The organism is Acinetobacter sp. 16, assembly GCF_033439925.1.
GTDB classification, from domain to species: domain Bacteria; phylum Pseudomonadota; class Gammaproteobacteria; order Pseudomonadales; family Moraxellaceae; genus Acinetobacter; species Acinetobacter junii.
In genome coordinates this window covers 807,402-863,857 of record NZ_CP137746.1, presented here as the reverse complement: position 1 = coordinate 863,857, position 56,456 = coordinate 807,402, and the positions used below count along the sequence as shown (strand labels likewise).

The 56,456-nt window shown below is 39.8% G+C and carries 67 protein-coding genes and 1 tRNA gene (1 of these 68 only partly in view); 16 read left to right on the top strand and 52 right to left on the bottom strand.

Going from position 1 to position 56,456, the window contains the following annotated elements:
- From nuoG to ndhC, 6 genes are all read right to left on the bottom strand, one after another.
- A protein-coding gene (gene nuoG / locus R2H34_RS04210; RefSeq protein WP_004952451.1) for an NADH-quinone oxidoreductase subunit NuoG crosses the window boundary here: on the bottom strand, positions 1-619 show its 5' end (the start). The gene continues 2,066 nt to the left of window position 1, outside the view; 619 of the gene's 2,685 nt are visible here — the first part of the coding sequence; its start codon is at positions 617-619; the stop codon falls past the left edge of the window.
- Positions 620-630: 11 nt separating this feature from the next.
- A complete protein-coding gene (gene nuoF, locus R2H34_RS04205; RefSeq protein ID WP_039047416.1) occupies positions 631-1,956 on the bottom strand; it encodes an NADH-quinone oxidoreductase subunit NuoF in 1,326 nt (441 codons plus the stop codon).
- Positions 1,953-2,462: an NADH-quinone oxidoreductase subunit NuoE gene (gene nuoE, locus R2H34_RS04200; RefSeq protein ID WP_004638051.1), complete on the bottom strand. Its 510-nt coding sequence runs from the start codon at positions 2,460-2,462 to the stop codon at positions 1,953-1,955. The genes nuoF and nuoE overlap by 4 nt, the downstream gene beginning before the upstream one ends.
- 12 nt (positions 2,463-2,474) lie before the next feature.
- Positions 2,475-4,262 carry an NADH-quinone oxidoreductase subunit C/D gene (gene nuoC / locus R2H34_RS04195; protein WP_004952445.1) on the bottom strand — a complete coding sequence of 596 codons (1,788 nt, stop codon included), beginning with the start codon at positions 4,260-4,262 and terminating at the stop codon, positions 2,475-2,477.
- Between the two features lie 88 nt (positions 4,263-4,350).
- Positions 4,351-5,028 (bottom strand): NuoB/complex I 20 kDa subunit family protein, encoded by a 678-nt coding sequence (locus R2H34_RS04190; RefSeq protein ID WP_004881335.1) that lies wholly within the window; start codon positions 5,026-5,028, stop codon positions 4,351-4,353.
- Between the two features lie 6 nt (positions 5,029-5,034).
- Complete coding sequence (gene ndhC / locus R2H34_RS04185; protein ID WP_004914305.1) at positions 5,035-5,586, bottom strand: NADH-quinone oxidoreductase subunit A; 552 nt, start codon at positions 5,584-5,586, stop codon at positions 5,035-5,037.
- A 397-nt stretch (positions 5,587-5,983) separates the two neighbouring features.
- Between ndhC and R2H34_RS04180 the strand changes: the two genes are divergently transcribed.
- On the top strand, positions 5,984-7,402 hold the full coding sequence (locus R2H34_RS04180) for a GGDEF domain-containing protein (protein ID WP_087539979.1): 1,419 nt from the start codon (positions 5,984-5,986) through the stop codon (positions 7,400-7,402).
- 92 nt (positions 7,403-7,494) lie between these two features.
- Positions 7,495-7,851, top strand: coding sequence for a hypothetical protein (locus tag R2H34_RS04175; RefSeq protein ID WP_004914312.1), 357 nt, complete (start codon positions 7,495-7,497; stop codon positions 7,849-7,851).
- A gap of 37 nt (positions 7,852-7,888) precedes the next feature.
- On the opposite strand, the gene bfmS is transcribed toward R2H34_RS04175, so the two are convergent.
- The gene (gene bfmS, locus R2H34_RS04170; RefSeq protein WP_004952440.1) at positions 7,889-9,529 is read right to left on the bottom strand and encodes a sensor histidine kinase BfmS; all 1,641 of its coding nucleotides are present in this window, start codon (positions 9,527-9,529) and stop codon (positions 7,889-7,891) included.
- A gap of 110 nt (positions 9,530-9,639) precedes the next feature.
- Complete coding sequence (gene bfmR, locus R2H34_RS04165; RefSeq protein ID WP_004914319.1) at positions 9,640-10,356, bottom strand: response regulator transcription factor BfmR; 717 nt, start codon at positions 10,354-10,356, stop codon at positions 9,640-9,642.
- 546 nt (positions 10,357-10,902) lie between these two features.
- Between bfmR and R2H34_RS04160 the strand changes: the two genes are divergently transcribed.
- From R2H34_RS04160 to R2H34_RS04145, 4 genes are all read left to right on the top strand, one after another.
- Entirely contained in the window at positions 10,903-13,737 is a 2,835-nt protein-coding gene (locus tag R2H34_RS04160) for a ribonucleoside-diphosphate reductase subunit alpha (protein ID WP_087539977.1), read from the top strand.
- A gap of 62 nt (positions 13,738-13,799) precedes the next feature.
- Positions 13,800-13,928, top strand: a complete 129-nt coding sequence (locus tag R2H34_RS04155) for a hypothetical protein (RefSeq protein WP_004799830.1) — start codon at positions 13,800-13,802, stop codon at positions 13,926-13,928.
- Between the two features lie 24 nt (positions 13,929-13,952).
- Positions 13,953-14,417, top strand: coding sequence for a hypothetical protein (locus R2H34_RS04150; RefSeq protein WP_004682967.1), 465 nt, complete (start codon positions 13,953-13,955; stop codon positions 14,415-14,417).
- A 41-nt stretch (positions 14,418-14,458) separates the two neighbouring features.
- Positions 14,459-15,742 (top strand): ribonucleotide-diphosphate reductase subunit beta, encoded by a 1,284-nt coding sequence (locus tag R2H34_RS04145; RefSeq protein ID WP_042892281.1) that lies wholly within the window; start codon positions 14,459-14,461, stop codon positions 15,740-15,742.
- A gap of 162 nt (positions 15,743-15,904) precedes the next feature.
- Here the strand turns inward: R2H34_RS04145 and R2H34_RS04140 are convergent, their stop codons facing one another.
- Positions 15,905-16,873: a hypothetical protein gene (locus tag R2H34_RS04140; RefSeq protein ID WP_052417826.1), complete on the bottom strand. Its 969-nt coding sequence runs from the start codon at positions 16,871-16,873 to the stop codon at positions 15,905-15,907.
- 146 nt (positions 16,874-17,019) lie between these two features.
- On the opposite strand from R2H34_RS04140, the gene R2H34_RS04135 reads away from it, so the two are divergent.
- From R2H34_RS04135 to R2H34_RS04125, 3 genes are all read left to right on the top strand, one after another.
- A complete protein-coding gene (locus R2H34_RS04135) occupies positions 17,020-17,298 on the top strand; it encodes a hypothetical protein (RefSeq protein ID WP_171133397.1) in 279 nt (92 codons plus the stop codon).
- Positions 17,299-17,551: 253 nt separating this feature from the next.
- The gene (locus tag R2H34_RS04130; RefSeq protein ID WP_042892283.1) at positions 17,552-18,259 is read left to right on the top strand and encodes a hypothetical protein; all 708 of its coding nucleotides are present in this window, start codon (positions 17,552-17,554) and stop codon (positions 18,257-18,259) included.
- Between the two features lies 1 nt (position 18,260).
- Complete coding sequence (locus R2H34_RS04125; protein WP_042892284.1) at positions 18,261-20,138, top strand: Mu transposase C-terminal domain-containing protein; 1,878 nt, start codon at positions 18,261-18,263, stop codon at positions 20,136-20,138.
- 255 nt (positions 20,139-20,393) lie between these two features.
- On the opposite strand, the gene R2H34_RS04120 is transcribed toward R2H34_RS04125, so the two are convergent.
- The 16 genes from R2H34_RS04120 to R2H34_RS04045 form a co-directional block, all read right to left on the bottom strand.
- Positions 20,394-21,029, bottom strand: coding sequence for a nuclease-related domain-containing protein (locus R2H34_RS04120; RefSeq protein ID WP_042892286.1), 636 nt, complete (start codon positions 21,027-21,029; stop codon positions 20,394-20,396).
- A gap of 113 nt (positions 21,030-21,142) precedes the next feature.
- Positions 21,143-21,610, bottom strand: coding sequence for a DMT family transporter (locus R2H34_RS04115; protein WP_042892287.1), 468 nt, complete (start codon positions 21,608-21,610; stop codon positions 21,143-21,145).
- 270 nt (positions 21,611-21,880) lie between these two features.
- Positions 21,881-21,957 (bottom strand) — tRNA-Pro (locus R2H34_RS04110).
- Between the two features lie 328 nt (positions 21,958-22,285).
- Positions 22,286-23,446 carry a tyrosine-type recombinase/integrase gene (locus R2H34_RS04105; RefSeq protein ID WP_057061221.1) on the bottom strand — a complete coding sequence of 387 codons (1,161 nt, stop codon included), beginning with the start codon at positions 23,444-23,446 and terminating at the stop codon, positions 22,286-22,288.
- Positions 23,447-23,540: 94 nt separating this feature from the next.
- Complete coding sequence (locus tag R2H34_RS04100; RefSeq protein WP_318342455.1) at positions 23,541-24,269, bottom strand: 3'-5' exonuclease; 729 nt, start codon at positions 24,267-24,269, stop codon at positions 23,541-23,543.
- Positions 24,270-24,279: 10 nt separating this feature from the next.
- Positions 24,280-24,633 (bottom strand): single-stranded DNA-binding protein, encoded by a 354-nt coding sequence (gene ssb / locus R2H34_RS04095; RefSeq protein WP_053469834.1) that lies wholly within the window; start codon positions 24,631-24,633, stop codon positions 24,280-24,282.
- Complete coding sequence (locus R2H34_RS04090) at positions 24,630-24,830, bottom strand: hypothetical protein (protein ID WP_279990717.1); 201 nt, start codon at positions 24,828-24,830, stop codon at positions 24,630-24,632. The genes ssb and R2H34_RS04090 overlap by 4 nt, the downstream gene beginning before the upstream one ends.
- Positions 24,823-25,134 carry a hypothetical protein gene (locus R2H34_RS04085; RefSeq protein ID WP_208476793.1) on the bottom strand — a complete coding sequence of 104 codons (312 nt, stop codon included), beginning with the start codon at positions 25,132-25,134 and terminating at the stop codon, positions 24,823-24,825. The genes R2H34_RS04090 and R2H34_RS04085 overlap by 8 nt, the downstream gene beginning before the upstream one ends.
- A 3-nt stretch (positions 25,135-25,137) precedes the next feature.
- On the bottom strand, positions 25,138-25,620 hold the full coding sequence (locus tag R2H34_RS04080; RefSeq protein ID WP_279957664.1) for a hypothetical protein: 483 nt from the start codon (positions 25,618-25,620) through the stop codon (positions 25,138-25,140).
- A gap of 3 nt (positions 25,621-25,623) precedes the next feature.
- Positions 25,624-26,127 (bottom strand): hypothetical protein, encoded by a 504-nt coding sequence (locus tag R2H34_RS04075; protein WP_279957663.1) that lies wholly within the window; start codon positions 26,125-26,127, stop codon positions 25,624-25,626.
- Positions 26,128-26,129: 2 nt separating this feature from the next.
- Complete coding sequence (locus tag R2H34_RS04070) at positions 26,130-26,354, bottom strand: hypothetical protein (protein WP_279957662.1); 225 nt, start codon at positions 26,352-26,354, stop codon at positions 26,130-26,132.
- Positions 26,351-26,788 (bottom strand): DUF2528 family protein, encoded by a 438-nt coding sequence (locus tag R2H34_RS04065; protein WP_318342454.1) that lies wholly within the window; start codon positions 26,786-26,788, stop codon positions 26,351-26,353. The genes R2H34_RS04070 and R2H34_RS04065 overlap by 4 nt, the downstream gene beginning before the upstream one ends.
- Before the next feature lie 70 nt (positions 26,789-26,858).
- A complete protein-coding gene (locus R2H34_RS04060) occupies positions 26,859-29,579 on the bottom strand; it encodes a toprim domain-containing protein (RefSeq protein ID WP_318342453.1) in 2,721 nt (906 codons plus the stop codon).
- A gap of 15 nt (positions 29,580-29,594) precedes the next feature.
- Positions 29,595-29,774, bottom strand: a complete 180-nt coding sequence (locus tag R2H34_RS04055; RefSeq protein ID WP_031982467.1) for a hypothetical protein — start codon at positions 29,772-29,774, stop codon at positions 29,595-29,597.
- Positions 29,775-29,778: 4 nt separating this feature from the next.
- Entirely contained in the window at positions 29,779-30,024 is a 246-nt protein-coding gene (locus R2H34_RS04050) for a hypothetical protein (protein WP_057061227.1), read from the bottom strand.
- Between the two features lie 13 nt (positions 30,025-30,037).
- Positions 30,038-30,232 (bottom strand): ribbon-helix-helix protein, CopG family, encoded by a 195-nt coding sequence (locus tag R2H34_RS04045; RefSeq protein ID WP_031982464.1) that lies wholly within the window; start codon positions 30,230-30,232, stop codon positions 30,038-30,040.
- 83 nt (positions 30,233-30,315) lie between these two features.
- On the opposite strand from R2H34_RS04045, the gene R2H34_RS04040 reads away from it, so the two are divergent.
- A complete protein-coding gene (locus tag R2H34_RS04040; protein WP_031982463.1) occupies positions 30,316-30,666 on the top strand; it encodes a hypothetical protein in 351 nt (116 codons plus the stop codon).
- 54 nt (positions 30,667-30,720) lie between these two features.
- Here the strand turns inward: R2H34_RS04040 and R2H34_RS04035 are convergent, their stop codons facing one another.
- Positions 30,721-31,272, bottom strand: a complete 552-nt coding sequence (locus R2H34_RS04035) for a hypothetical protein (RefSeq protein ID WP_270900474.1) — start codon at positions 31,270-31,272, stop codon at positions 30,721-30,723.
- Positions 31,273-31,845: 573 nt separating this feature from the next.
- Here R2H34_RS04035 and R2H34_RS04030 point away from each other — a divergent pair.
- Together R2H34_RS04030 and R2H34_RS04025 are read left to right on the top strand one after the other, a co-directional pair.
- Positions 31,846-32,502, top strand: a complete 657-nt coding sequence (locus R2H34_RS04030; protein WP_318342452.1) for a hypothetical protein — start codon at positions 31,846-31,848, stop codon at positions 32,500-32,502.
- Between the two features lie 53 nt (positions 32,503-32,555).
- Positions 32,556-33,017 (top strand): hypothetical protein, encoded by a 462-nt coding sequence (locus R2H34_RS04025; protein WP_318342451.1) that lies wholly within the window; start codon positions 32,556-32,558, stop codon positions 33,015-33,017.
- A 26-nt stretch (positions 33,018-33,043) separates the two neighbouring features.
- On the opposite strand, the gene R2H34_RS04020 is transcribed toward R2H34_RS04025, so the two are convergent.
- From R2H34_RS04020 to R2H34_RS04010, 3 genes are read right to left on the bottom strand one after another with little or no spacing between them, the layout of a single operon-like run.
- Positions 33,044-33,268 carry a hypothetical protein gene (locus R2H34_RS04020; RefSeq protein WP_318342450.1) on the bottom strand — a complete coding sequence of 75 codons (225 nt, stop codon included), beginning with the start codon at positions 33,266-33,268 and terminating at the stop codon, positions 33,044-33,046.
- Positions 33,265-33,693, bottom strand: a complete 429-nt coding sequence (locus tag R2H34_RS04015) for a hypothetical protein (protein ID WP_318342449.1) — start codon at positions 33,691-33,693, stop codon at positions 33,265-33,267. Before R2H34_RS04015 ends, R2H34_RS04020 begins: the two co-directional genes overlap by 4 nt.
- Positions 33,690-33,983, bottom strand: coding sequence for an ogr/Delta-like zinc finger family protein (locus tag R2H34_RS04010; RefSeq protein ID WP_318342448.1), 294 nt, complete (start codon positions 33,981-33,983; stop codon positions 33,690-33,692). Before R2H34_RS04010 ends, R2H34_RS04015 begins: the two co-directional genes overlap by 4 nt.
- 113 nt (positions 33,984-34,096) lie before the next feature.
- Here R2H34_RS04010 and R2H34_RS04005 point away from each other — a divergent pair, with 113 nt between their 5' ends.
- Together R2H34_RS04005 and R2H34_RS04000 are read left to right on the top strand one after the other, a co-directional pair.
- The gene (locus tag R2H34_RS04005; RefSeq protein WP_318342447.1) at positions 34,097-34,297 is read left to right on the top strand and encodes a Com family DNA-binding transcriptional regulator; all 201 of its coding nucleotides are present in this window, start codon (positions 34,097-34,099) and stop codon (positions 34,295-34,297) included.
- Entirely contained in the window at positions 34,263-35,066 is an 804-nt protein-coding gene (locus tag R2H34_RS04000; RefSeq protein WP_318342446.1) for a DNA adenine methylase, read from the top strand. The genes R2H34_RS04005 and R2H34_RS04000 overlap by 35 nt, the downstream gene beginning before the upstream one ends.
- Before the next feature lie 45 nt (positions 35,067-35,111).
- Here R2H34_RS04000 and R2H34_RS03995 read toward each other — a convergent pair whose 3' ends face one another.
- From R2H34_RS03995 to R2H34_RS03885, 23 genes are all read right to left on the bottom strand, one after another.
- Positions 35,112-36,608 carry a contractile injection system protein, VgrG/Pvc8 family gene (locus R2H34_RS03995; RefSeq protein WP_318342445.1) on the bottom strand — a complete coding sequence of 499 codons (1,497 nt, stop codon included), beginning with the start codon at positions 36,606-36,608 and terminating at the stop codon, positions 35,112-35,114.
- Entirely contained in the window at positions 36,605-37,027 is a 423-nt protein-coding gene (locus tag R2H34_RS03990; RefSeq protein WP_077165972.1) for a phage tail protein, read from the bottom strand. Before R2H34_RS03990 ends, R2H34_RS03995 begins: the two co-directional genes overlap by 4 nt.
- Positions 37,028-37,032: 5 nt before the next feature.
- Positions 37,033-39,678, bottom strand: a complete 2,646-nt coding sequence (locus R2H34_RS03985; RefSeq protein WP_318342444.1) for a phage tail tape measure protein — start codon at positions 39,676-39,678, stop codon at positions 37,033-37,035.
- Entirely contained in the window at positions 39,675-39,743 is a 69-nt protein-coding gene (locus R2H34_RS03980) for a hypothetical protein (protein ID WP_243897849.1), read from the bottom strand. The genes R2H34_RS03985 and R2H34_RS03980 overlap by 4 nt, the downstream gene beginning before the upstream one ends.
- A gap of 59 nt (positions 39,744-39,802) precedes the next feature.
- Entirely contained in the window at positions 39,803-40,138 is a 336-nt protein-coding gene (locus R2H34_RS03975; protein WP_208476806.1) for a phage tail assembly protein, read from the bottom strand.
- 65 nt (positions 40,139-40,203) lie between these two features.
- Complete coding sequence (locus R2H34_RS03970; protein WP_318342443.1) at positions 40,204-40,719, bottom strand: phage major tail tube protein; 516 nt, start codon at positions 40,717-40,719, stop codon at positions 40,204-40,206.
- A gap of 10 nt (positions 40,720-40,729) precedes the next feature.
- A complete protein-coding gene (locus tag R2H34_RS03965; protein WP_318342442.1) occupies positions 40,730-41,902 on the bottom strand; it encodes a phage tail sheath protein in 1,173 nt (390 codons plus the stop codon).
- A gap of 104 nt (positions 41,903-42,006) precedes the next feature.
- Positions 42,007-44,655, bottom strand: a complete 2,649-nt coding sequence (locus R2H34_RS03960) for a phage tail protein (RefSeq protein WP_318342441.1) — start codon at positions 44,653-44,655, stop codon at positions 42,007-42,009.
- A 2-nt stretch (positions 44,656-44,657) separates the two neighbouring features.
- A complete protein-coding gene (locus R2H34_RS03955; protein WP_318342440.1) occupies positions 44,658-45,269 on the bottom strand; it encodes a phage tail protein I in 612 nt (203 codons plus the stop codon).
- Positions 45,269-46,159 carry a baseplate J/gp47 family protein gene (locus R2H34_RS03950; protein WP_318342439.1) on the bottom strand — a complete coding sequence of 297 codons (891 nt, stop codon included), beginning with the start codon at positions 46,157-46,159 and terminating at the stop codon, positions 45,269-45,271. The genes R2H34_RS03955 and R2H34_RS03950 overlap by 1 nt, the downstream gene beginning before the upstream one ends.
- The gene (locus R2H34_RS03945) at positions 46,156-46,500 is read right to left on the bottom strand and encodes a GPW/gp25 family protein (RefSeq protein WP_318342438.1); all 345 of its coding nucleotides are present in this window, start codon (positions 46,498-46,500) and stop codon (positions 46,156-46,158) included. Before R2H34_RS03945 ends, R2H34_RS03950 begins: the two co-directional genes overlap by 4 nt.
- On the bottom strand, positions 46,497-47,144 hold the full coding sequence (locus R2H34_RS03940; RefSeq protein ID WP_318342437.1) for a phage baseplate assembly protein V: 648 nt from the start codon (positions 47,142-47,144) through the stop codon (positions 46,497-46,499). Before R2H34_RS03940 ends, R2H34_RS03945 begins: the two co-directional genes overlap by 4 nt.
- 72 nt (positions 47,145-47,216) lie before the next feature.
- Positions 47,217-47,669 (bottom strand): phage virion morphogenesis protein, encoded by a 453-nt coding sequence (locus R2H34_RS03935; RefSeq protein ID WP_318342436.1) that lies wholly within the window; start codon positions 47,667-47,669, stop codon positions 47,217-47,219.
- Positions 47,669-48,169: a phage tail protein gene (locus R2H34_RS03930; protein WP_318342435.1), complete on the bottom strand. Its 501-nt coding sequence runs from the start codon at positions 48,167-48,169 to the stop codon at positions 47,669-47,671. Before R2H34_RS03930 ends, R2H34_RS03935 begins: the two co-directional genes overlap by 1 nt.
- Positions 48,166-49,020, bottom strand: coding sequence for an N-acetylmuramidase family protein (locus tag R2H34_RS03925; RefSeq protein WP_318342434.1), 855 nt, complete (start codon positions 49,018-49,020; stop codon positions 48,166-48,168). The genes R2H34_RS03930 and R2H34_RS03925 overlap by 4 nt, the downstream gene beginning before the upstream one ends.
- Complete coding sequence (locus R2H34_RS03920; protein ID WP_318342433.1) at positions 49,017-49,289, bottom strand: phage holin family protein; 273 nt, start codon at positions 49,287-49,289, stop codon at positions 49,017-49,019. Before R2H34_RS03920 ends, R2H34_RS03925 begins: the two co-directional genes overlap by 4 nt.
- Complete coding sequence (locus R2H34_RS03915) at positions 49,286-49,642, bottom strand: putative holin (protein WP_318342432.1); 357 nt, start codon at positions 49,640-49,642, stop codon at positions 49,286-49,288. The genes R2H34_RS03920 and R2H34_RS03915 overlap by 4 nt, the downstream gene beginning before the upstream one ends.
- Positions 49,643-49,659: 17 nt before the next feature.
- Complete coding sequence (locus R2H34_RS03910) at positions 49,660-49,872, bottom strand: tail protein X (protein WP_318342431.1); 213 nt, start codon at positions 49,870-49,872, stop codon at positions 49,660-49,662.
- Positions 49,873-49,875: 3 nt separating this feature from the next.
- Positions 49,876-50,103: a hypothetical protein gene (locus tag R2H34_RS03905; protein ID WP_318342430.1), complete on the bottom strand. Its 228-nt coding sequence runs from the start codon at positions 50,101-50,103 to the stop codon at positions 49,876-49,878.
- 2 nt (positions 50,104-50,105) lie between these two features.
- Positions 50,106-50,555: a head completion/stabilization protein gene (locus R2H34_RS03900; protein ID WP_151724455.1), complete on the bottom strand. Its 450-nt coding sequence runs from the start codon at positions 50,553-50,555 to the stop codon at positions 50,106-50,108.
- A 98-nt stretch (positions 50,556-50,653) separates the two neighbouring features.
- Complete coding sequence (gene gpM / locus R2H34_RS03895) at positions 50,654-51,508, bottom strand: phage terminase small subunit (protein WP_318342429.1); 855 nt, start codon at positions 51,506-51,508, stop codon at positions 50,654-50,656.
- A 6-nt stretch (positions 51,509-51,514) separates the two neighbouring features.
- Positions 51,515-52,525, bottom strand: coding sequence for a phage major capsid protein, P2 family (locus R2H34_RS03890; protein ID WP_289344679.1), 1,011 nt, complete (start codon positions 52,523-52,525; stop codon positions 51,515-51,517).
- A 46-nt stretch (positions 52,526-52,571) separates the two neighbouring features.
- Positions 52,572-53,402, bottom strand: coding sequence for a GPO family capsid scaffolding protein (locus R2H34_RS03885; RefSeq protein WP_318342428.1), 831 nt, complete (start codon positions 53,400-53,402; stop codon positions 52,572-52,574).
- Between the two features lie 178 nt (positions 53,403-53,580).
- Here R2H34_RS03885 and R2H34_RS03880 point away from each other — a divergent pair, with 178 nt between their 5' ends.
- Positions 53,581-55,359: a terminase large subunit domain-containing protein gene (locus R2H34_RS03880; protein ID WP_318342427.1), complete on the top strand. Its 1,779-nt coding sequence runs from the start codon at positions 53,581-53,583 to the stop codon at positions 55,357-55,359.
- Positions 55,359-56,423, top strand: a complete 1,065-nt coding sequence (locus R2H34_RS03875; RefSeq protein ID WP_318342426.1) for a phage portal protein — start codon at positions 55,359-55,361, stop codon at positions 56,421-56,423. The genes R2H34_RS03880 and R2H34_RS03875 overlap by 1 nt, the downstream gene beginning before the upstream one ends.
- The last annotated feature ends 33 nt before the right edge of the window (positions 56,424-56,456 follow it).

Below are 56,456 nucleotides of genomic sequence, written 5' to 3'. Positions count from 1 at the left end.
TAAATACACCTGTTGGGCAGACTTCAGTCAAGTTACCAGAGAATTCAGATTCTAAAGTACCTGATTCCGGACGACCGAAATAAACACGTGATGCATTCGCATAAACACCAAAGTCGGTACCACCCGCATAGTCTTTATAGTAACGAACACAACGGTAACAAGCGATACAACGGTTCATTTCATGTGCAATAAAAGAACCTAACTCTTGGTTATGATGTGTACGTTTCGTAAAGCGATAGCGACGACGATCGTGCTGAGTCATGACCGTCATATCTTGTAAATGACAGTGACCACCTTCTTCACAGACTGGACAGTCATGTGGGTGATTCGTCATCAAGAATTCAACAATCGATGCACGAAACTCTGTTGCTTCTTTGTCTTCAATCGAAATGTAAGTATTGTCAGCGGCTGGTGTCATACAAGACATTACCAAACGCCCACGTGTGTCCTCAGGATTCGCGTATTGAGTTACCGCACATTGACGACAAGAACCAACAGAACCTAAGGATGGGTGCCAACAAAAATACGGGATATCGATGCCAAGGCTTAAACATGCTTGTAGCAAGTTCTCTGAGCCATTGACTTCATACGATTTTCCATCGACATGAATTGTAGCCATAGTCGAATTCCTTAAACCTGTTCTACATCGCGAGTAGCTGCATGGGTTTTAACCTTTGCCTCAAACTCATGACGGAAATATTTTAATGCACCCATCAGTGGCTCCATCGCACCTGGTGCGTGGGCACAGAAAGTCTTACCAATCCACAACTTTTTAGTGAGTTCAGATAGATGTTGAATATCTTCCATCTTACCTTCACCACTTTCGAGTGCTTTCAGTGCTTTAACAGCCCATGGCAAACCATCACGGCATGGCGTACACCAACCACACGATTCACGCGCAAAGAATTCTTCTAAATTACGGGTTGCTGAAACCATACATTGGGTTTCATCTACGACCATCAACAAACATGTTCCTAAACGTGAACCTGCCTTCATGATGCTTTCAGCATCCATTGGTAAGTCAATATGTTCAGCAGCTAAAAAGTCTGTTGATGCTCCACCCGGCAACCATGCTTTCAGTGTTAAACCATCACGCATACCACCTGCATGATCTTCAATCACTTCACGTGCAGTTGTACCAAATGGCAACTCCCAAAGACCTGGGAATTTCACCTTACCTGATGCACCGTAGATCTTCGTACCAGGATCTTTAGACTTATGTGCAGAAAGGTTGATATACCATTCTGGACCACGCAACATAATCGCTGGCAAGTTATTGTAGGTTTCTACGTTGTTTACAATCGTTGGACGACCCCATGCACCCGCAACTTGAGGGAATGGTGGTTTAGTACGTGGATTGGCACGACGACCTTCAAGCGAGTTGATTAATGCAGTTTCTTCACCGCAGATATAACGACCTGCACCTGTATGAACATACATTTCGAAGTTCCAGCCACTACCTAAGATGTTTTCACCTAGATAACCTTTGGCACTGATTTGCTCTAGTGCTTCATTCAAGTATTGAGCAGCTTCGATATATTCACCACGAATGAAGATATAACCATGAGTTGCCTCTAGGGTATAACCAGCAATCAACATACCTTCGATCAATTGATGTGGAAGTTTTTCCATCAACAAACGGTCTTTGAATGTTCCAGGTTCCATTTCATCAGCATTACAGATCAAATATCGTGGACCACCATCATTTGGTGCCATCAATGACCATTTAATTCCTGCTGGGAAACCTGCACCACCACGACCTTTAACCGTTGCAGCTTTAATGACGTCGAGTACATCTTTTGGAGGCATACTAAGTGCTTTTTTAAAGCCTGCATAACCTTCTAAAGCTTCGTATTCATCAGCATTGCGTACTGCATCTTGCTTACTCAAACGCCAAGTGAGTGGATGAGTTTCTGGATTACCGTCGCCATAAATTGGTTTTGGTTCAGTATTCATACATACTTCTCCAATAACTGTTTAACTGATGATACATCCACTAAACCGTGAGTATCTTCATCAATCATTAAAGTTGGACCTTTGTCACAATTGCCTAAACAGCAAATTGGAAGCAAGGTGAAACGACCATCTGCTGTAGTTTGTCCGTATTGAATGCCTAACTCGCGCTGAAATGCTTCTGCTAAAGTTTCTGCACCCATTAAGAAGCAAGCAATCGAATCACATAATAAAATTACGTGACGACCTACAGGTTGGCGATAAATACGGTTGTAGAACGTTGCTACACCCTCTAAATCAGCCACACTGATAGTCAGCAATTGCGCAATTGCATTCATTTGAGCGTCATCTACCCAACCATTACGGCGTTGTACACACTTTAAAGCATCCAAAGAAGCTGCGCGTGGATACGGATAGTGACCAATGTGATGTTCAATCTCATGGATTTCGTCAGCAGTCAAAATCCCTTCAACATTCACACGTGGTTTTTTATCAGTCAAAATCATCATAATCGTTTACCCCTAGCGATCCACGTCAGCCATAACCACGTCAATGGTCGCCAAATAAATGATCAAGTCAGATACTAAGCTGCCGTTAATAACAGAAGGCATTTGCTGTAAATGAGTGAATGTTGGCGTACGAATACGAGTACGGTAGCTCATAGTTGACTTATCAGAAGTGAGGTAATACGTACTCGCACCTTTCACTACTTCAGTCATGAATGAAGACTCACCTGCAGGCATAACAGGACCCCATGACACGCTCAAGAAGTGCGTAATCAAGGTTTCAATATCTTGTAATGTCTTATCTTTCGGTGGTGGAACTGCCAATGGATGATCCGCTTTATATGGACCAGAAGGCATATTATCCAAGCACTGTTGAATGATTTTTAGTGATTCAGTAATTTCACGGAAATGCACTAAAACACGCGCATATGCATCGCCTTCATACTCAACTGGAACATCAAAGTCGAAGTTCTCATAACCACTGTATGGACGATATTTACGGACATCAAAATCAATACCCGTTGCACGTAAACCAGTACCTGTCACACCCCAAGCTAACGCAGACTTAGCATCGTATTGCGCTACGTTACGCGTACGACCGATAAATACTGAGTTTTTAAGTGCAGCTGTGTAGTACTCATTCAAACGTTTCGGCATCCACTCTAGCAACTCTTTAACAAGTTTTTGCCAGTTGTTTGGAAGGTCATGCGCCGTACCACCGATACGGAACCATGCTGGATGCATACGGTAGCCCGTAATCGCTTCAACGATGTCATAGACTTTCTGACGGTCTGCGAACATATAGAATACTGGAGTCATACCACCGGCATCCTGAATCGCTGTACCACAGAATAATAAGTGGTTATTGATACGGAACAATTCGTTCAACATCACACGAATCACTTGCGCACGCTCAGGCACTTTAATCCCTGCGAGCTGCTCAACTGCCATTACATATGGCATGTTTTGCGCACAACCACCTAAGTAGTCAACACGATCCGTATAAGGGATGAATGAATGCCAAGTTTGACGTTCAGCCATCTTTTCCACACCACGGTGGTGATAACCGATATCAGGTACACAGTCTTTGACTTCTTCACCGTCCAACTGTAAAACCACACGGAAAGCACCATGTGCAGATGGGTGGTTAGGACCTAAGTTGAGGAACATGAAGTCTTCATCAGCGTTACCGCGTTTTAGACCCCAGTCTTCTGGTACGAAACGTAAGTGTTCTTGTTCGAAATCTTGTTTCGCTTGATCTTGCATATATGGCGTATATTCTGTCGCACGCGCAGAATATTCTTTACGCAACGGATGACCTTCCCAATAAGTCGGCAACAAGATACGACGGAGCATTGGATGCCCTTCGAAATTGATCCCGAACATATCGTAAGCTTCACGTTCGTACCAGTTGGCATTTGGCCAAATATTGGTTGCCGTTGGAATGTTTAAATCATTTTCATTCAACGCAACTTTGATACGGATATCACTATTACGCTCAAGCGATAATAGATGATAGAACACTGTGAAGTCAGATGGAGGCAACCCATCACGGTGAACACGTAAACGCTCATCAACCGCAGACAAGTCAAACAGCATCACATAAGGACGTTCCACTTTACGGAGGAACATGAGGACTTCTTGCACGCGTGCGCGCTCAACCCAGACAGTTGGAAACTCTTCACAAGTCGCCTGCACGTAGAAGTTCTCACCAAATTTGGTTTTGAGCTCTTCTACAATTGCAAATGCTGGGCGTGAATCAACCTGAGTCGATTCTGGCATAGCAATGTCAGTTTCAGCCATTGGCTTGGCTTCCTATTTAATACAAATTCTGTCAATTTCCACGATGACCATATCCAATAAGCGATATGTCAAAAACTCATCGTTTAAATTATTTAATTTCATCCATAGAGCGTAGGTTTTTCACCGCAATACGATCAGCATTTTTACGGTCACGTTCTGGCATCATCTTTGGCTTATAAACAGGCTGAAGATCATCACCAATAACCGCTGAAAGTGGACGGCGCTCTAGTTGAATTTGGTCTTGAAGTAACATCAATGCTTGAATTAATGCTTCTGGACGAGGTGGACAGCCTGGGATGTACACATCAACAGGAATAATCTTATCTACACCTTGCACCACAGAATAGATGTCGTACATACCACCAGAGTTTGCACAAGCACCCATTGAAATCACCCATTTTGGCTCCAACATTTGTTCATACAAACGTTGAATTACAGGTGCCATTTTGACAAAGCAAGTTCCTGCAACGATCATCAAATCCGCTTGACGAGGTGAAGCACGAATAACCTCTGCACCAAAACGTGATAAATCATGAACGCCAGTTAATGTAGTTGCATATTCAACGTAGCAGCATGATGTACCAAAGTTGAATGGCCACAAGGAGTTCTTACGCCCCCAGTTCACAGCTGTATGCAACACATCTTCAAGACGTGTCATCATCACACTTTTATTAACTTCTTCCTCTAATGGATCAGTTACGATCTGACGATCTTGCAATGGATATTGATCGGCATCTGGATTCGCACGGGTTAAAGTATATTTCATCCCGACTTACTCCTGTTTAAATGATGATGTAGTCGGTGTTTTAGATTTAACACGACCAGAAGACTGTGCTGGAATATGACCTGTAGGATCGACAACCAATTCTTCAATGTTATTGAATCGAGTGATCTCAGCAATATTCATATTTGGCGAACCAATTTTCATTGCTACACCTGCAGATTTACGACGATCTACTGGCGCCCAGTTCAACGCACCAACAGAAATGGCATAAATCAAGGCAATCAAGAGATCAACCACAAAAATCACAACCGTGGTAAATCCAAACCACCCTACTTCACGCACAGATGTAGACCACGCGTAGAGATAGAGAGCTTCAAGATCAAAAACAACAAAGAAAATGGCAACGAGATAGAATTTGGCTGACAAGCGAATACGAGCACCGCCCGCACCTACTACGCCTGATTCAAACTGCTCTTGCTTGGCACGCCCCCATGCTTTACCCCCAAGGAGTAAAGGGACTGTCAGCATAAAAACGCAAAGAAATGTAACGCCGATCACGAAAGCGATAATCGCCCAATCGTATGGAGTAATGGCACTCATGCGGGGATAACTCCTGGCAGGCCTATTTTTAACAAAGAATGTATGTATTGGCCTTCAAATACACCAAACACAAAATTAATCCCGCCAATTGTACCTGATTTCTAATTTCTCATGCTAGTTGAAGCGCTTTAGTCTTTTGGATGATTTTGTTCATAAATTTACTGATATATATAAGATCAGTGTTAATTCACCCTCAAAAATCGATTAATCAAATCACGTATAAGTTATTAATCATTTTTTTCTATATTTATGCGCCAAAAACATTCTTCTTTTACAAGCCATGCGCAAAAATATAACAACATGAACCAAATGATTGTATAAGCATAAATTTATGGTGAAATTTTAAACAAAATTTATATAATAGCGCCACTCAAAAGCCATCAGGAACAGCGTTAGAATGCCCTCACTTAAAGTCGCATCAAAATCTCTTTCGCTTTCCCAATTATTTCTATTGTTTAGTGCAGTTATCTTGCTCTGCTGCTTACTTGGCATCGCAACACGCCAACTTACATTTTTAGCTTCATTTTGGCCAGCGAACTCCGTTCTTTTAGGTATCCTGATTCGCTTCCCTCAAACACGCCACCCCGTCAGTTTTATTGGCGCTATAGCTGGGTATTTAATTGCAGATTCAATGCAAGACACCCCTTTTTTGCTGAATGTATGTTTAACCTCAGCCAATTTACTTTATGTCATCACCACATTGGCATTTTACATTAAATTTAAAAATTACATTCGCTCATTACATCAAGGTTACTTTTATCTATTTTTATTTAGCTTTTGCTGTATTGGGGCTTTATCTAGTTCATTATTCGCTGCGATTTCACTCCCCTATTTTAATACTAAATTTGCTTTGGGTACGTTTTGGATCGATTTTGGCTATTGGTTTACGGCTGAAATCCAAAATGCCCTCTTACTTCTTCCTGCACTACTTAGTGCACCAAACTTTAAAGAGTTAAAACAACAATTTATAGAATTTAAAACTCAAACTGTTCAACAGAGTTTTCCGCTATTTGCAGTTCTTATTTCACTTGTGATTGCATATTACGATACAGGACCAGGTTCGCTACTTTACCCAATTGCACCCTTGATTTGGTGTGCGCTTGCTTATCGACATTTTTCTGTTGTGATCATTACTTCGATAACCTGTGCTTTTATCATTCATCATGTTTCAGAAAATTATTTACAACTCTATCCACATGAATATTTAAACAATACCATCTCTATTCGATTTGGCTTGATTATGATGACGATTGCACCTCTTACTGTGTCCAATATCAATATGGTAAGGTCAAAGCTCATTCAAGAATTACAACACATCATTGCACATGATGAACTCACCTCTAGTTTAACTCGACGACAATTCCTCCAGTCGGTACAACTTCTACATGCTCAAGCTCAAAAAGCACAACAAACCACAGCATTTTTGATGCTTGACCTCGACCACTTTAAAAAAGTGAATGATACCTATGGTCATCAAATGGGAGACAAAGCACTGAAATATGGCGTACAGGAGATTCATTCATTACTCAGACCAAATGATTTACTTGGACGTTTAGGTGGTGAAGAATTCGCAATTTTTATGAGTGACATCGACCCTGATACAGCTTTTCAATATGCTGAAAATATACGTTTAAACATCAGCAAGATGCCTATTCCACTCAATGATCGGCAGCAGTTTTACATACAAGTCAGCATTGGGATCTGTTTGTGTACTCCTGAAAATCAACAATCTATTGATGCACTATTTAAACAGGCTGACGATGCGTTGTATCAAGCCAAACATCAAGGGCGAAACCAAGTTGTGATATCGACATAATATGTTTCAATTCAGCTACATGCTTTAATTAAGTTTATACACTCTTGTCTTCATTCATCGGTATTCTAGAGTTATAAAACAAGGAGAAAAATATGCAGCTAGAATACACACATGACACAGACTATTTCTTTTTCTCACAACTCTTAATGCGTCATATCGAAACTTATATTCAAAAACATCCTGACGCAGACAATGCGATTTTTGACCTAAGAGATATTTATGAAGTTTTTAGAGAGGATTTTGCTGCGACCACAACAAATCTAGAAGGTATTCTAAATATTGCTGATACATATAAAGTCGAAACACTTGATGGAGATAAACCACTCATTCGAAATTATAAGATTGATGTAAAAAACAACTCTTTATTAATTGATTTTAATGCTGATGCATTACAGCGTTTAAAGTCGGGGTATCCACTCATCGAACCAGATGCTTCTGTGCAAGAATAATTAATTGTGACAAAGAGAAACCTCAGATATCTGAGGTTTATTTTTTTGCAGGCTGTTTATAACGTTTTGCAGGCCATGTCATGATAAAACGCGCCCCACCGAGATTTGGGCTTTGATCGACTTGTATATCACCACCAAACCAATATGCGATACGGCTTACAATTGACAACCCCAATCCATAACCACCTGAGGCACGAGTACGACTATCATCTAAGCGTGCAAACGCTTCGAAAATACGTGAGCGCTCTTGCTCTGGAATACCAGGACCATCATCTTCGACGCAGACATAAGCTTTACCATCTGCACGAACACCACCACTAATTCGCACTTTATTGTCACAATAGCGAACGGCATTACCTACAAGATTTTGTACGACTCGATGTAAATAACGTCTTTCAGCATCGACACGAAGCGCTAAAGGAGGTGCAATGAGTTCGATCTCTTTTTGTGTTTTCAGTGCCTCTGTTTCCATCGCCACTTGATCCAACACTTCAACTAGCACGACATCTTCAAAATCTAATGAGGGTGTACCCTGCTCCAATTTGGCATAAGTCATAATCTCATCAATCAAGGTATTCAGCGCTTCAATGTCTTTATCAATCATATCCACCTGCTGAATCCGATAATTATAATCATCTTCTTCGGCAAGCATTTCCATCCCAAAACGTATACGAGCAACAGGTGTGCGCAACTCATGAGAAACCGCACGCATCAACTCACGTTGTGCCTCGATTAAACGCTGAATATGATCGGACATATTGTTATAACTGGATGCCAAGTTTGCCATTTCATCACTTCCCTCGATCGGGACACGCAATGACAGATCACCAGATTTCATTTTGTTTAAGGCATGACGAACCTGACGAATCTTTCGTTCTAAAGGTAAAATCAACCCATAAACGCCTAAACTCAACAAGAATAAACTAAATAGAGTAATCCCTGCTGCGAGCTGGAATGGCATCCAATTGAACATCGGAACTGGACCTAAGACCAAAACTTGTGCTGGATGATTCGGCATCGGTGAAACAATCGAAATTGTTGTGCCTCGAACAGTCGCACTGTCCTTATACAACAGGACACTTTGATCTTGGCGTAAACGACCAATTTGCTCTGAATCGAGATTAATCTCACGAATATCTAAAATATCAATCGGATAATAGAAGTGCTTTTTAATTTTTTCTAAGTATTCACGCTCTTGTCCCGGATAGAAAATTAAATAATCCAAGACAAATATAGGCAACGCCTTCATCTGACGTTCGCCAATTTTATCTACTTTAATATAGATAAAATGCTTCGGGTCATCTTTTAGACCAATAATAATATAACCAACCCCGTTGTTTGCATCGTAGCGCACAACAGATTTTTGCTCGGAAATTCGTCTTTTTTCTGTTCGAGATAATTCAACACGCGCAGCATCAACATAATAAATTGGAAGCTCTAACAAATCAGAAGCATCAGAAATCCAATCTAGCTTTTGCTGCTTGGCAGGCTGACGAGATACCCCTTCACTAATTACGAATGAAATCCCATCCGTAAGTGATTCACGATATTCTTGCGCACGTTGGTAGTTAATGATTTGAACCAGCAAATAACAAAATGCGGCAACCACAACCACTAAAACGACCAAACCAGCATATATACGCAAGAATATGCTGTTTTTGAGTACTCGACTTACCATAAGGTCAATAATTCCAAACTAATTAAAGTCCCTCCTGAGCAGCAAACTGCACAAGTCCCTTTTTTCAAGGGAGTCATCCCCCTTTCATGAAAAAGAGGGATTCGGAGGATTTAGACCCCGTTGGTTTCTTTTACAAATAAATAACCTTTACTACGTACTGTTTTAATACGTTTAGGGTTTTCTGGATCATCACCGATTTTTGGACGAATACGTGAGATACGCACGTCAATCGAACGATCTTGTCCATCGTATTCAATACCACGTAAGCGCTCAAAAATGTCTTCACGCGATAAAATGCGACCTGCATTAGATGCTAATAACCATAATAAGTCATATTCAGCACTAGTGAAGTCTACTAATTCGCCATTTAAAGTGACTGAGCGACCACCATTATCAATCACAAGATCATCAAATTCGATACGTTGAGCAACTTCATCTTCTACTGTTTTGTCAGTACGACGTAAAAGTGCGCGAATACGGGCCAACAACACACGTGGCTGTACAGGTTTAGCGACATAATCGTCTGCACCCATTTCTAAACCAAGTACCTGATCCATATCTTCAGTACGCGCTGTCAACATCAAGATCGGTTGATGATAATGTGGGCGAACTTCACGACAAACTGTTAAGCCATCTGCGCCTGGTAACATCACATCAAGTACAACTAAATCTGGTTGTTCGCTAATAATACGACGAATGGCACGGTTACCATCTGTTTCAACACCAACTTCTAACCCATTACGGATTAAATACTCTTGTGTTAAACGCGCTAATCGTTCGTCATCTTCAACAATCAAAATCTTCGGTAACTTTTCTTCTTGGCTCATATGTTTGCCCCTACAATCAGAGAGAATCTATCTTTAAAAATCTGACAGATACATTGGTTTATGTTTTGCAATATACACACGTTTACATTGTAAACAAGTAGTCGTTCACCAAACTGATACACGGCAATATAGTTTTGTTATATTTTTATTAAAATTATGAATTTTAATAGGTTTTTAAATTTTAAGCTCAGTTTAAGAGCAGAATGAATTTTGAGTATAGATTTTGTACCAGTGTTAAACAATTTGTTTCTTAACTGATCGATACTGATTTAAGTGTTTGTTTTTTGAGTTATCCACAGAGTTATCTATAAGCCTTTTTAGACGGCTTTGTTATGCTATGTGCCTGTGAATTCAGCAGTTAAGACATGAAAAAAAATTTACTAAAATGTCAAGGATTGATCTGCTGTTAAAAATCCCGTATCTTGTGTTGAAAATAAACTTTAACCACTAAGTATTGTGTTTATCCCTCAAACATCGTGGCATACTTTTTGCTCGATTCAAACGGTCCATGAACATAAAAATAGATGATAATGGAGCTATGCTGACATGAGCATCATCACTTCTACTCCTGGCCAACTTCAGGTTATTAAGCGCACTGGCGAAATTGCGACTTTTAATGCTGAGAAAATCTCTGTTGCGATTGGGAAAGCATTTTTAGCTGTTGAAGGTCAACAAGGAGCAGACTCAAGTCGCATCCATGACCGTATTTCTCAACTTACTGAAATGGTAATGAACACGTTTAAACGTCGTTTACCATCTGGCGGTACGATTCACATCGAAGAAATTCAAGATCAAGTTGAATTGGCACTCATGCGTACAGGCGAGCAAAAAGTTGCTCGTGCTTATGTGATTTATCGTGAACAACGTGCAACTGCTCGTCAGCAAACAGGTGCAAATCACCATCCAACATTGCAAATCACCGATCACAACGGTCAGCTCCAACCGTTGGATTTAGATGCGCTTACAGCAACGATTGAAACTGCAAGCGAAGGCTTGGAAGGCATTGACGTTCAAGCGATTGTCGATGAAACCGTTAAAAACCTTTATAACGGCGTAAAAGAAAGTGACATCGCAACAACGATGATGATGGCGACTCGTACGCGTATCGAACAAGAGCCAAATTATACTTATGTGACTGCACGCTTGTTATGTAATGAGCTTGTCGGCACTGGATTAGAATTCTTAGGTTTATCAACAGATACATCTGAGAATGATGCTTTAGAACCTTTCTTGAAGAAAGGGATCGAGCTTGATCTTTTATCTCCTGATCTTCTTAATTTTGACCTTGCTAAATTATCAGCAGCGATTCAACCTGAACGCTCAAATCAATTTACCTATCTAGGTCTACAAACTTTATTCGATCGTTACTTCATTCATTCAAATGGTGTACGTTTTGAATTACCACAATTATTCTTTATGCGTGTTTCAATGGGTCTCGCACTCAATGAAGAAAATAAAGAAGAGCGTGCAATCGAGTTTTATAACTTATTATCTAGCTTCGATTACATGGCATCTACGCCAACGCTATTTAACTCAGGTACATTACGCCCACAACTATCAAGCTGTTATTTAACAACAATTGGTGATGACCTATATGACATTTATGGTGCGATGCGTGACAACGCAATGCTTTCTAAATGGGCTGGTGGTTTAGGTAATGACTGGACACCTGTACGTGCTTTGAACTCATATATCAAAGGTACAAATGGTAAGTCTCAAGGTGTTGTTCCATTCCTTAAAGTAGCGAATGATACCGCAGTTGCTGTTAACCAAGGTGGTAAGCGTAAAGGTGCAGTTTGTGCGTACTTAGAAACTTGGCACTTAGATGTTGAAGAATTCCTAGAATTACGTAAAAACACAGGTGATGATCGTCGTCGTACTCACGACATGAATACAGCGAACTGGGTTCCTGATTTATTCATGCAACGTGTATTTGAAGATGCTGAATGGACATTATTTACACCTTCAGAAACGCCTGACCTACACGACCTAACAGGTGCTGAGTTTGCTGAACGTTATACACATTACGAAGCAGTAGCAAAAGAACAAAACATGCTACACAAGAAAGTACGTGCCAAAGACTTATGGCGCAAAATGCTTTCGATGTTATTTGAAACAGGTCATCCGTGGATCACATTCAAAGACGTATGTAACTTACGTTCGCCACAACAACACGTTGGTGTGGTGCACTCATCAAACTTGTGTACTGAAATTACATTGAACACAAGCCAAGATGAAATCGCTGTATGTAACTTGGGTTCGATTAACCTTGTACAACACGTTCAAGGTGGTATGTTAGATCGTGAGAAATTAGCTCGCACGATTAAAACTGCGGTACGTATGCTCGATAACGTAATCGATATTAACTACTACGCTGTACCACAAGCGAAAAACTCGAACTTAAAGCACCGCCCTGTCGGTATGGGTATCATGGGATTCCAAGATGCACTATATGAAATGGGCATTGCTTACGGTTCAGATGCAGCAGTTGATTTTGCTGATGAATCTATGGAAGTGATCAGTTACTACGCGATTCAAACATCAAGCGATCTTGCGCTTGAGCGTGGTGCTTATTCAACATTTAAAGGCTCATTGTGGGATCAAGGCATTCTACCAATCGACTCTTTAGAGTTAGTTGCTAAATCACGTCCTGAACGTATGTTCGAAGTTGATCGCACTCAACGTTTGGATTGGGATAGCTTACGTGCCAAAGTTCAAAAAGATGGTATGCGTAACTCAAATGTAATGGCGATTGCTCCTACTGCAACCATCTCTAACATTTGTGGTGTGTCTCAGTCGATTGAGCCAACATTCCAAAACTTGTATGTGAAATCTAACCTTTCAGGTGAATTCACAGTGATCAACCCTTACCTTGTTCGTGCATTAAAAGATCGTGGTCTATGGGATACCGTGATGGTAAATGATCTGAAACACTTTGAAGGTTCAGTTCAGAAGATTGCACGTATTCCTGAGGAATTGAAAGCAATCTTCGCGACAGCTTTTGAAGTGGAAACTCGTTGGATCGTTGATGCAGCATCACGTCGTCAAAAATGGATTGATCAAGCACAGTCGCTTAACCTTTACATCGCTGGTGCAAACGGTAAGAAACTTGACATTACCTATAAGATGGCATGGTTACGTGGTCTTAAAACGACTTATTACCTCCGTGCTTTGGGTGCAACTTCTGCTGAGAAATCAACAATCAATACGGGTGCATTGAACGCAGTTAAACCAGCATCAGTTGAGGCTCCTGTCGTTGCAGCTCAAGCGGTTGAAGATAAGAAACCAGAAGCTCAAGTTGAAGAAGATGGTTTCACTACAGCAGCTCCAGTTCCAATGGCATGTTCAATTGACAATCCAGACTGTGAAGCTTGTCAGTAATTTAATCCAATAAAGCACCCTTCTTTATAGCAAGAAGGGTTCTAAAGATTAAGGCAAAGAGTATGATGACTATGACTCATAACTATATGTTGGGATTAGCTGTTCTGATCTTTGCCTTTATTTTCTTTTATGTACCGATGGTTTATGCATTTTTAGCCATTCGTAAACAACAGCGTAAGCAAGATCAATAAAGTGCTTTATTGGGAAGTAGAACTATGCTTCAAACTGATTTAGAACGATATGCTAATGCTCCTGCTGTTTTAGTACAGATTTATGTCGATCGGATAGTACTTCATTATCCATCTTCTACAGAATATCTAACTGAATGTGCACAGTTTTCACATCCACGTTCGTTATTAGGTGATTTTAGTATCGCTGAAACTACATTAACGCAGTTACTCAAACGTGGTGGTGGCGGTTTTAAGTATTTAGCTCCTTATATGTTTATTCAAGCAATGGAGCGAATGGAATTTGGTTTAACACAAGTAGAAATACGAGCATTACAAGAGCTAGGGCTAAGTAGCGGGGCAAGAGCGATTGCCATTTATGATGAAACAGGCAAATTATTAACGCCAAACTCACTTCCCGCAACTATCAATCTCAAACGTTTAGCGATGATGGGATTGATTATTACCCTTTTTGTTTTGCTGTGTTTCTTATGCGCCATTTTCATTTTTTAAAACTGCAATGTAAATAAATTAAGATTATAGTGAGATTAAATATGTCTATCCTTAGCTGGGACGATTTTGAAGATGATTCGCAAAAACCGACTGCACCTGAACACAAGTCTGCGTCCCTCGACTCGCAAAAAACGGTTAATACGCAGGTGGTATCTAATGCAGAGCAATCATCGCCGAGCATGGCAACTGCACAACCCGTTGGAGCCAGTGCCAACCGAGCAACAAATCCAACCGATTCGTTGGCTAGAGCATCTGCAGCCCTAGATCATTTGGACGTTGCACCGGGCTTAGAAGAGCTTGAAATGGGTGCTCAGCGTGTACAAGTTGACGACAAAGCCATGATCAACTGTCGTGCGGATTTAAACCAACTTGTTCCATTCAAATATGAGTGGGCTTGGCAAAAATACTTGGATGGGTGCGCAAACCACTGGATGCCACAAGAAGTTAACATGAACCACGATATCGCACTTTGGAAGTCTGAAAATGGCTTAACCGAAGATGAGCGCACTATCGTTATGCGTTCTTTAGGTTTCTTCTCAACAGCAGATTCATTGGTTGCGAACAACTTGGTTTTGGCGATTTATCGTCATATTACAAACCCTGAATGCCGCCAATACATTTTGCGTCAAGCATTTGAAGAAGCGATTCACACGCATGCTTACCAATACTGTATCGAATCTTTAGGTATGGACGAAGGTGAAGTCTTCAACATGTACCGTGAGATTCCAAGTGTTGCACGTAAAGCATCATGGGGCTTGAAATACACTCAATCTTTAAGTGATCCTACATTCCACACAGGTACGCCTGAAAACGATCAACGTTTACTTCGTAATTTGATCGCATTCTACTGTGTACTAGAAGGTATTTTCTTCTACTGTGGTTTTACTCAAATCTTGAGTATGGGCCGTCGCAACAAGATGAATGGTGTTGCTGAGCAATTCCAATACATTCTACGTGATGAATCAATGCACTTGAACTTTGGTATCGATATGATTAACCAAATCAAGATTGAGAACCCTCACCTTTGGACTGCTGAATTCCAACAAGAAGTGATTCAAATGATTCTTGAAGGTACGATGCTCGAGATCGAATATGCACGTGACACTATGCCACGCGGTGTATTGGGCATGAATGCAAGCATGATGGAAGAATATTTGAAGTTCATCTGTAACCGTCGTTTATCGCAACTTGGTTTACCAGAGCAATTCGCTGGTGTAACAAACCCATTTGCATGGATGTCTGAGATGATGGACTTGCGTAAAGAGAAGAATTTCTTCGAGACGCGCGTAACAGATTACCAAACAGGTGGTGCTTTGAGCTGGTAAGTATTTGCTCACGTCACGCGACACATATGTTGTCATTTGCGACACATAAGTTGGCAAAGAACGACACATAAGTTGTCATAGACGACTAAATGAAAAGGCTGCAATTCGCAGCCTTTTTACTATCAGTAATAAATTATATGATTCAAAACCTAATAACGGTCTTTAATCAGAGAAAAGGTCAAAAGGTGGGAATTTGTCAGAATGTCCTGTTAACAGTTGCTCTTGTCCCCATTGTTTTAATCGTTGCTCACTAATTATTCGTCCATCTTTAGAAAAAATCGGAGCGGAAAAGGCAAATTGTAAATGAAATCCTAACTTACCACTCAACCAATCAGCGGTTGCGTGAACCCCATCTTTTTCATTCATCCCCACTCTACCTCGGTCTTCCATGGCAAGCCGAAAATTACACAGTTGTCTCACCTCATGAAAGAATTGATTTTCACACTGAATATGAATCCCCTTTCTCCCATCATGTGCAAGTGGAAAGACATACACTTGCATCAATTTTATCAACTCAGCACAAAAACTAGATGAACAGAATGGTAGATATGTACACATAATTAAAAGCGTTTGATAAATCGATTGCCCTATTTTTAGTGCTAGCGTCCGTTCATTTCTATTATCAGCGACTCGAAGAAAAATTATTTGTGCTGCCAAAGAATCTAAGTTTGCTAAGCGTATCAATCGAGAAAGATTTTTTCTGGTTAAAGTTGATACTAACTCACTAGAATTCTTAGATTTATTTGTTTTATATAGAACATTCTGAACACCCCATGATAATTGCCTAATACCCTCTTTAAGCATCCAATCTAACTTTTTCTTCCCCTTTATGACCTCCCATAAAACACTATTAATGATAGTAGAGCTACCAGGAGCATGAAACTCAGCAGCAGCGACTAAATTTGGCTTTGGTGTATGTATGCCTGAACGATAAACCACCCATTTATTGTGGTGATAAGGAACACCATAAACACTTTGGCCAAAAGCCTCTGGTTCAATAATTCTTTCAAGTTGACAAGAATTAGAGGCCGACAAATTAAGCTTCAGATTCTCATACCACAGTGACACTCTTATGCCATCTATATGATCTCTTCTTGGTCGACCAGGCATTTTTTTGATTTTCGTCATCATCTACGAAAAATCCGAAAATAAAAACATTATCATTAAAAATCAGCTATATGAATAAAAAAATAAGATTAAAGTTTTACTATTTCGTAACTCATGGACTCTCTAATGAACAAAATATATGATGTTGTTTAGACAAGACAGGACATGGCATGACAGGAATGCAACACATTACCCCAGTTAGTGTAGAAACCATTGAACGTGAGCTTTTTGAACGCCATGGCCCGATGATTGCAGATGATGCATTACGAGTGGCTCTAGGCTATCGATCCACTGATGCATTCAGAAAAGCACTTACAAGAAAAACTGTACCTATCCCAGTCTTCTCTGTTGAAAACCGTCGCGGGAAATATGCACTAGTCAAAGATGTAGCGAAGTGGTTAGTCGAACAACGTAATGCTGCTATTACGCAACAAGAGCTTAAAAAATAGAAAAGTTTAAAAACTACTGATTACTCAGATTAAAAGCCAACAACATAAGGAGAAGTAAGCCATGACATAAAATTTTACTCAAATAAAAAACGGACCCTTTCGGATCCGTTGGTTCTATACGTGAAAGTACAGAGATGTGAGAATCCTAGTATCTTCCGTATAGAGCCAACAGTCAAGTTTTGCGTATTTTTTGCGCAAGAATTAACTCATCCCTAAAAATGGGATGAATGGCTATACATACTGGAAATACTATATGTACGCTTTTTCTTTTGATGATAAACACAATCCTCATCAATCTATTCTCAATCAAATTAATAACGCTTTTAAAGCAGAGCCGAATCTTGCCTCTACAATCCATGGTCAAAGGAAAATCTACCAAGGTTGCTATGGACGAAGAACTGCACTTTTCCCCAGCGCAAAATCTGGAGGCTCCATTCCTACCGAAAGTCGTCTTGAATTGGCATACGCTATTTGTCTTGAGAAAAACCCACAGGTTAAATGTTTTAGATCTCAAGCTCTCAAAATCGCTCTTGGACAAAAAGAATTCTGCTACCCAGATTTCTTAGTCAAAACAATCGATAACCAATATGAAGTTCATGAAATTAAACCTAATATCTCCAGTCTATCTGTAAACGATCTAGACAAATTTCTTTGGTTAGCAAACTTACTACATTCTCTAAACATTACATTTCGACTGATTGACCAGAAAAGCTTGCCATCAAATAAGGATCTACAACAATTACAACATTGGTATCAACGAGGTCATACATGCTCTTGGACAAAATACGAAATCGAACTCGCAACAGAAGCATTGAAGCCACATAAATTCAGCCATTCCGAGCAAATATATCAAACCCTACAACAAGCAGATCTCGATCCCCGATTAGGTGATTACTTACTTTTTCATGAAGTAATCACTTTGATTAGCCACAAAACTTATTATTCAGGTGAGGAGGTTTAAAATGGAAAAGCCATTACTGATCCCCCAACCAGGACTTCGATTTACTTTTGCTGATCATGAACATGTATTTGAAATCACATCATCTAATTATGGTGTAATCCGTTATGCAGCAATTGCAGGAGGAAAACCATGTTCTATTCCCACCAGTACATTTGAAACTCGATATAAAAATGGAGAGATTCAATGTATCTTCGCTCCAGAAAAACTATTCATCAATACAGACAGTTGTTCAACCATTCGTCGCAAGGAACGCTATGTACTCACTGCCCTAGCAAAACTGCCAGCCCCCACTTCTATTGAACCACTACGAGAACTCATTCAAGAGATTGCAGCAGAGATTAAAGATTCCTCTCCACCATCAGCAAGAACTGTTACGCGTTGGATATTGCAATATCGATTGAGTAGTAATAGCGCTCTCAGCCTAAGTGAACAAGGTAAAGGCAACAAAACACTAAGATATCCACCTGAAGTCTATCAAATCATCAATCAAGGAATTTCAGAAATTTATCTACAACCAGAGCATCGAACAAGCAAAGATGTGAGGGCATTCGTATTAGGTAAGTTTATAGAACAAAATCTTTCTCTTGAATATTTACCCAGCAGTAGATCCATACAGCGTGCCATTGCAAGATTAGACCCATATATTGAAATGCGTGTTAAGAAAGGGAGTAGAGTCGCTCGTAAATATTTTCAAGCTGCAGGCATAAGTACTCCAAGCCCATTTGCTCTATATACCGTAGAAATAGACACCCATTATTTAGACATCATTGTCATTGATCCTGAAACTGGGCGAGCACTCGGGCGACCGTTCCTCGCTTGTGCCATTGATACATATTCACGTGCAATTGTCGGGACTTACATCAGTATGTTTCCGCCTAGTGCATTGACAACTTTAGCCCTAATCAAAGACATGATTACACGCCCTAATAAAGATCTACCAGGTGGCATCCCTGCTATTATCATTCCAGATAATGGAGTCGAATTTAAAAATAATTCACTAGCGCGCGTATGTGAACAACTCAAAATTACTATTACACCATCGCAAATTGGAACACCAAACAACAAACCTCATATCGAGCGTTTTTTTGGCACATTGACAAAGAGTATTCTGCAAAAGCTTCTTGGTACAACCTTTTCCAATCCTACGGCACGAGGAGAATATGACTCATCAGGCAAAGCAAACCTTACTTTAGACAAGGTTAAAGAATACGTCGATTCTTGGATAAACACGGTCTATCAGCAAACAGTACACAGCTCTACTGGACGAACACCCTTTCTTGCTTGGAATGATGCTATTGAACAGATTAAGCCCTCCTCATTAACTAAAACCGATGCTGATATTATTTGTAGAAGACCAGTTGACCGAAATATCAATCATGGACAAGTTATTATTGATGGGCTTAGCTACTTTTCACACGCACTCACTACATTGAAAGCTGACGGCATCAAAAAAGTCACTGTACTTGTTGATGATTTAGATCTGAGCAAAGTTTATATCATACACCCAGATAAAAAGGATCTGGTCATTCAAGCAGACTCTACTCAACCTGAATACACGTATAACCTATCTCGCAGTGTTCATCTGGAAGTTCAGAAGCGTAAAAAACAAATGTCTGAATCCGATAAACAAAGACTGGGTAAACACGCGGATCTTTATAATTTGTATCTGCTTATGAAAGATATACAAAATGATCTTGTCCGTAAAAAACCAAAACTGAAGCAACTCAAAATTGAGCTACCTAAGCAGCTTACACGACTGGAGTCTGAGTTAACTTCTCATCCAAGTAATGAAGAACTCACAGCTATCCCCCAGCAACAGAATGCTCCACAACCAGCTTTAAGTTTTGGTTCACTTAAGGTGAAAAGAAATGATAAGTAATCAATCTATCTATGAACATATAAGTCAGCTTACCACCTATCACTACAAAGTCAAATGCTGTTTGTGTCATTGCTATCCCTGTTATTTTCATTCTTTCAAAATGCGAAAAGATTATGCTCAAATGCACATCTAAATATTCGTCTACTTGTCTAACAGACTTGATTATTCCTCATAAAAAGTAACTGGATATGAGGCAAAGTACAATAGCCAAATCTGGCAATACGATTGAGTTAAATCATCAATTTCTACAGTCACTTATAAAGTGGATTTCTTTTCTATTTCCTTTTGCTTTAAATGCTCAACATGCAAACGATTTGTCTTCCAAGAAGGCTCTAATACTTCTTTTTCAATTCGATATTTAATTCTTTTGAGCTTCATAGGACTAATCACCTGTTGATCAAAACGTTTTACGTATTCAATCCAAGCTTTACTACGAAAGACATTTTCAGGCATATCTGTTTTAAATTCGCTTCGAGCTGTAAATACAACAATAGAATGCAAATACTGCGGATCAACAACATCACTTAAAACCATTTCCAATACTTTAATATGCTTATAGTTTTGGTGTAACGGATTCTGAAATTTATAACTTTTCTTATAAATTTTTTGTGTCCACTGCTTCTGGCGAGCATTTCCAAAAATCCATCCCGTATAGTTTTTAGTTTCAACAATAAAAACACCATAAGGGCTTATTAAAATATGATCAATTTGAGTCGTCCCGTCTTTCTGATCAGGTAAAGTACAATTATTGAGCAATATATATTCAGCACTTAAATACTTAGCAACATGCTCAGAAACCATAAACTCACCAACTTTCCCCTTGAAATTCGGTGATTTGAGATATGTAACTACAGCAAGCATAAGAAGAATTAAAATAATATAAAAGAACATACTTCCCCATGAATATTTTATTTTTTAGAAATTAAAATCAACAGCATCAAATATACAATATATTTATCAAAATATTATTATAAAAACTGAGTTAAGAACCAATTCGTAATATTTTATTTGGTCGCACTTCTATATTCTCCAAATAGCATAATCAAACCACCAATAAAAATAAAAAGTAATCCAAATAATTTAAAAGCATCTATTTTCTTTATTTGCATCCCTAATAAACCACTATGATCAATTAAGGTAGCAAAAATCATTTGGCCTAGAAATATCCATAATAGTGTATTGGTTGCACCGATATGTGGAGCTGCCACAAACATACACAGAATATAAAGTGAACCCAAAAAACCTGACAACCACATCCACCAAGATGTATTTTGATAAAGTGGTGGTTTCACCGTTCCATCCATCCACAATGCAATAACAAGCGAAGCAATCGCACCGCCTATATAAAGAAAAAAGGTCGACTGTATTTGGCTTGCACCACTGCTATGACGAAAGGCATTAATGACTGCCAATTGTAATGGAACAACTAGCCCACCTAATATACTAATCAAAACATAATGAATATTTTGCATTCATTGACTCTCATTTTTAGGTTTCTAATTTTTATGAACTAATTTGATTGAGTAACTCTTACTCCAAACTATCTTATAAAAACAAATACCGCATCAAACATTCTATAGTTCAATTGTGACTCAACTACTTTTGATTAAATAATGAAAGCTTGGAGATAGAAATAATTTCAGAAGAGTAAATAAGTTTTAATTATTTAATTACATAAGATATAAAAATACAGACGTAAAAAAACCGCTGATTAGCGGCATTTTATCTCATCTTTAAGATGATGGTCGGAGCAGTAGGATTCGAACCTACGACCCCCTGGTCCCAAACCAGGTGCACTACCAGGCTGTGCTATGCTCCGATTACTCTATAAAAGAGTGGGGTGAATGACGGGATTCGAACCCACCATAATCTATGTATTAGCTCTATATTTATTAATAACTTAGCTTACACACATCCGATAGATGGGTTAAATATGGGAATTTAGTCATATTTAGATCTGAATCAAACTTACTCATACTTTGATTATTGATGTTTTTTTCACCATTATTTTTCAATGACTTATACTTGTTTGTTGAATAGACTTAAAATGAAGTAATGGAGTAATAAATAAAAAAAGTGCCTTAATATTTAGGCACTTATAGTAAAAATATTATGTCTATTTTGAGGTAATTAAAAAGTAAGTTTCATTACATCGAAATATAGTTATTCAGCTTAGTGATGTAGTCTGGCAGATCTTCTGCGATTAACTTTCCATAATGTTTATAGATCATTGACGTGTCACTATGGCCAAGCTGTTCTGCTATCCACTCCGGAGGAACTTGGCCAGAGGTTAAAAGCTGGCTGGCAAAGGTATGCCTACCCTGATTGATTCCACGCCCACGCACCTTCGCCTTTTTTAAATGCTTATTCCAGCGGTATCGGAGTTCATGGTATTCAAAGTGATTTGAACGTTCATGATTGATCCAAACAAAGCGCAATTTTTCAGTTCGTTTTGTTTTGTTGTCACGCTGCAGTACTTCGATGGTTTTGGGTCTGGTATTCCCTGTCGTTTGATACTGTTTTTTTAGTGCTTGAATAGCCGGTTCGAGCAGCTTGATTCTTCTTTTTCTACGCCGGTTTTTAGTAACTCGATAAATACCACGGACATAGGATCTGGATATTTGAATGGTACCATTCTCCAAATCGATATCTTCCCAAGCGATCGGGATTTGCTCTGACATGGATAAACCTGTCCAGAAAAGGCATGGCAATAGGTTTTGAATGTCGAGATCCGTTTCTGTATTTAGGATCATAGCGATTTCAACTTTGCTAAATGGATCTGGCTCTGGTGGATCAAGCTGGTGAATCACAATATTTTCAAATGGATTATATGGCATTTGCTTTTCATCTCTCCAGATCGCATGGATCTGTGCGAATCGGGTAATTATTTCACGTACCGTTTTATTGTTGAGTGACTCCTTGAGATCCTCAATCCATCTTTTAAGCATGTTGGTATTGATATCTTTGGGATGAATTTTCCCAAATTTAGGCACAATATGATTGTTTACATGACCACGATATGAATCGTATGTGCTCGGTGCGACTTCTCTTATAGTTTGATCAAGATATTGCTGGGCATAGTAGCTGACTTGATTTTTTTTGATGTTTTTGGAGTTTGGGAAGTGTTTTGCCAGTTGAAATTGATCGAGCTGGATCTCTAATTTTATGAGGTTGGCCAGCTTCTCTGCACGTTCCTGATTTTCAGGTGTAAATGGCCAGTCGAGTGTTTCTTTAATCAGTGGTTCAGTTGCGATCGGTCGCATCCAGATGCGCATCGATTTTCCGCGAATTTCTAATCCTGCAGACATAAAAAGTCCTACATTTAAGTATCTTGAATGATTGGGGTTATTTTAAAAGATTGCACCTCCGTTCGGAGGTGCATGAAAGGTGCTTTTGAGCAGCTTAAATGAATGGAAGCTCTTCTTCTTCGCGTGAAAGAAGTTCAGTCTCGATTGCAGTCAGTAAATATTGATCATCTGACTTTCTTGCAATGTATTCCAGATCATAGCTGGATAGATCTGCAATGGCTTTACCTCGATGTGGTCCATAAAAAATATGGGTGGGTATTCTGGTCATTTGTGAGAATTGGTAAAGCTCTTCCATTGATTTGATTTGTCTTGCACGAACAATATTCAATAAAAGCGAATATGTCGTTTTGCAATCATTCAATGCCGAATGAGCACCTCTGACACCGCGCCTTGTCGCTTTTCGATCTTTGCTTAATTGGTAAGCCAAAGCTGTTAATTTATGAGACTCAAAATGTGGCCAAAGGTATCTTGCCATTGCTAATGTACAGATCCGCTTAATATGTGATGCATCTGTACCTGCACGTTCAATCGCATCAATGTCGTAATCAATATTGTGGCCGATCATATATTCAATATCGTCTTTTGGTAATTTGAACTTGGTAAACGATGGGCATTTGACAAGATCTTCATCCACAATATGATGTATGGCCATTGCAGCGATTGAGATTGGCTCACTTGGTTTGTAGCGCTTAGTAAAGTCAAACATGCTTGGAAAAATAGGAATATCAGATCCGAAATTAGTGAAAGTCACTTCCATTGCTGCAGCTTCAATAATATCGCCATGTAGTTTATGTGTTTCTGTATCAAAAATGAGAGCAGTCATATTATTTACCTCACACTGGACTTGCGATCGGAGCACTATCGAGTGCTTGAAGGTTATGAACCTTCACTTCCGTGATGTAGTTTTCTTGTCGGTTTTGATCTGTCCATTTACGTGTGTGTAATGAACCTTCGATATATACTTTTGAGCCTTTTTTAAGGTATTGACATGCAATTTCACCCAAACGGCCATGTGCTACGATGCGGTGCCATTCGGTATTTTCACGATATTCACCCGTTTGTTTATCTTGCCAACGTTCACTGGTTGCAATTGAAAATTGCGCGTAACCGCTGCCGTTCGGGAAATGCTTAGCAATGGGATTTGCGCCGAGTGATCCGACCAGGATAACTTTATTGATTCCTCTCATGCTGCTAGTACTCCTGTATCGATCAGGCCTTGACGTTTCATCACATTTATTTTTGCATGTACGCCCATTCGATCACGCTGAAGTACTTCTGCAATGCGGTGCACCGGATAGTGATCTTTAAGCATTGAAAGCAAGACTTTTTCTTCGCAAGGCCACCATCCACCACGGGTGATGGCAAATTTTGAGTTTTTAGCCATTAGACTTCTCCTGGTCTAATTCACAACGACACTTACCAATTCGAAAATATTCAATTGGCCCTGGTGCATCGATTGGAGAAAACTCTCCTCTATTAAATTCATATATCTTATTTTTTGATTTGATACTGAATTCATCACCACTGATATCGATAATTTTTCCGATGAAAGCTTTTTGATTAATGCTTACAAGGCCATTACCAATTGGTTTTCGGGTTTCGAGCATACAATTGACTTCGTCACCCACCTTAAATGAATCAAAATCAGGAAGAATAAGACCACCACATTTACAATGATATTTAGACATGATTTATCCCTCTTGAGCCTGTTCTTCACGCATTTCCTGAATGCACTCTTCAAGATGCTGGATACAACGTGCTTTAGAATTAAAAGGTCCCTGCCAGCACTCGTTAAAATGGATGTCCCATTCCACTATTCCGTGCTCTTCAATTTGATCCATCTGAACTGTGCCAAAAAATGGAACGTCGTGGGCAAACCAGGATCTATTGTCATCTGTACCAAATTTGATTTTTGAGTTTTGAGCGATCGCTTCTGCCTGATAGACCTTTTCGGCATGTTTGATCAGGTTAGATACTGGTGTGCCTTTCATAAACCATGTTTGGCCGATCATGCAGTGGTTTTGTAAGGTATTAGAATCAATCGTTGTTAGAAATGTTGCCCAACACAATTGGGTTGTAGGATCTTCATACATTTCAAGCTGCTGATTCCAAACGATACTAGGAAGATCACGAGCCATAAGTACTTCAAATTGATTATTCAGTTCTGATGTCATGACTTATCCCTCCAAGCCTTGTTCTTTACGAGCTTCTTGTTCTTTTTCCTGATGTAGTTCTTCAGCTCGTTGAATTGCTATCTCAGCAGCTTCAATCATATTTTTGGCTAAGATCCATTGTTGTTGAAAATACCCTCCTAGACTGTTCGAATGATATTTTCCATCTTCAGAAAATTTAAAATTGAATGGAATTCTGATCGAAATAAGAATTAAAAATTCTAATTCGTTACAAGCTCGATAAAAGTCTTGGAGAACATCACCAGCGAACTCTTCTATTTTGTCCTCTACTTTTATCCAACCAAGTGTAGATTCTAATGCCGGGCATTGCTTTAGAAGTGAATTGCTAATCCAGTCTTCATGGGCCTCGCCAAGAAATTCGATGAATTGGTCAGAAACATTATGAGCGTCTGATGCTGTAAGACTTGGAATATGCAAGATTTGCTCAAAACATACATTTGTGTCGTACATTTCTGAAATTAGTTTTTTTGGAAATTGGCTAGTAGACATATTTAAGCTCCCAGTACCGCATTGCTTGGCATATTTTTAAGAATTACAACTTGCTGATTTGACCATCTTTGACGAAATTTTTTTTCATAGTCAGATAATGGCCGTGCTACCAGTGGTTCCTTTCTTTTTTTATGTGCATAGTTGCAGCGTTTGCAGTAGTCGCTACCACCAGAAAAGTTTGGATGGTTTAAGTGTGGTGTTAAAACTGCAGTAGAGATATCGCTCATGATGAAGCTCCTTCTGCTTGAACCGGTTCAAACTCAAAATCATCACCGCTGATGTAATTATCAAAATAGAGTTTGGTGATTTCAAAGCAATCTGAGTCCCAACCTTCTTCCTGAAAAATAGTGTTAATTCCCCATCTATATGGCGGATATCCGACACTTGCTTTTCCTTGAAAACACGCATTGAAAACGTCAACCGCAATCATCTTTAACATGACTTTGACGATGTCTCCCCCATTCTGATCTAATCTGTATTGATGATCCGACCAGAATGTATTGTGTTCATGCAGCATTTCATCTGTGCATTTAATGACTAATGTGAACTGAAGATCACACGTATCACTCATGTGGTGAGTAACTTTAAAGGTACGTGGTTCACAGCGAAGATATTCAGGAATTTCCGCTTGTGGTGTTTCTACGTTAGAATCGTTTTGCATGATTGCTCTCCGGTGGTTATGTGACACATACAGAAGTTGCCGCTTTTGTATGTGTGTTCAAATTTTGGGATTAGTCCCGTTGTGACACTGGTTTTTCGAAGATCCAGCATCGTTTGGTTGAGTTAGTAATTTTGCTTTGTATGGCTTTATTGGCTTCAACAAAGCGGTAGTGAATACTGTGTCTTAAAGCAGCCTGTAGCTCGTTCAATTCGGGTAATGAATAACGATAATCCGCTGCAACCTTGTATAAATGTGCAAAATTGAGTGCAATGAGATCTGGTTTAGCTGAGTGATTTACATTTGAATCTTTATTAGCCACAAGGCGTATTTCAGATTCCATTTCTTCGATGGTATTCCAGAAGTTTTGAACAATGATTGAATCTGATTTGATGACCTTGTCGCGTGTTTGAGCCATTGCAATAATTTCATCTTGAACTTGCTTCTGGATCTGCAGCGGTATCTCGACAATGTGCTTACACAGTGAATCGAATAACGCCAAAAATTGGGCATGGTTTTGGACTACGCGTGAGCTACGGACGTTATATTTCTCATCATGTAGAATCGAATCGTACTTTTCAAAACTCTCTCTATACGTTTCTAAGACTGCATTTTCTTTGTTCAAGCAATTTAAAATGAACTGACTTACATCTTGTGGCTCATATTTTTCAAGCCTGCGAGCTGCGTACAGGCTGCTTTTGCTGAGCTGGTCTTTTGTGAATTTGATCTGAACGATACGTTCCATAATTGGTGTAGTAGATACAACCTCTGCATTTTGGCTCACAATAATGGTGCCCATAAAAGGTGGCTCGTAAGTTTCATTGCCACCGTTTTTAACGCCCTGTGCGCCGAGTGATCCGCCATCGAACAATGTCTTAAGTGAATCCCAATCGAACTGCTTTACTACCCCTTTTTCATTTTCTCGCTCTGATTCAATCAAGACCACTGGAAGGTTAGAGACTTGTCTGAAGGTACGAATCAGACCTGATTTCGTTGATTTGACTGGATCGATGCCCTCGTACTTAATACGACCAAACAACTTCCATAAGAATAAAAGCAAAGTAGATTTACCTGTTCCTGGTTCACCACCGGCTTCGAAAAATGGAAAGGATTTATGCATCTTTCTAATTTGCTGTGCATATAAGCTGCCAAAAAATGCAGTTAAGGTGACTAATCCACGGACGCTATAAGCATCGATTAAGTCATTAATCCATTCCTTTTTATACTCATTCATCTTTGCATTGATATCTAAAGCGAATGGTTTACGGCATTTAAGATTTGTATGCCGTGGTAACTCAAAATAGTCTTCTTTATTGATCAGGAATTGACGACCAGATTGATATGCAATGTCGCCAAGTACATAGGCTTTATGATCTGCGTTGTAACCCATATAATTGATCAATTCGACACGTTTAATATCGGTCAGTTCTCTTTCTAAAAAAGCATCAAGCTGATTGCTATTGCCTTTGTAGAATTTACCCGGAGCGACATGCAATAAACGCTTTTTAAACTCTGATGCAGATGATATGTGTGATGCGCTGAATGTATTTTTTATGGTTTTTGCGCCACGCGGAAAATCGATCTGAAAGTAATAATCGGCTTCGTCAATTTCTGCCATGTATTGATAGTAAAGTCCGCGTGGACGGCAATCCATAATGAGCTTGGCATCGGCAGCAGCTAAAATTGCAGCGTCACGACGTTCAGCAATGGCTTGGTCTTTTTCTTCTTGCGCCCAATCTTGATTGTCATCGTTTTCAAAATCGATGCCTTTCATATAGTCATCGTATTTGTCCATATCAAGCTTGAACCAATAGACTTGATTGTTGAAGTCGAATGGAAATGACTTGGTACCTTTATGCTTGTAGATAAGTATGCCTTTATCCACAGCTTTTTCTGCAATAAGCAATGAACCGTAATATTTGTAGGTTTCAATATCTGTAAATTTAAGTCGATCTTGTTTGTATAGATCGTTCCAGTCCGTTTTTTTGCGACCGGCTGGTGGAAGTGCTGCTTCACATTCAAAACCATCGGCTCTTGCTTGCTCTATAAATTTTAAAATTCCATCATGGCCAGCTTGGTCATTATCAAATGCCCAGATCAGTTTAGGTAATGGTTTGCCTGTTTCGGCACATTTAGCCAAAATTTGGTTTAGGAAAATTGAAGGATAATTATTGCAGCTTAATGCTGAAAAACTGGTGATACCTGATAGCCAAAGCGCGATGGTGTCGAAAATACCTTCGGTAATCCAGATTTCTTTTGATTCAAAATAATTTGTGTTTGGTGTGAGCCATGCATGATTTTGAGATGACCATCCAAATTTGAAGGTCGTTTTCTTTAAGACGCCTTGTTCGTCTAGGATGCGTTGCCACCAGCCTTCATTGCCATTTTGATCTGTAATTGGAAAACGGATGGTGATAGATCCAACATGTAGATCTGGATCTTTATAGTACTCTTGGGTGTATGTGAGTGATTTGAGTTCGTCGATGTTAAAACCACGACCTTCAACCAAATAGGCGTTTACGGTTTTAAGTGGATCTTCTTGAGTTGGTTTAAATCGTTTTTCCCATTTTTCAAATAGTTCGGGAAAAAGTTCTTTAACATGGTTTTCGGTACCACAGTTATTTTTGCGTGGGCAGAATACTACCCACGGCTCGTCAGGGTGCACCCATGCTGATGCTTCTTTATGATTACATGACGGACATCTGCCACGTAATTTATTACCACTTTTTAACTTAAAGCTATAAACATCCATGAGTTTATCTATAACTAAAGCTTTGGTTTCTGGAAACATCATCTTGATTGAACTGCCTTAAAAAAAGTGCTGTTTGCGTTTTACTTCTTCACCTGCAAGATTTAACAATTTTTCTTGAATGCGTTCTCTTGCTAGGTATTCCATAGTTTCTTCAACTGTGGCTAAGCCAAGTTGTTTTTGTACCTCTTGCACAATTTTGAGTTCTTGTTCAGTCAGTACGATTTCTCTTGTGAGCATGTTTTCAGCTCCTTGAAAGCTGTTCTTGCGCGCCTTCACTTAAGAATTTTTGCAAATTAAAATCATCTTCAGGATCTTCGATAAGCGTTTTAATGGCTTGCTTCATAACCATCTGACGGATCAAAACACTGATTTCAACTCCAGTAAGATTTGAAGCTGCAGTAAGTAGATTAGTTTCATCGATAGTTAGATTGATGCTGAAACGATTATCACGAAGTTGTCTTTTGATGCGTCTTGGTTGGATTGACATGATTTTTACCTCGTTAATTAGTGGTTGCTTGTTTTCCAACGAAATAGGTTTGTGCGATGAGACTTGATCGACTCATGTCAGTTTTTTCAACAATAGCGTCGAGTTCGTCCACTTCTTCTTTGGGTAGATACACAACACAGCGGACACGCCCACCATTAATCTTTTTAGATCTAGGACGCGTAGCGTAAGGTGAAATTTGTTTGCTCATACGGTACTCTAGGTAATAGTGGTATGCTAAGGCACACTATAGCACATTATTTTGTTCTTTAAATACATAAAGGAAATATTTTTATGCCGTCTATTGACCCTGAAATTTCAGGTGAAATTGCTCATCGTTTCAAAGTTGAGCTGGATAACAAGCATTTACGTGCTAAAACGTTGTCACGTGAGATAGGAGCAAGTGAAAATACGTTGGGAGCGTATGTGCGTGGCAATGTGCCGGACCAGTGGGTTTACCTGAACCGTTTGCAGAAACAAGGCGTTGATATTCGTTATGTGCTGCTGGGAATAGATCCGGACTTTAGCGGCTTAACCAGTGAAGAAAGTGTTTTGCTAAAGGCATATAGACAACTAAGCCCTGAAGGACAGGCTGCGTTACTTGGCTTAAGTAAGGCGTATGCAAAAGATGTGGAACCCAAATAATGACTTATAAATAAAAAGCCCACGCATAAACGTGGGCTTTTTTTAATTCAATTTTTACTCTAGTTGATCCTGTACTTTTTCAAGTTTGTCTTCAAGATCTATGAGTTTATAAATCAGATCGTTGTTGTTGTAAGTCACCTGAGTGTCGTTTCCGACGGCTTCGAGTGAATTTCTCCAAATGCGTAGTGTGGCTAATGCTTGATCTAATAGAAAATCATTGTCATAAGGTTGCATGTTTTTATCTCTCGCAATTCTATTTAATTGAAATTGCCAGACTGCAACCGAGGTGTTATTCCAGATTGGACTGGTAACCTGATGTACTCCCAAATACTTAGGATAAGTTAAATCATTTAGAGCTAACTCTAAGATTTTTATATCTAATTTATCTATTGAATGATCAGTTTTTGAAAGTTGTTCTATTAAATCGTTAATTTGATCAGGACAAATCGATAGAAATCCGATTGTTGTATCGTGATTAAATGTGATTTGTGCTTTGACCAATTGATCGACCATATTAAAAAACTGCTGGCAGACAAGCTGGCTTTTTTCGTTTGTAGCATGAACACGATCTGCGATCGGTACATACGGAATAATGTTCTCGTTCATAGCTGCCATGCTCCTGCCAGTAAGTACATTGAGCCTAATAATAGAAAAAATATAAATGCGATGATGGCTGGATGCATGACTACTCTCCCAAAAATAATAGGGAAAATGTAATAAAGCAGATGCAGAAATAGCCCATACAATCGAACTGGATTTTTAGGCGTTTTTGGCGCTGGAGCTGGCGGAGACGTTGGTTATAGGCCGTTAAGCTATAGATAGCAGTGTGCTCTTGCACATGATTAGAATTTTTCATGATGATTTCGCTTTGTGTAAGTTTATTGCAAACCTACCGCCATCACTTTCCTAGAATGATGGTGGCAGACCGAACAAGGCTAGGAAAACCGTCCACAAAGCTAACGGCCAGCGCGAAGCTGCCCTGCCCGATCTACCATAGCGAGTATAGCCGATTAGACATTTTTGACAAAAAAATAGTCGCTTAAGCGACGATATTTTATGCGCTTTGTGGAATGAACAGGTTTCCTAGGCCTGTGCGCAGATTTTGCTGCGTAAATACATGTTGCCTATAGTGTGCCACTATGTCAAGATAGTGATTCAGTATTTTTATAACTTACTAAAATGATTGAGATTTTATTCATTTGTTTAGTGATATGGATACTCTATGCTTGGAAAACTGGAAAGTTTAGTAAAGAAAGCCAAGAAAAAAATAGAGCTGAGTTAAAACGAGATTGGAATAAATTAAAACAAAATTTTAAAACAAGCTTTAAAAAGCCTGAAAGTAAGCCAGATGATGATCGGAAAGACGAAATTTCAAAACCAATATTGACCCAAAAACAAAGGGAGCTTCAGAAAAAAGAACGTATAAAATATGCAGAAGAATTGGCAAAAAAACATGGCACTCGATCTGAAGTGATTGATGAGGAAAAGAGAAAGTTACAAGCGCAAAGAGATTATGAATACACATTAAAGTTATTAGGTCAGTCTGGTACATCGCGCTATACAGATGACGATACCGTCTACCGCAGTTTGCCTGAAATTCCCTACTATCGTTACGTTTTAGAGTATCGAGATGCAAGTGGTAGTGTGACCATTCGAGGAATTGATATTACACGTATTCATAAGGGTTACCAAAATACTCGCTGGTATTTTGAAGCAGACACAGACGATGGTGAACGGACGTTTAAGTCGCAACGAGTGATTCGGTTAAAAGACCAGTGGACAGATGTCACTTACAATACGGCAGAGGAGATCAGACAACATCTCTTAACAGGTTGACCAATTTTGACGTTAAGATTCGATAAAGATTCTGATAATTAAGAGAGTTTTTGATGCGTAAATTTCTGCTTAAAATTGTATTAATAAATTTATTAGCTATACATTTAGTTTATGCCCAAAGCGCAATCGAAGTAGCAATGAAGCTAGATGTAAAAGGCTTAGATTTTATTTATCCATTTACAGAGAAAAATGATTTAAATAAACAACTTGGCCGTCCTAATCAATACATTGAAAAGGTTTCATGGCCAGATCCATTGATAGATCCAAAGTTTGAAAGTGATGGATATTACGAAAGCGATAATCCTGAAGATTTCATTGGAGGTACAATTGAGAAATTTAGAAATAAGACAGATTTGGAGAGACGTTATAATTATATTAAGAGCGTACATTTGGCGATGCCCATGACTAATCAATATATGTACAAAAAGGGTCTATTTTTACTTCGTCTTGATCGTGAAATGACACCAACAGATGCTAAAAAATATGAACAAAAATTTTATAACGTAGTGAAATAAATCTTTATTTAATATGAAAAATGAGACTATTGCGTCTCATTTTTCTGGCACTGTCTATACCCTTTCAACCACATCTGCGGTGCTTCTGCCCAACTGCGTAAAGACCTGATTTCTTCTACACCGTAATAAGCATTCATGAAACGTTCTCTCCACCAGTAACGCATCGCGTCACAACGATATTTCATGCCTGGTGGATTCATATCTGTTGTGATGTCTTGAAAGAATAATTCAAATAGTTGTTCCGGGTTCATAGCTCTTCACCCAAATCCCATCTGCATTCATATTGAGCAGCAAACTTGGCTTTCTGATCAACACAATGCGAAAAAAATGAAAAAGCATCCACTGCATGATTCGACCAAACCTGAGTTGCCCTTTTCATTAATCTTGGCCACTCATCTCTCCAGATCTTTAATTTAGGCTTTGGGATGGGTTTAAAAGATTTTTTATATAGTGCAAAAGATTGATAACAGGCTTTGCGTAATTTTCTATCTTTAACTTTTGGTATTTTAGATGGATTAAAATAGAACTTTTTTGAGAAATCCCAGTCAAGTATGGGCAGTACATTTGCACAAATACCGATAATTCCAAATGAGTGACCTACGGATCGATTTTTAAAGATTATCTTGGTGTTTGAAATGCTGGATACAATTGGGGAGAGGTAATTTAGATTAGTCATTGTTGAATTTCCCATTTTTCATCATTAGTTGCTTTTAACTCCAACAATGTTGGAATGTGTAATGAAGGATCAGGATGAGCACTCGGTGATATTGTGTGCGTGATTTCGATATGCCCTCCGCATGTAAATCCACAAAATATATTCGGACAAGTGAGCCAGACATCTTTAAGTAAGGGATGTCTTTGTTCGCTTGATCTGATTTTTAAATTTGTGCATTTGCAATGGGGACAGATGATTTGTGGACGAGAATTACTTTTGTTGATTTTGTTATAATTATTGGGTGAGGTCATTCAAATTATCCTAAGAACATATTTATATTTATTTTAAATTAAAAGAACAAATATTTGTTCTTTTATTCGTTTTTTTATAGTATTGACTCAGTTTTTCTTATGCAGAAAAATTTATGCAAAATTTAAAATGCCAATGCTGTTTTAAATTATTGGCAAAAACTGCGGCATTTGATCAAATTGAAATTAAATGCCCTCGTTGTAAAACCTTAAATCAATTCCAGAGCACCTTGAGTGCCTTACCTGAATGCCCAGAGCATCCGACCTCATCAGGTAAGATCCATGACACAAAACCTCTCACCACAATACAATCCTAGTGGCCATAGCTTTAGCGGTTGGCTTGGCGGTAAATCTCAACTGGCCAGAACAATCATTGATATGCTTCCTGCACATAAAACTTATGTTGAAGTGTTTGGCGGTGCAGGCTGGGTACTTTTTAAAAAAACAGCTTCTACGGTCGAAGTGATTAACGATATTAATGACGACTTAATCAATTTATATCGAATATTGAAGTTTCATTTTGATGCATTTCTTGCTGAATATGAGCTGCTGCTATTTTCTCGAACTCAGTTTGATGATTTTAAGCGTGATCAATCTGGTTTGACAGATATCCAACGAGCCGTAAAATTTTATTATCTTTTACGATCGGCTTTTGGTTGCCAGCTTGATGGTTCATTTACCTATTCGAAAGATCGAGCAAACCGCATGCGCTTAGGTGAACGCTTACGTGAACACCTGGTGTCGATACATGAACGTTTGCAGAATGTCGTTATCGAAAATCGGTCTTATGATTATGTGATTAATCGACTGGATAGCCCAGATACTTTGTATTATCTGGATCCGCCCTATTGGGACTGTGAAAACGTCTACGGCAAAGACATCTGGAGTAAAGATGATTTTTACACGCTGAAGGACAAACTGGATCAGATTAAGGGCAAGTTTATTTTGAGCTTGAATGATGTGCCAGAAGTGCGCGAGCTATTTAAAGATTATCAAATGACACATCGTAAGATCCGCTGGTCCGTGAACTCAAAAGCTGCTCATGAAGAGCATAATGGCAATGAGTTGATTATTTATAATTTTTGATTCGTTCATAAAACAAGGCCAGATTCTGAATCTGACCTTGTTGTTTTATTTTGCTTCCTTCACTTGCTCCAGCATGTTTTTCTTCGCATTGAGTCTTGGCAATTCCCGTTTTAAGCGTTTTTCTGCTGCTTTTTTACTTTGCATTACCGCATTAATGACTTTTGGATTGGTTTGATCGCCCAGTGTTGCCCAATGACGCGGACTTGGGGTTTTTCCGTTGGTATATTGAACTTTCAACCCGGTATAGGGTTTTTCATCAAGTTGATTATGTGCAGCAAATTTACCGGTTTCGATATCCAGTAAAGCGAACTCACGATCTAGGCGTTGCTGTGCACCGGCACGAGTTAAATATAAGTAAGTAAAATGCTTCGCGTTGGATATATCACCTTTGACCAATTGCACTGCCTTTTCACCGTCTTGGTAATACACCACCACGCCCGTCCATTTTTTATCTTTTTCTAAGACAAACTGATCTTCAAATAGTTCGGATATATCATCTGCATCCGGGAAAAACACTTCGAGCTGCAGATCTGTGGTGTAACCGCTTGAACCATCCAAAGTATCTGTGATCGTTGTACCCAGCCAATATATTTCGTCGATCTGTTCTTTGACGCCCACAAATAGAAAAGTTTGCTCTGGTATCAGATCTGGAACACCTCTGGCCAGCCTATAACTGAGTGTTTCACTGGTACGTTTGAAGTGGTTCAATTTAGCTGAAGCAGCTAGTGTCGCGGTTTGTTTGTCTCGATGGATATGACGTAGCTCTTTGATGTTCTGGTTCGACTGATCTCCAACAATGACTTCGAGCTTTTTAGCCATTTTATCATCGTAGTAAAATGCGCGAATTGCAGTTACTTCTTCACCTCCATCGCTGTAGCTATAGCGATGATCATCACCCATTGCCCTGGTCAATTTGTACGTTGGTAGATCATGGCCAGATATGGTCTGACTTTGGCCTTTGGGCATAAAAAGTAAGGTACCATTTTTGATTGTCGCAATCGCGTCGTGTTCATCGGCTAAACGAGTAATCAAATTCGCATCTGACTCGTTTTGATCGATATGAATGATTTTATGGCTGGCCAGATCTGCTGCAACACTATCGTTAAGATCATGCTCAAGAGCAATCAGTCGTATTAAATCACCGAGCGCAATGTTATCGAAGCTACGCTCTTTTTTCTGTTTGAGTGACTTTTTCATATCTGCACTGGTGGCGCGAATACGAAGAACATCGGGCGCACCGGCGTGCTCAACCTCTTTGACGATGTAACTGCCCTTGTAGACCAAGCCTGAATGCTGCCAGCCTATCCATGCTTGAAGAATTGCACCTTTGTTGGGGATCTGCAGCAAACCATCGTGATCTGAAAGTGAGAGGTCTAGCGTATCGACTTCAAAACCTCGTTTGTTTTCAATGCGCATTTGTATGAGTCGATTGTTGATCTTGGATGAGATATCCAAGCCATCGACGATTAGCTTAAAAATGGGAACCGGATTTACCTTTAAGACATCATTGGCCAGATCATTGAGTGTAGAAAGAACAGTCATAGTAAGCCTATTAATTTGCCTGCAGTATTGCCGATTAATGTTCCTGGTTTCTGTGCCTGCGTCATTTTCAAGCTGAATTCAATTTTTTTGGGTGTGCCATCTGGAAAAAAAATAGTTTGAGTTTCTTGAAGGTCATCGATGTGGTATAGCCCAAAAACTTTACCAGTACCGCTGATAAGTGGCCATGCTTTACCAGTGTCTCCCATGACTCGTAAAGCAGTGATGCTCATTTGAGAGCCAAACTCTGGCACGATACTGCCCTCGAGCGAAATAGTATCTTCGCCACGGCCAATGAATTGATAGGCTGGCATATCACCTACTCGGGAATTGCTTGGATGCCGCCAGTTTGTGCTGCGCTGTAGCTGCTGATATACGGCAGTCGGAATGCTAAACGGGAACATGCCCAAGATCATCATCATAATATTTACTCCTGATCGGACATGATGGTACGAACTCGCGCCAGTTTGTCGCGCTGGATTCGCATGACGACTTTTTCAATTTGACGTTCGAGATCCTGAACGATTTGTCCTGGTGCAGCGTGAATGTGAATGGTGTAAGTATCCCCTGCCACCGCCACTGAAGATTGTCGGCTTGGGGTGAGATTTGGCGCTGTCTGGATCTTAGACATTACCGGCGCAGCGATATCGATCTGATCTAAGACCGGTGACTGAGATTTATTTGTAAAGAGATTAAGAACCTGATTGTATTTGTTCTTGAGCTCAGGAAATGCCTGAGTAAGACCCATTCCAATACCACCGATGATATGACCACCCAAACCTGCCATGACTCGAGACGGACTACGGATGATCATGCGCTGCTTTAACCAGTCCGGCATATAGTTTGCGACATCATTCCAAGTCGATTTTAGTTTTGGAAATGCTGCTTTAATACCGTTGATTAACCCATCGATAATGTTTGTACCAAATACTGAAAACTTGGTCGGCAATTCAAAACCAAACCAGTTTAATACCGTTGCAAAAGCCGAATAAAACAATCCCATCGGCGACCAGTTCAAGATGGTTGCTGAGATATTGCCAATTCCACTTTTAAAGAAGCCTGTAATCTGCGCCCATGCCTTTTGAAAATATGGCCCAACGGTATCCCAATTTTGATAAATCATGTAGACACCGAAGGCCACGGCTGTAATGAGTGCCAAAATCGGGTGCGCCATTGCCAGTCTTGCAAGCCACATCAATGCGGATCCGATGCCTGTAATTGCCCCTTTTAATAATGAAAACGGCATCACGAGCATGCGTAATGCAAAGCTTAATGCGCTGCCTTGAACGCCCAATGTGACCATCATGAGCCTTAGGCTCAACATACTCAAAATAAGCGGGGAAAATACCAAGAGCAGTCCGCCAATGGCCACCAGCCCTGCTGCTATGACCAATAGGCCAGTGCCAAGTGCTTTGGCCAGTGTTGGGTTTTGCTGCATCCAAAGCGTAAAGTTCTGCATTGCTCCTGTAGCTAGTTCAAGGGCTTTGGTATAAGCGGGTAAAATGGTCTGGCCAAACTGTAGATATACGTCATGAAGCTTAGCTTTCGCTTCTAGTTCTTTACCTGATGTAGTACCTTTTGCACGTTCACTTATTTGATCAATATTTTCCGCCCCCATATTTAATTTCATATTTTTATGAATATTTTCACGTTGTTTATACATATTTGAAAATAGACCTGATGCTGTTCTGTTGGAGAATATGCTCCCCATGGCATCCAATATATCTCCTTCTTTTGTGATACCTTTTGCATTCAAAGCTGGAATTAAAACTTCCTCCATCCAAGCGAATTGATCTTTTTTAAATAGATCTGCTCCTTTGATTGCACCCACATCCAAAAATGAAATCTGGCCAGATTTGTCATGTTTGAGCTTGCTTGGATCTGCAATAAGCCCTAGCCGTTCCATATTATTGGCTGCACGTTTGGTAGTCTTTCCTTGATAGATATTCTGATAAGCTGACTGTGCTGCTGTACCAAAACGGAAACCGCTTGTCATTTGGATAATCGGTTCCATTTTGTAATACAGTGCTTCATTCGTCATCCCTTGAACTGCAATACCACCTGTCTTAAGAGCATTCAGATATTCGCTACCTTGTACACGTCCACCTGTGGCAGTGATAACTTGCTGAATGATATTTGCTTCCTTTTTAAAAGCTTCTTCACTTTTAAGACCGCCACGGAACTCAATGACTTTGAGCATATCCATAAATTTTCTGTCATTTTCTTCAGCTTTTTCTTGTCCATATAAAGCTTCATTACCAAACTTCATTTTTGCGAGTGTAGGTGCGACCATTTTTGCATGATGAACATCGGCAAAAGCAGTTACTCCATCTAGGACTAAGTTCATATTGTCTAATGTACTTGTACCGAAAGTTTTCATGGCTCTTGCGTAATCAATGGCCTCTTTAGTGGCTTGCTTACCTAGTCCTAAAGCTCCTATACGATTTTCAGAAATATCAATTTTTTTGTTTTCTTCAATTGGCTTTTGCATTGCGTAAAGTGTACCTACGCCTGCACCAGCCATCAGCATACCTGTCATGCCCGCTGTGCGCGCATTCTGGCTGTAGCGTTGGTGTTGCTGCTGCACATTGTTTAAATTGCGGAGTGTTCTGCGCTGTCGTTCAAGCTCTGATGTTGCTTGATCTGTACGACGACGTAATTCAGATTGATGCTGAGATAAATTACTGGTAGATAACCCGGATTGATTCATCTCAGTACGAAGTTGATGCAGCTGCTGTGTATTTTGCTGATGCGAATCTTTCAGCCGTTTTGCTGCTGCTTTGGCTTTTTCAAAATCACGTGTTAATTCTGCACTTGGATTGCTATTCATCTGCTGTCGCAAGGTTTTAATGCGATCCTGCATGTCTTTGAGTGCTTTTGCGCTTTCCTCAGTGGCTTTCTTTTGCTTTACATAGCCATCGATCTGTTTTTGCTGATCATTGAGTTTTTTGACTTCATCACTGGTTCGTTTAAGCGCATTTGAAGCAGCTTTACTGTTGCCGATCATCAGCTTGAGTACGGGACTCAAGCTGTCTTTTGATCCAAACAGGACTTCAAGTTTTAAGGGTTTCATTCGGCATCATTTCCATTTCGATCAATGGCTTCTTGATGCCATTGCATCAGTTGACTAAGTGACATATCTGTATAAGCCTGCGGAGGCCAGTGAAACACCACCGCAATGTTGGCTATGGCATCGTCTACTGTTGGCGTAATACTTCCGCACGTACTGACTTCGGTTGCAAAAAAAGCATGATTGCACCGCCTGCTTGAGCCAGATCGGAGGGTTCTAATTGGCTAATTTGAGATTTTGTTAATGTTGGTGTGCAGATACGCGGTAGTACCGTACAAATTGCATTGACATCGCCCTGCAATAAATCGGCAATTTTTACGCCCTGTAACGCAGTGACATTGGGTTTACGGATTTCCAAAGATGTAATTTCCAAATTACCCATAGTAATTGGACTATCAAGATCAATCTTTTGGACGTCTGGATTGAGTAATGCTTGGTTTTCAGCTTGTTGTTCAGTTGACATGAAATCACTCCAAAAATTTTATAAAAAAACCTCTGCCCACGGGGTATGAACAGAGGGATGGAAACTTATAGGCCGATGTTTTGACGATGTTTTTCTTGAAGATCGACACCGTTAACGATTTCGATGCCACCGGGAATATCGATCTCAATGATTTTTTCACCATCAATGGTGAGTTTGTAATAAGACCAAATGGTTTTAACTGTGGTTTCCGTATCATCACCCGGTTTGTAGTTGCCAAAATCAATCTCTTCATGGCGACCACGGACCACGACTTCGACTGCACTGGTTTCGCCAGTGTCGTCGCGCTGAAATGAACCCGCAAAACGTAGACCGATGGCTGAAATGGATGCAGCGCCCCATTGCTGTAAAATCAACTTATCGATGCCACCGAGTTTCCATGTCATCTCATTGATATCATCAGCTAGACCGGCATCCCACTTGATGTTGCCGTTCAGGCCACCGCCACGCCAGTTTTCTAACTTGCGACCGAGCTTAGGCAAGGTCACTTCACCGGTTTGGCCAAGATATGAGTTACCTTCGTTAGAAAGGTTCATCAGTTTTAATTTTTTCGGTAGAGACATGATCTTGTCCTTATCCTGCGGTTACACGTGAAGCAAAGTCGACCAAGTAACGGTCTGTGATGCGCTGACGTAACATGAGATTTTCTAAAGGTGGGACTGGTGTGTAGTCGTAGTCGATATAAAACTTGCCTGCCTTCAATACTTCTTTTGTATTGATGACTGGATCTAACCAACATTCACCACCTAGCAAATAATTGCTTTGAATCATTTCGCGCAATTTTGCGTTAATGCCTTCAATAATGTCTTTTGCTAGGCTTGGTGTAAGTGGTTTATCGACTGCCCACATGTGCCCTTCAGCCATTGTGTCCGCAATGATTTGAGCTGTACGTGTGTAGTTTTCAAATGCATAAAGTGGATCAGATGAACAAGTACGCGAACCCCAAAAACGGAAACCATCACGTTGGATGAGCGTGGTAATGTCATTTTGGTTTAAGTAGCCTGCATCTGTGTCTGGGTCTTGCAATTGCCAGTAAACATCTTTACTGATACCAGTAACCCCATTGACTGCAACGTTAGAAAGAGTTTTATGAAAGCCAGTTTCGTTGTCAATTTTGGCGCGTAGACCAAGTGCTCGTGCAACTGAATCAAAGTTGATTGTTGTACTTGTCACTGTGTCAAAACCTAAGAAATCTGGCCAAATGACCATAATTTCACGTGCACCAAATGTTTGACGATATGCTTGTGCTTCTTCTTTAGTTTGACAGCCGTAAGCTGAAACATAAGCAAATGCGCGAAGTTTTTGTGCAATGCTTACCAATGCGACAGCAACTTCAGAAGTATCGAGTCCTGGTACACCCAAAATTCGTGGTTTTACACCGAGCTGTGCTTCAGCTGCGAGCAAAGCTTTCATGCCTGTGTATTTGCCGTTGACTGAACCGCCAATAATGGCAGATGTTTGCTCAGCTGCATCGGCTTTTTGTTCTACACGTACCACGACTGTTGCTGCGTTTGTTTGGTCTGCAATGGCTTGCAATGAACGAGCTAATGTTCCTTTCACGCCTGCTGAATCAATAGCTGATTGAACATTTGTGATTAAAACAGGGGTATCAAGTGGAAATTTGGTCGCGTCTGCATCTGATGCTGTACAGACCATACCAATGATTGAAGTTGATACGGTTGTAATTGGGCGTGTACCGTCATCGAGTTCAAAAACTCGGACTCCGTGATGATAATCTTGAGCCATAAAAATAGCCTGTGTTCTGGTTGTGTTTTCAGATCACAGGCTTACAAATTGACGTTTCACTGTCATGCTTTGGTGTTTGTATATGAGTTATATACAAAGTGTTTTTAAGCTGATTCGAGTTTAGATAAACGTTCTTCAAGCTCAGTCAAGATTGCATTCATACCAGCATTCACAAAACAATTGAATTCCTCATAACGCATCATAAAGATTTCACCTGCTTCACGTCCTTCTATTGCAAATATTTCTGCCGTAAGCTCTTGACCATCTTCATCATATGTAGCAGCTTGATATTCGACAGTTTCAATTGCATCCCACTTTTCATATGTAATGATGCCATATTGCGTCCAGTCCAAACCGTGATCTGTAAAGCACTGCACAATTTGCTGTGCAATGGCTCCGAGATGATAGCGCGCATCTGTTTCGCTCTTTTCTTTAATTGCTGCTTTTAGCTTGTAGCGTCGATAGAGTTTTGCACATGCTTTTGCACATGCAATTTCAGTTTCATTTAATTCTGAAATATCATTTTTATGATTTTCATCTGACACGACTGTGACAGCGTTTTGTGTGTAAATATTATTGATCGTTGTACTTGATGACCCTAAGTTTTTCGAAGCCGTAACTTTAGGCAATATTCCTGACCCATTTATATCCCAATCGGTCAAGTAAAGGCTTTTATAACGTAATGCTCCTATCCCTAAAGAGATAGAATCGCCTTGTTGTGGCATTAAACTATTGTAATCATGTGATAATTGAACGCTTAACGTTTTAGATTCTGTTTTTGCTATTAAAACGATATCTTTATAAAAAGCAGTTAAGTCTCCATCGTTTCCACTCAAATTCCAAACTGGTACTGCGTGTTTTAGATATCCATTGCGATCTTTACCTGATGATGTTCCAAATGATAGAAAATCCCAACCAGTAATATTTGAACCTCTAACAACAAAACCCAAACCACCGTCTTCAGTTTGTATAATGTCGGGATCTTTAGTAAAGATACGAGGTTGATAAAGTGATTTAGCTTTTGTTGTTGAAAGTAGAGTTCTATTGAAAGCTGAATATTTTCCACTAAATGTGATCCAGTCACTTTGATTTGAAAACCTAAACGAATGATCTGCATCATACTGATTCGAACCCTTCTCAAAAATAGAGCGATCTTGACTGAAAAAATTTGGGTCACCATGATGCAAGTTAACTAGTGCACCATTTAGTTCGAAGAAATCTACTGCATTATCAATTTTAAAATTTGAGTCACCTTCAACAGTTAATGTTCCATAGCATGTTGCAGCCGTACCATTTTCTGAATGCACTATATATGCATCTTTTTGACCATAGGCATTAATATCAAATTTATTGTGGTAAACATAAGGATTTTCTTGTGTCTCAACCTTAACGACACCTGATTTACTCAATTTGATGCCTGTGCCGCCTGCACGTAACTGAATCATTGTCTTTTCAAATGAATTACCATGAAAACTCTCATAACCGCCATTATGAAAATAATGAATACAGTTTTGTGCATAGTCGATATGAAGATTTTCAAATCTGTTAAATTCACAAAAGCCCCAGTTATTGCTTAAACGAATACCATCGTTGAAAGCACCAATAAAAACATCACGAATTGTGCTAAAACATTGGTCCGCAAGTTCAAGACCAATTCCTTTTAGCTGACTTTTCGTTTCAGATTCAGCTTGTCCTGTCCACGATGCTGGTGTAATTGAAACACCAGATAGGCCCATTCGTGATGCCACGCCTGTCGATCTTTCAATTTTGACACCGACACTATCAATGTTTTTCGGCTCAAAATAAATTGTTGTGACTAAACGTCCTTTGCCTTTTAAAAATACTCCTTTTTTAAGTTGACCATTGACACCCCGATCCCACATATCGATAGTGGTTGAAGCAGTTGTTCCTCCAGTGTTGATTTCGCCCGTTGTGTAGTAGTTGCCTTGAGGCATATGCACTACATAAACATCAGCAGCTAATGCTGCATCAATAGCCGCCATAATTGCTGCAGTATCATCTGTGCCATTTTTCGTTGTTTCTGAATAATCAGCTCGAGCACCAAACATGAATACATCAACATATCCGCTACTAATCTGAATGTTCCAAGCATTATTTACTGTACTGTAAACATATGTGGCACCACCTTTATAAGGCTGTGCAAGTGCAAAATTTGTCGCAGCATAGTAACTTTTTGTTTTAACCGTGCGACCATCCCATTTTTCAAGCGCTTGTAAATCTGCAAAAGTGCTTACTGTGTTGACAGTTTTTTCGAATAATTCAACTTTAGCATCTTCAACTTTCTGAATCGTTGCCAGCACAACATCTGGATCAATGACTAAATCAAAATTAGCGGTATTATCAATTTGCAAAATCATGCGGAAGGACATGATACGTGCAGTACCATCACTTGGATTTGGTTTATATGTAGGTGGATAGTTTGAATATGCAACCAGTACATCACCCGCATACAAACCCAATTCGCGTATATTAAAACCACCCGTGGCTGACGCGATTATTGCTTCAGCACGAAGCCAGTTCGCATTGTTTGGATCTGGCGCAAGGCTATTCAACTGGGTTCGATGTACTTCACGGACCATTGAGGTGAAATTTTCATTCGGGACAGGTAATGAACCACCGCCATCACCAAAGGCCATACTGGTAATTCCGAGTTTGGTGCCATTACGAATCGCTTCAGTTAGAAGTTCCAGACCTTTTTTTGTGAAAACTGAATAATAAATTTGTTCTGCCATGTTTAAGCTCTCGGATAGATGGTGGTGTCGTCATGTCCAAAGAAGACAAAAATCGGACAACAAATAGGAGTAAATTCGTTTTGTTTGGGATAGATGGTGACGTCTTCACCGTCATACATCGCACAAGCGACATTGGTATCGCCACGCACTGAAACCACATTAAGTTCAATACCCTTGAGCTCACGAGTGAGTGGCTTGGCATCATTGAGCAATGAAACCAGTGTGTTATAACCAGACTCAGTCAGTTCATTACCTTCAGTATCAATCGTGATTTGAAAAGTACCTGGTGTATTCGTCGGTTCCTCTTGCCACCATTCGATTACTGTGAGTGAATATCCGAATGCTTTGGTAATTTCTTTGAGTGCTGCAACCGTGCCCTTTTTTTGGTGAATCTGAAATGAGGCTTTGATTTGTGCAATTTTTTGTTTTTCTGACCAATCCCGATTCCAGCGATCGACACTGTTTTGCCAGGCAAGGAGAGGCAAGAAATCTTTTGGCGTGTTTTTTAGCGTTGCAATGGTTTTAATTTTGACATCAAGATTGGTCGCTTGTGCGGTTGCTTCACAGACATTGCGTTCAAGCTGAGTCGAATTTGGTGGCAGAAGATTGCTCATTAAGCTTCTCCTGCATTAACGGTAATGTTAGTACAATGCGCGACTTGTACGGCACTAATTTCAACATCAGAAATTGGGCTTGAAATTACAACATGCACTACGCCCGATACGTGCAGTAAGTTGTAAATTTTAGACAGGTAAATAGAACGTCCGATTCGACGGCTTTCGTTTAGATAACTTTGTATTGCCGTTTTTGCAGCCGTAACTAAGGTGTCAGATTCTGGTAGGCTGTTGGTGAAAATTGTGGCAACAAGTTCAAAGGAAACCACATCGACGGATTGGACTGTTAAACGGTCGGCAACGGGACGACGGACATCATCATTTAGATAACTTTGCACAACAGTTAAAAGTGCATCAGTTGCTGCGCCCGTTTCTGTATCATTTTGCAAAATCGTGACCAGTGCTTCAGCAGGCGCAGGGCTGGATGCTTTAGCATCTGCAACACGACCGTCGGAACTCAAAGCATGATATTCGTATGCTGAAGTAGGTCCAGCGACTGAAAGTGAGTCAAAAACTAAGGATGCGCGATAACGTAAAGCATCGTCTGTTTCATAAACAGCTGCTGTTTCTGTCGTTGCTGCGCTAACGGTTAATCGGGTAATGCCGTAGTTTGCCACCACGGCATCTAGGTCTGTATTTTCTGCAAATGCGAGTAATGTACTTAAAGTTGCCTGGTTGATTCGCTTGCGTAGAATGATCTCCCGATAACAGCTTTCTTCTAAAAGTTTTGTTAAAAATTCTGATTCTCGCGCAAGCGTTGCTGAGATAGTTTCTTGTTGCTCGGTGTCAAATAATGCAATAAATGCAGTTTTTCGATCTTCAAGCAATGTTTCATAATCAAGCTCTTCGATAATATTGGGTTTAGATAGTAATGAAAAATCTACACTCATGACGAAGCTCCCATTTGCAGCGGAATATTTAAATTGAGTGATTGACCTGAAATGTTATGTACAGCTTCTAAGTCGAGTTGCATGCCGTTTGATGAAACTTCGCTAACATTTAAACTTTCAATGCTGATTCGATTTTCCCAGCGTGTAATGGGTGTATAAATTGCACTGTAAATTTTGACGACAAGTACATCATTCATCGGTTGATCGATAAGATCTGCAAGCATTGAACCGTAGTCTCGACGCATAACACGAGTACCCAATGGTGTTGTCACGATATCTTGAATCGATTGTTCAATGCTTTGAATTTCAGAAATGCTTAAACCAGTTTCTCTTGACATCATGATGTAGGTTCTCCTGAAGTCTCAGAGCCACCTTTTACGCCTAAATGTTTATGAGATTTCAAGCTAATTCCAGACACAGTCACATCTGCGTCACTTGAAATAGTTCCAGCAGATTTGCTTATGCCTGAAACAGATTGGCTACCGCCAACCGTGTTGTTTCCTGTCATAGCTGTACTGCCATTGGTTTGTACATTGCCGTTGGTTGTAAGGTTGCCGTTTATAGTGGTATCGCCATTAATAGTTAATCCACCTGTTGCTGTTAAAACGGCTGTACCCGCGTCAGGCAAAATGGCTTGTAAGGTGTGATTCACAACGTCATAACTAATCACTGCACCATCTTCAAATACACGTAATTTGATATCTGGGTCTTGCGATGGCGTAGGAAAGTCTTCGTTATTTAATCCAACTAAAACAACGCCAAGTTCTAAAACACCGCATGGACTGAAAACTATGCATTCTTCATTGACGCTTGGTAAATCATGAGTCGAATCTTTGCCAGCTCTCAAATTTAAGACACGTAACTCTTTGGTCACGATGTCACCTAAATTGACTGTAACGGTATGAAAGGGATTAGACGGAGTTACGGTCTTGATTCGTCCTAATCGGATCAAATTTTCAAGACGACGAAGGGTTTCTGCATTCATGCTGCAATCGTCATGCAGCTTAGGGATTATTGCATTTGATTTTGTTTGTATATGAGTTATATACAAACGAGTTTATTTTGAGTCGAGAAAATTAAAAACTTCGTTTTCGAACATTTCTATTTCTGCATCTGTAAATCCAAGCAAGATCCGCTGTGCATATCTGACTTTAAATGTTCTGCCGTTGTACTTTAAAGTATCGATCAATCCATCCTGGTGAATTCGAGCAAGTCTTGATACTCGTTGATCAAATCCAATGGTCACGCCATCTGGAATTTTTTCTATTTTCATGAATTTTGCCGTTTTAAGCTTCATGAACATTTTTTGTTTTATTTTGCCTTTACGTGCACGTAAATTTTTTCTGGGTGTGTATGAGCTACCATCTGGGTTTTGCTGACGTGTAATGCGTTGACTTTGGCTTGCACGAATCTTTCGAGCGATCATCATTGCAAATTTACGTTTTTCAGCATCGCTTAATGATGCCAGTAATGCATTGAGATGCTCAGAAAGATATTCGAGTTCAGACATTACAGATAACGCCCCTCTTCAGGTTCACGTGATAACCATGATGCTAGGACGGTACCATCTTTATCATAAAGTGTGACTTCTTTGGATTCTTCAGCCTTATGATATTTTGGCTCTTCAGGATAACTGACGTTTAGCCCCTCATTGGTCTGTTTTACAATGACGCGCTCAGTTAAAGGCAGTTGAATCGCTAGATCGACTTTATCATTTGCTAAAATTTCTGCTTCAAATTTTATGCCCTTTTTAGCATGATCAAGATTAGCCATAAGTTCCGATTGATTTTCTCGAACCCAATCCAGTACTGGAATACTGACTGCTACTAAATCACCCGCGTAATCAGTTAAGATCATCGTAAGTGTGTAGGCATATTCAAATGATAGGCCATTCGCTAAAGTACTTCGGACATTACCTTCGTCCACAAAGATAAGTACACGCTCTGGATCGCGCTGCAGCTCAGGTATCGCATTTAATAAATGTGTTCGAAGGCTCTGTGGTTTTTTCATGCTGCTTTGGCTCCGCCATAAATTGGTTCCAAGTGATCCCATTCTTTTTGGAATTTGGCCTGATAACCAAGTTTTTTATAATTCGGTCCGTTATAAAGCGTAAATACAGCGTCCCAATTTTCAGCTCGCAGCGCATCAATTAATTTAACTTTTTTATCGTCGATAATGCCTGTTTTCCATTCGATAAATCGAATAAATGCTTCAAGCTGGAAAGATTCACTAGCAAATTGTTGATCAACAAAATCTTGTGCAGATGTATAACCTAGCTCTTTCCAGTTTTCGCCCATGATTTGAAACTGTCCCCATGATGCTGACATGAGAGCGCTTTCAACATCGATATGCTTTGCCAATTCTAAACGGACATATTCAGCTTCATTGCCCTGATAACCACCCGATTTTTTATTGACAATATTTGGACGTTCAACTGCCATTTTGTTTGCAAAGGCAGCTCCTTTTTTCAAACGTAAATATGCATACATACGGTGACGTTCAAACAAAATTTTAGGCTTTCCATTTTTTAGATAACCCACTCCCCTGCCTTCGACTGCACCAAAAACACGAATCGCAAGTTCAGAAACTTTGAGACGTGCAGCTGCTGCTTTGTAATCACTATCTTTAAGAAATTTATCAATATTTTGATTAAGAAGAGCTGCTCTTGTTTTGTCACCGACTTTACCGTCTGCAACAAGGTTTTTTTGCTTTTGAAATGTAATGACAGCGTATTCAGTGGATGCGCCAAAATCGCCATCTACACTTAGTTCTTTGCCATTTACGCCTTTGAATCCAAGCTTTCTAAGTTGCTGCTGAATTGTAATGACATCATTACCTTTTGAACCAAATTTTAAGATCATGATGTACTCCAAATCAGCTTGGCCACATTACCTTTTGCTCGACAAATCAGAACTGCCAGAAGTACTGCAAAGATCGCATCCCAAAGCGTAACTGGGTCTTTAAAAAACAAAATATGTACTGACTGCCCAATAAATGCAGCAATAAGAATAGTCGCTAGTAATGAAAAGCCGTGACGATGTTGTAATCCTTCAGCATCAAAGCAAATGATGCGTAAGCCACAAATCATGTAAGCAATTAAAGCGATAAGTTGAAACATAATTTCGATCATGACTTTCCTCCTCCGCGAAATTTATTCCAGATATCAGTAAGGCTGGATTGGTCGACCCAAACCATGATTTTTAAAATAATGGGTAATGAAAAAATGGATGCGACCATGCCTGCAGTAGCATCGTTTGTAACGAATGTTCGCGTAGTCACTTCTGGTGCAAGTAAATAACCAAAACCAATGGCAATCACCATTGTTGAGAGTCTTTGCAATGGCTTTAGGTCTTTTTTGGTTGTTGCAAACAGAGCTGCTCCGAATACCGCACCGAGTAATGCATTGCCATTTACGAATGGAAGCAATGATGCTGCGCTAAGTGTGGCAGCGGTTACAGCTGCTGTAGTTGTTGGTTCTGGCATGATTTTTATAATCTCTGTTAATCCCACAGTTGTATGGTTTGTTTGGTTTGTTGTGGTGTATCAATGTCGGGAAGAATCACTGAAGTGCCAATCGGTAGAAAAATGCCGATATCCGCTAGATTTGGATTCGCTTCAAGTACTGCTTCAACAACACCAGAGCTACGTCCGTAATATCGCCAGCAAATTGAATCGATGGTGTCATTTTGGATGGCTGTGATAGTTCTGCTCATGAATCAATCCTTACAATCTAAAATTTCAGTGATTGAAACTTCACATTCATATGTAGTTGGATTAATTCCGTTTGAATTTGAAATAATTCGAGATTCGACTTTTAAGCTGTTGTTTGATAAATCCAATCCTAGTTCTTCAGCTACTTTTTCAACTGCCAGACGTTCAAGCTCGTTCTGTTGGTAACGATAGCGATGTTGACGTTTATGAGTTTCAGTAGAAGAAATATTCATTTTCATATCAACTCCACCACACTGTGGTTTTCACCTTTAAGTTGCTGGATGGCCCACATTTTGTTACGTCGATAATCTTCTACCGTCAAAAATGCATGCTCGGCTTTTTTGTTACCTGAATTGGTGCTGTCATAGGTCCGATAGTTTTCATTTACTTTTGCTGCTACACCGTTGGATACAGCCGAAAAATAAAGAACTTCTGTGTCTGGTTCACCATCGATCATGCTTGTTGACAGATCTACTAGCGTGTCTGCTTTCATGACCAGGCTTGCAAGCAAACGATTGGTATCGATGATTTCTTCAAGCACTAATTGACGGAGTCGAGCATCTGTTACTGCACCATCGATACGAACCACATCCCGAATTTGATCGAGTGAAATACTTGGGAAAAAAGTGCTACTGGTAATATTGATATTGCTTGGCGTGGTATTGCCGTTTGCGACAAAGCCCATAGGAATCTCCTTAGGGCACTGGGAGGGGCAAAGGCTCGTTGAAGATTTACTGTGATGTGAAGATCACGACCTTTGCACTCCAGTGCTGTGCGGGGCACTTATTCAGAAGCTGGTACCATACTGCCGTGATCATCTACGACAGGCGTTCCGTTTTGATTAAGCAAAACGTTGGTTGCTTCTGGTTGTTCGGTTGTCCCTTCTGGATTTAAAATCTGGATGGGTGGGTTTTCGTCACTTTTCGCGAAAACTGGCTGTAACTTGTTAACAAATTTGGTCATTTTATTGAGATCTGTTCGCCCACCGCATTTATCATCCAGTTTGCAAGCCTGATCTAGAAAATCACGTGCTCGAGTTGCGTGTACTAAATCGACAAGCTGCTCACCAGTAATCAAACGCATTTCAGCTTTACCCAATGCCAAATAAAGTTTTGCCTTTACCTCGTCAGGCATATCACGTTTGGACTTATCCAATGACTCATCTGTAATCAAACTTTCAAGTCGTTCAAGCACAGTGATATCAATAAATACATCCGTTTTAAGCACTTTTAAAAATTCATCAGCAATGTCTTCAGTGATGAAACACGCTTCAGAACGCTCAAAACGATCTGGAAGTTTCAAACCGTGCTCGAGGACATATTCAGCAAGATCGAGCGCAAAGTCGTATTCACCAACATCGATGGACCAAACTAGCATTTCAGTGACTACGGCATCCTGTACACCCGGCTTCACTTCTAGAATGCCATGAAGGTATGGTTTGTAATTAGGTAGTAACTGGCGTTTCAGTTCGACTTTGTTTTGTTTTGACTGAATATTTTTGAGACGATTTTTATCGCTATTGAGCTGCATCAATTGCTGTTCATAAGCATTGGTATTTTGCATCGTTCCGAACTCCGCAGCTGATTCAGCTGCGGATTTGGCTTGATGCTGTTGATAGTGCTTTCGAGCCAAGTTCATGGATTATTACTCCGCCTGAATTTCGATATTTTCAGCCATGCAAGCCAAGCCGAGATCTTCGATGTAGTAATCTTCGTTTGAAGATTCGTAGTTCTCGATCTGATCACGTTTTGGATTGTCGATGACTGTTCGACGACGCGCACCCTCTTGGACATAAATCGACAAATTATCGAAAGTCGTCACAAGAATGATGCCTTCAGGAAAAAACGGTACAGAGTAAGTGGCAAGACCACCCATACGCTTTTGACTGATGATGATATCTGCTGCCAGTTTTTCTGTATTCTCCTGATCTTTATTGACCAGTGGAAAATACTTATCAGATACAGTTTTTCGGTTACACATCACGACCAAATCAGGGTTGCCTTGATGTACATCATCGATCATTTCATCGACAATATTCATGACCAAAGCATCAAGGTTCTTGTAATCACCTGTTTTACCAATTGTGATTTTGTTTTGAGTGGCACCAGACTTCATCACACGTGAAGGATTCTCTTCACGCATTTTTTGCAACCAACCTTTGTTCACATCTTGCAGTAATGGATTTGCATTAATATCAGTGTTGGAAGCAATACTGATACCATTAAAACCAATCATGATGCGATCAAGAGCTTGACGTTTCACGATAGCTCCACGAAAGCGAGCATAAAAATCTTTAAATTTTGCCCATTGGTCTAATTTTTGATATTTGATGGCAGTATCAAAATCTGTCTTACGACAAAAATAAAAACGTTCATCCATTGAGCTTGGATCAGTAGCCTGACGTTCAGTAGCATCGGTATTGGTACGAGATGCAATTGGACGAGAAATACCAAGACCAACGGCAGAACCAGATTGTTCTGTCACAAGAAAAATATTAATTTTCTTTAAAAATTCAGATGATTCTTGAATTTTATCTTCAAGTTTTTGCTGAACTGTTGGTGTCACATTGAACTTTTGTGACACTTTCTCCACGCCATTGAGCTTGGCTAACTCAACCATGACTTTGTTGTACTTAGTACGAGTTTCTGTACGCATTTTTTATTACTCTAAAATAAGGGAAAAAGGTAAAGAGTCGACTGAATTAACAGTCGACTTCTTCTTCGTCATGCTTGAATTGGCTATTGTTTGAACCAGGACGTGGATTGCCTTGTGGCTCTTGATCAAGCTTCGTTTTCAATTGATTGAATTCTTGCTGCAGCTGCTCATGCTTTTGCTTTAACTGATTGAATTCTGTCCCTTGCGAAGCAGTCTGTTCAGCAATAGCAAGGATCGCTTGCTCACTTTGGCTGAAATTTTCTTGATTTTGCTGCTGTTGTTGCTCTTGAGTTTTGAACAAATTTTTAATTTGATTTAAAAAGTTCGCACCAAAATTTTCTTTGACTTCTTCGAATTCAAACGTGGTTTCTTGAGCTGCACTGAAAAGGTTTTCGGGACGTTGTTTTTTGGCCTTTAGTGGGTTTTCAGTAGCACCGGCTGCGAACGAAAGCATTTCTGTACCCAAAGACGCTGGACTGTCAGTTACAGCAAGACCTACTAAATAGGCTTGGCCAGTCTTTGCAAAATTTTGATCAACTTCGATAGACGTATAAATTTTTTGATTTTTCTGATTGAGGGCAATCAAATTATCGTTTGGCTGGATCTGCGCAAATAGTGCATCTTTCTGTTCACCATTGATGTCTACTTTTTCAGTTTTAAGCGCAATCACATCGCCATACGCACCGAAAATTCCATCTGGTGAAACACCCTTAATATGTTCCAAATTAATTCGAGCACCATAGGTATCCAAATTGTATGTCTGTGCCATTTGGATGATCCATTCAGATTGAATTTCACGTCCATCGGTGGTGTCACCAGCGACGGCAACTCGAAACCATTTCGATTTAAATTTTTTCGGCTGTGTTTTGTCAGTCATTTTGCTGCACCTGTTGCAAGGTTTTTTTGGGCAATTTCAATAGGTGCAGAATGGGCAATATTACGTAGATGCCGCAATTAAAAATCCTTGTATATAACTGATATACAAATTGCGCTGACTGATAAAAGATCAAGTGCCTGCCATCGTTTGCGAATGAAATCAAATTGATCCGTAGGACATGAACGAACTCTCTCAACTGGCTAATCTAGAGCTGATACTCGACAACAAACTCAAGGCAAAATTTTTGTTCTGGCTTGGTTGGAAAATCGTTGATATAGCTGAAGCGTTGGATGAAAACGAACGTACGGTTCAGGCTTGGAAAACACGAGAAGAATGGGACAAGACAAGATCTGACAGTCGTGTTGAAGAAGCTCTGACAGTTCGCTTGATGACACTCACACTCAAAAACAAAAAATCGAGTGGCGACTATAAAGAGCTTGGCGAATTATTTAAAAACTACAAAGAATTTGCACGTATTGAACGCTACAAAGATGGTGGCAATGAAGCGGATCTAAATCCGAATCTTGTAAAACGTAATGCAGCATCAAAAAAGAAAAAAGAAAGCAATACATTTACAGAAGAACAAGTCGAACAACTTATTTCAGCTTTTGAAGATAGCCTTTTTGATTATCAAAGAGATTGGTACAAAGCTGGTAATCAGCGTACGCGAGTGATTTTAAAAAGTCGGCAGATCGGTGCGACTTGGTACTTTGCCCGTGAAGCGTTGGTCGATGCAGTTAAAACTGGCCGTAATCAGATTTTCTTATCTGCTTCAAAAGCTCAGGCGCACATTTTTAAAGAATACATCAAAGGTTTTGCATACGAAGCTTGTGGTGTCGAATTGGTTGGTGATCCAATTGTTCTACCAGATAACAATCAAGCCACTTTGTCATTTCTCGGAACAAATTATCGTACAGCTCAAGGCCATCACGGTAATTTTTACTTTGATGAATTTTTTTGGACGTTTGGTTTTAATGAATTAAACAAAGTCGCATCTGCAATGGCTTTGCATAAAAAGTGGCGTAAAACGTATTTTTCTACGCCATCAACAATGGCGCATGAAGCATATACATTCTGGACTGGAACACGAGCAAATCGTGGTCGATCAAAAGATCAAAAGCTCAATATCGAAGTATCTCATGATGCATTGAAGAATGGACGCTTATGTGAAGACCGGATGTGGCGTCAGATTGTCACTATTCTTGATGCAGAGAATGGTGGATGTGATCTCTTTGATATTGAAGAGTTACGTTTTGAGTATTCCCCCGAAGAGTTTGCCAATTTGTTGATGTGTGAATTTATTGATGATGGCGCATCAATATTTCCGTTGGCCATGTTACAGCCTTGCATGGTGGATTCATGGGAAGTTTGGGCAGATGACTTTAAACCATTTCATACAAGACCTTTTGGTAATAATCCAGTTTGGATTGGCTATGATCCGGCTGAAAGTGGTGACAGTGCTGGTATGGTTGTCGTTGCACCACCCAAAGTAGCGGGTGGAAAATTTCGAGTACTTGAACGGATGCAATTCCGTGGGATGGATTTTAAAAATCAAGCTGAAATGATTCGTCAAACTACACTGAGATATTATGTGACCTATATCGGGGTAGATATTACGGGCATGGGTTCAGGTGTTGGGCAGCTGGTTCGGCAGTTTTTTCCTAATATGACTGAATTCAGCTATTCACCGGAAGTTAAAACTAAACTTGTCTTAAAAACTATGGATGTGATTCGACATGGTCGTCTTGAATACGATGCAGGCTGGACTGATCTATCGCAATCACTCATGAGTATTAAAAAAACTATCACAGCAAGTCAAAGACAAATGACGTTTACAGCTGGTCGTTCAGAAGAAATTGGTCATGCAGATTTAGCCTGGTCGCTTATGCATGCACTTTATAACGAACCGCTTGAAGGACAAACTCAAATGAATCAATCATTCTTGGAGATCTATTAATGAATCCCCTATCTACAGCAAAAAATTTAGTCAGTTTTGCCAAAAGCCAAATACCAATGTTTCAAACCCAAATGAAACAAAACAAGCATGAATCAATGGCCTTTACATTCGGCGATGCTGTACCAGTGTTAAATGGCAATGAATTATCAGATTATTTGGAATCTTGGTTTAATGGCCGTTGGTATGAGCCTCAGGTCAATATGAATGGTTTGGCCAAGTCTTACAAATCAACGCCCTACTTAAACAGTGGCATTATTTTTAAACGTAATTTTCTGGCCAACTTATTTATTCCGCATGCAAAGTTAAACCGGAAAGCATTTGAACAGGTCGCGTTAGATTACGTCTGGTGTGGTAATACATATCTCGAAGAAGTCAGATCAAGACTCGGAAATGTAATGCAATATAAACCAGCGCTGGCAAAATACATGCGACGTGGTGAGTATGATGATCAATTCTTCTTACTTTGTAATGATCATCTTGGCTATCAAGAATATGAATTTTCTAATCGTGTTTGTCATATACGAGAAGCCGATATCGATCAGGAAATTTATGGATCACCAGAATATCTATCTGCATTACAAAGTGCATGGCTTAATGAGTCGGCTACGCTCTTTCGTCGGAAGTACTACAACAATGGATCTCATGCCGGTTTTATCTTATATGTGAATGATGCTGCTCAAGATCCGAATGACATCACAGCATTACGACAGGCTCTGAAAGATAGCAAAGGGCCAGGCAACTTCCGTAATCTATTCTACTACGCACCAGGAGGAAAAAAGGATGGTATACAGATATTGCCTGTTTCTGAAATCGCTGCAAAAGATGATTTCACAAATATTAAATCCATCACACGTGACGATACTTTGGCAGCACTTCGCATACCGCCACAACTAATGGGTGTCGTACCAAACAATACCGGTGGGTTTGGATCTATCAAAGATGCTGCAGAAGTCTTTTATCAAAATGAAATTCTTCCACTTCAGTCGCGCATGCAGCAATTAAATGAATGGGCTGGTGATGAAGTGATTAGATTTAAAGAATATGACTTAAAGAACGTCACATGACACTTTAAAAAGCATTAATGCCAGCATTAGCTG

Coding starts and splice junctions, on each gene's coding strand:
- nuoF (WP_039047416.1), bottom strand. CDS start 1,956: ATGAATACTGAACCAAAACCAATTTATGGCGACGGTAATCCAGAAACT.
- nuoE (WP_004638051.1), bottom strand. CDS start 2,462: ATGATGATTTTGACTGATAAAAAACCACGTGTGAATGTTGAAGGGATT.
- nuoC (WP_004952445.1), bottom strand. CDS start 4,262: ATGGCTGAAACTGACATTGCTATGCCAGAATCGACTCAGGTTGATTCA.
- R2H34_RS04190 (WP_004881335.1), bottom strand. CDS start 5,028: ATGAAATATACTTTAACCCGTGCGAATCCAGATGCCGATCAATATCCA.
- ndhC (WP_004914305.1), bottom strand. CDS start 5,586: ATGAGTGCCATTACTCCATACGATTGGGCGATTATCGCTTTCGTGATC.
- R2H34_RS04180 (WP_087539979.1), top strand. CDS start 5,984: ATGCCCTCACTTAAAGTCGCATCAAAATCTCTTTCGCTTTCCCAATTA.
- R2H34_RS04175 (WP_004914312.1), top strand. CDS start 7,495: ATGCAGCTAGAATACACACATGACACAGACTATTTCTTTTTCTCACAA.
- bfmS (WP_004952440.1), bottom strand. CDS start 9,529: ATGGTAAGTCGAGTACTCAAAAACAGCATATTCTTGCGTATATATGCT.
- bfmR (WP_004914319.1), bottom strand. CDS start 10,356: ATGAGCCAAGAAGAAAAGTTACCGAAGATTTTGATTGTTGAAGATGAC.
- R2H34_RS04160 (WP_087539977.1), top strand. CDS start 10,903: ATGAGCATCATCACTTCTACTCCTGGCCAACTTCAGGTTATTAAGCGC.
- R2H34_RS04155 (WP_004799830.1), top strand. CDS start 13,800: ATGATGACTATGACTCATAACTATATGTTGGGATTAGCTGTTCTGATC.
- R2H34_RS04150 (WP_004682967.1), top strand. CDS start 13,953: ATGCTTCAAACTGATTTAGAACGATATGCTAATGCTCCTGCTGTTTTA.
- R2H34_RS04145 (WP_042892281.1), top strand. CDS start 14,459: ATGTCTATCCTTAGCTGGGACGATTTTGAAGATGATTCGCAAAAACCG.
- R2H34_RS04140 (WP_052417826.1), bottom strand. CDS start 16,873: ATGATGACGAAAATCAAAAAAATGCCTGGTCGACCAAGAAGAGATCAT.
- R2H34_RS04135 (WP_171133397.1), top strand. CDS start 17,020: ATGACAGGAATGCAACACATTACCCCAGTTAGTGTAGAAACCATTGAA.
- R2H34_RS04130 (WP_042892283.1), top strand. CDS start 17,552: ATGTACGCTTTTTCTTTTGATGATAAACACAATCCTCATCAATCTATT.
- R2H34_RS04125 (WP_042892284.1), top strand. CDS start 18,261: ATGGAAAAGCCATTACTGATCCCCCAACCAGGACTTCGATTTACTTTT.
- R2H34_RS04120 (WP_042892286.1), bottom strand. CDS start 21,029: ATGTTCTTTTATATTATTTTAATTCTTCTTATGCTTGCTGTAGTTACA.
- R2H34_RS04115 (WP_042892287.1), bottom strand. CDS start 21,610: ATGCAAAATATTCATTATGTTTTGATTAGTATATTAGGTGGGCTAGTT.
- R2H34_RS04105 (WP_057061221.1), bottom strand. CDS start 23,446: ATGTCTGCAGGATTAGAAATTCGCGGAAAATCGATGCGCATCTGGATG.
- R2H34_RS04100 (WP_318342455.1), bottom strand. CDS start 24,269: ATGACTGCTCTCATTTTTGATACAGAAACACATAAACTACATGGCGAT.
- ssb (WP_053469834.1), bottom strand. CDS start 24,633: ATGAGAGGAATCAATAAAGTTATCCTGGTCGGATCACTCGGCGCAAAT.
- R2H34_RS04090 (WP_279990717.1), bottom strand. CDS start 24,830: ATGGCTAAAAACTCAAAATTTGCCATCACCCGTGGTGGATGGTGGCCT.
- R2H34_RS04085 (WP_208476793.1), bottom strand. CDS start 25,134: ATGTCTAAATATCATTGTAAATGTGGTGGTCTTATTCTTCCTGATTTT.
- R2H34_RS04080 (WP_279957664.1), bottom strand. CDS start 25,620: ATGACATCAGAACTGAATAATCAATTTGAAGTACTTATGGCTCGTGAT.
- R2H34_RS04075 (WP_279957663.1), bottom strand. CDS start 26,127: ATGTCTACTAGCCAATTTCCAAAAAAACTAATTTCAGAAATGTACGAC.
- R2H34_RS04070 (WP_279957662.1), bottom strand. CDS start 26,354: ATGAGCGATATCTCTACTGCAGTTTTAACACCACACTTAAACCATCCA.
- R2H34_RS04065 (WP_318342454.1), bottom strand. CDS start 26,788: ATGCAAAACGATTCTAACGTAGAAACACCACAAGCGGAAATTCCTGAA.
- R2H34_RS04060 (WP_318342453.1), bottom strand. CDS start 29,579: ATGATGTTTCCAGAAACCAAAGCTTTAGTTATAGATAAACTCATGGAT.
- R2H34_RS04055 (WP_031982467.1), bottom strand. CDS start 29,774: ATGCTCACAAGAGAAATCGTACTGACTGAACAAGAACTCAAAATTGTG.
- R2H34_RS04050 (WP_057061227.1), bottom strand. CDS start 30,024: ATGTCAATCCAACCAAGACGCATCAAAAGACAACTTCGTGATAATCGT.
- R2H34_RS04045 (WP_031982464.1), bottom strand. CDS start 30,232: ATGAGCAAACAAATTTCACCTTACGCTACGCGTCCTAGATCTAAAAAG.
- R2H34_RS04040 (WP_031982463.1), top strand. CDS start 30,316: ATGCCGTCTATTGACCCTGAAATTTCAGGTGAAATTGCTCATCGTTTC.
- R2H34_RS04035 (WP_270900474.1), bottom strand. CDS start 31,272: ATGAACGAGAACATTATTCCGTATGTACCGATCGCAGATCGTGTTCAT.
- R2H34_RS04030 (WP_318342452.1), top strand. CDS start 31,846: ATGATTGAGATTTTATTCATTTGTTTAGTGATATGGATACTCTATGCT.
- R2H34_RS04025 (WP_318342451.1), top strand. CDS start 32,556: ATGCGTAAATTTCTGCTTAAAATTGTATTAATAAATTTATTAGCTATA.
- R2H34_RS04020 (WP_318342450.1), bottom strand. CDS start 33,268: ATGAACCCGGAACAACTATTTGAATTATTCTTTCAAGACATCACAACA.
- R2H34_RS04015 (WP_318342449.1), bottom strand. CDS start 33,693: ATGACTAATCTAAATTACCTCTCCCCAATTGTATCCAGCATTTCAAAC.
- R2H34_RS04010 (WP_318342448.1), bottom strand. CDS start 33,983: ATGACCTCACCCAATAATTATAACAAAATCAACAAAAGTAATTCTCGT.
- R2H34_RS04005 (WP_318342447.1), top strand. CDS start 34,097: ATGCAAAATTTAAAATGCCAATGCTGTTTTAAATTATTGGCAAAAACT.
- R2H34_RS04000 (WP_318342446.1), top strand. CDS start 34,263: ATGACACAAAACCTCTCACCACAATACAATCCTAGTGGCCATAGCTTT.
- R2H34_RS03995 (WP_318342445.1), bottom strand. CDS start 36,608: ATGACTGTTCTTTCTACACTCAATGATCTGGCCAATGATGTCTTAAAG.
- R2H34_RS03990 (WP_077165972.1), bottom strand. CDS start 37,027: ATGATGATGATCTTGGGCATGTTCCCGTTTAGCATTCCGACTGCCGTA.
- R2H34_RS03985 (WP_318342444.1), bottom strand. CDS start 39,678: ATGAAACCCTTAAAACTTGAAGTCCTGTTTGGATCAAAAGACAGCTTG.
- R2H34_RS03975 (WP_208476806.1), bottom strand. CDS start 40,138: ATGTCAACTGAACAACAAGCTGAAAACCAAGCATTACTCAATCCAGAC.
- R2H34_RS03970 (WP_318342443.1), bottom strand. CDS start 40,719: ATGTCTCTACCGAAAAAATTAAAACTGATGAACCTTTCTAACGAAGGT.
- R2H34_RS03965 (WP_318342442.1), bottom strand. CDS start 41,902: ATGGCTCAAGATTATCATCACGGAGTCCGAGTTTTTGAACTCGATGAC.
- R2H34_RS03960 (WP_318342441.1), bottom strand. CDS start 44,655: ATGGCAGAACAAATTTATTATTCAGTTTTCACAAAAAAAGGTCTGGAA.
- R2H34_RS03955 (WP_318342440.1), bottom strand. CDS start 45,269: ATGAGCAATCTTCTGCCACCAAATTCGACTCAGCTTGAACGCAATGTC.
- R2H34_RS03950 (WP_318342439.1), bottom strand. CDS start 46,159: ATGAGTGTAGATTTTTCATTACTATCTAAACCCAATATTATCGAAGAG.
- R2H34_RS03945 (WP_318342438.1), bottom strand. CDS start 46,500: ATGATGTCAAGAGAAACTGGTTTAAGCATTTCTGAAATTCAAAGCATT.
- R2H34_RS03940 (WP_318342437.1), bottom strand. CDS start 47,144: ATGAATGCAGAAACCCTTCGTCGTCTTGAAAATTTGATCCGATTAGGA.
- R2H34_RS03935 (WP_318342436.1), bottom strand. CDS start 47,669: ATGTCTGAACTCGAATATCTTTCTGAGCATCTCAATGCATTACTGGCA.
- R2H34_RS03930 (WP_318342435.1), bottom strand. CDS start 48,169: ATGAAAAAACCACAGAGCCTTCGAACACATTTATTAAATGCGATACCT.
- R2H34_RS03925 (WP_318342434.1), bottom strand. CDS start 49,020: ATGATCTTAAAATTTGGTTCAAAAGGTAATGATGTCATTACAATTCAG.
- R2H34_RS03920 (WP_318342433.1), bottom strand. CDS start 49,289: ATGATCGAAATTATGTTTCAACTTATCGCTTTAATTGCTTACATGATT.
- R2H34_RS03915 (WP_318342432.1), bottom strand. CDS start 49,642: ATGCCAGAACCAACAACTACAGCAGCTGTAACCGCTGCCACACTTAGC.
- R2H34_RS03910 (WP_318342431.1), bottom strand. CDS start 49,872: ATGAGCAGAACTATCACAGCCATCCAAAATGACACCATCGATTCAATT.
- R2H34_RS03905 (WP_318342430.1), bottom strand. CDS start 50,103: ATGAATATTTCTTCTACTGAAACTCATAAACGTCAACATCGCTATCGT.
- R2H34_RS03900 (WP_151724455.1), bottom strand. CDS start 50,555: ATGGGCTTTGTCGCAAACGGCAATACCACGCCAAGCAATATCAATATT.
- gpM (WP_318342429.1), bottom strand. CDS start 51,508: ATGAACTTGGCTCGAAAGCACTATCAACAGCATCAAGCCAAATCCGCA.
- R2H34_RS03890 (WP_289344679.1), bottom strand. CDS start 52,525: ATGCGTACAGAAACTCGTACTAAGTACAACAAAGTCATGGTTGAGTTA.
- R2H34_RS03885 (WP_318342428.1), bottom strand. CDS start 53,402: ATGACTGACAAAACACAGCCGAAAAAATTTAAATCGAAATGGTTTCGA.
- R2H34_RS03880 (WP_318342427.1), top strand. CDS start 53,581: ATGAACGAACTCTCTCAACTGGCTAATCTAGAGCTGATACTCGACAAC.
- R2H34_RS03875 (WP_318342426.1), top strand. CDS start 55,359: ATGAATCCCCTATCTACAGCAAAAAATTTAGTCAGTTTTGCCAAAAGC.